At 33.5% G+C, this 54,719-nt stretch carries 84 protein-coding genes, 1 pseudogene and 1 riboswitch (1 of these 86 running past the window's edge); of the genes and pseudogenes, 7 read left to right on the top strand and 78 right to left on the bottom strand.

All coding sequences use genetic code 11. The annotated features are described in order from the left end of the window. Positions 1-201 precede the first annotated feature (201 nt). The 6 genes from ddlA to LD272_RS06675 form a co-directional block, all read right to left on the bottom strand. Positions 202-1,305, bottom strand: coding sequence for a D-alanine--D-alanine ligase (gene ddlA / locus LD272_RS06700; protein WP_226035821.1), 1,104 nt, complete (start codon positions 1,303-1,305; stop codon positions 202-204). Positions 1,306-1,414: 109 nt separating this feature from the next. Next, positions 1,415-2,065 (bottom strand): ABC-2 transporter permease, encoded by a 651-nt coding sequence (locus LD272_RS06695; protein ID WP_226035820.1) that lies wholly within the window; start codon positions 2,063-2,065, stop codon positions 1,415-1,417. A gap of 29 nt (positions 2,066-2,094) precedes the next feature. Beyond that, a complete protein-coding gene (locus tag LD272_RS06690; RefSeq protein ID WP_226035819.1) occupies positions 2,095-2,772 on the bottom strand; it encodes an ABC-2 transporter permease in 678 nt (225 codons plus the stop codon). Positions 2,773-2,819: 47 nt separating this feature from the next. Beyond that, on the bottom strand, positions 2,820-3,665 hold the full coding sequence (locus tag LD272_RS06685) for an ABC transporter ATP-binding protein (RefSeq protein ID WP_226035832.1): 846 nt from the start codon (positions 3,663-3,665) through the stop codon (positions 2,820-2,822). Next, positions 3,662-4,039 carry a GntR family transcriptional regulator gene (locus tag LD272_RS06680; protein ID WP_226035818.1) on the bottom strand — a complete coding sequence of 126 codons (378 nt, stop codon included), beginning with the start codon at positions 4,037-4,039 and terminating at the stop codon, positions 3,662-3,664. Before LD272_RS06680 ends, LD272_RS06685 begins: the two co-directional genes overlap by 4 nt. A 145-nt stretch (positions 4,040-4,184) precedes the next feature. Next, positions 4,185-5,360: a pyridoxal phosphate-dependent aminotransferase gene (locus tag LD272_RS06675; protein WP_226035817.1), complete on the bottom strand. Its 1,176-nt coding sequence runs from the start codon at positions 5,358-5,360 to the stop codon at positions 4,185-4,187. Positions 5,361-5,651: 291 nt separating this feature from the next. Between LD272_RS06675 and LD272_RS06670 the strand changes: the two genes are divergently transcribed. After that, complete coding sequence (locus LD272_RS06670) at positions 5,652-6,731, top strand: iron-containing alcohol dehydrogenase family protein (RefSeq protein ID WP_226035816.1); 1,080 nt, start codon at positions 5,652-5,654, stop codon at positions 6,729-6,731. A 32-nt stretch (positions 6,732-6,763) separates the two neighbouring features. Beyond that, complete coding sequence (locus LD272_RS06665; protein ID WP_226035815.1) at positions 6,764-7,558, top strand: carbon-nitrogen family hydrolase; 795 nt, start codon at positions 6,764-6,766, stop codon at positions 7,556-7,558. Between the two features lie 281 nt (positions 7,559-7,839). Here the strand turns inward: LD272_RS06665 and thiD (LD272_RS06660) are convergent, their stop codons facing one another. Both thiD (LD272_RS06660) and LD272_RS06655 read right to left on the bottom strand, forming a co-directional pair. Next, positions 7,840-8,634, bottom strand: a complete 795-nt coding sequence (thiD, locus tag LD272_RS06660) for a bifunctional hydroxymethylpyrimidine kinase/phosphomethylpyrimidine kinase (RefSeq protein ID WP_226035814.1) — start codon at positions 8,632-8,634, stop codon at positions 7,840-7,842. A 140-nt stretch (positions 8,635-8,774) separates the two neighbouring features. Then, positions 8,775-9,179 carry a DUF4064 domain-containing protein gene (locus LD272_RS06655; protein ID WP_226035813.1) on the bottom strand — a complete coding sequence of 135 codons (405 nt, stop codon included), beginning with the start codon at positions 9,177-9,179 and terminating at the stop codon, positions 8,775-8,777. A gap of 127 nt (positions 9,180-9,306) precedes the next feature. Here LD272_RS06655 and LD272_RS06650 point away from each other — a divergent pair, with 127 nt between their 5' ends. Further along, the gene (locus tag LD272_RS06650) at positions 9,307-9,603 is read left to right on the top strand and encodes a DUF3817 domain-containing protein (protein WP_226035812.1); all 297 of its coding nucleotides are present in this window, start codon (positions 9,307-9,309) and stop codon (positions 9,601-9,603) included. 97 nt (positions 9,604-9,700) lie between these two features. Here LD272_RS06650 and LD272_RS06645 read toward each other — a convergent pair whose 3' ends face one another. From LD272_RS06645 to LD272_RS06630, 4 genes are all read right to left on the bottom strand, one after another. Then, a complete protein-coding gene (locus tag LD272_RS06645; protein WP_226035811.1) occupies positions 9,701-10,174 on the bottom strand; it encodes a DUF456 domain-containing protein in 474 nt (157 codons plus the stop codon). Between the two features lie 383 nt (positions 10,175-10,557). Beyond that, a complete protein-coding gene (locus LD272_RS06640) occupies positions 10,558-11,082 on the bottom strand; it encodes a type 1 glutamine amidotransferase domain-containing protein (protein WP_226035810.1) in 525 nt (174 codons plus the stop codon). A 226-nt stretch (positions 11,083-11,308) separates the two neighbouring features. Further along, positions 11,309-11,758: an NUDIX hydrolase gene (locus LD272_RS06635; RefSeq protein ID WP_226035809.1), complete on the bottom strand. Its 450-nt coding sequence runs from the start codon at positions 11,756-11,758 to the stop codon at positions 11,309-11,311. A 693-nt stretch (positions 11,759-12,451) separates the two neighbouring features. Further along, the gene (locus LD272_RS06630; protein WP_226035808.1) at positions 12,452-13,198 is read right to left on the bottom strand and encodes an NADPH-dependent F420 reductase; all 747 of its coding nucleotides are present in this window, start codon (positions 13,196-13,198) and stop codon (positions 12,452-12,454) included. A 224-nt stretch (positions 13,199-13,422) separates the two neighbouring features. Between LD272_RS06630 and LD272_RS06625 the strand changes: the two genes are divergently transcribed. Further along, positions 13,423-13,782 (top strand): winged helix-turn-helix transcriptional regulator, encoded by a 360-nt coding sequence (locus tag LD272_RS06625; RefSeq protein WP_226035807.1) that lies wholly within the window; start codon positions 13,423-13,425, stop codon positions 13,780-13,782. Positions 13,783-14,118: 336 nt separating this feature from the next. Here LD272_RS06625 and thiE read toward each other — a convergent pair whose 3' ends face one another. The 10 genes from thiE to lepB form a co-directional block, all read right to left on the bottom strand. Then, positions 14,119-14,757: a thiamine phosphate synthase gene (gene thiE, locus LD272_RS06620; protein ID WP_226035806.1), complete on the bottom strand. Its 639-nt coding sequence runs from the start codon at positions 14,755-14,757 to the stop codon at positions 14,119-14,121. Continuing rightward, positions 14,754-15,545, bottom strand: a complete 792-nt coding sequence (thiM, locus tag LD272_RS06615; RefSeq protein WP_226035831.1) for a hydroxyethylthiazole kinase — start codon at positions 15,543-15,545, stop codon at positions 14,754-14,756. Before thiM ends, thiE begins: the two co-directional genes overlap by 4 nt. A gap of 19 nt (positions 15,546-15,564) precedes the next feature. Further along, complete coding sequence (thiD, locus tag LD272_RS06610) at positions 15,565-16,383, bottom strand: bifunctional hydroxymethylpyrimidine kinase/phosphomethylpyrimidine kinase (RefSeq protein WP_226035805.1); 819 nt, start codon at positions 16,381-16,383, stop codon at positions 15,565-15,567. Next, positions 16,384-17,073, bottom strand: a complete 690-nt coding sequence (gene tenA / locus LD272_RS06605) for a thiaminase II (RefSeq protein WP_226035804.1) — start codon at positions 17,071-17,073, stop codon at positions 16,384-16,386. It abuts the gene before it with no gap. A gap of 153 nt (positions 17,074-17,226) precedes the next feature. Further along, positions 17,227-17,331: riboswitch (TPP riboswitch) on the bottom strand. Between the two features lie 66 nt (positions 17,332-17,397). Then, positions 17,398-18,426 (bottom strand): spore photoproduct lyase, encoded by a 1,029-nt coding sequence (gene splB, locus LD272_RS06600; protein ID WP_226035803.1) that lies wholly within the window; start codon positions 18,424-18,426, stop codon positions 17,398-17,400. After that, positions 18,419-18,676 carry a transcriptional regulator SplA domain-containing protein gene (locus LD272_RS06595; RefSeq protein ID WP_226035802.1) on the bottom strand — a complete coding sequence of 86 codons (258 nt, stop codon included), beginning with the start codon at positions 18,674-18,676 and terminating at the stop codon, positions 18,419-18,421. The genes splB and LD272_RS06595 overlap by 8 nt, the downstream gene beginning before the upstream one ends. A 370-nt stretch (positions 18,677-19,046) precedes the next feature. Beyond that, positions 19,047-19,622, bottom strand: a complete 576-nt coding sequence (locus tag LD272_RS06590) for an LOG family protein (RefSeq protein WP_226035801.1) — start codon at positions 19,620-19,622, stop codon at positions 19,047-19,049. 85 nt (positions 19,623-19,707) lie between these two features. Continuing rightward, complete coding sequence (locus tag LD272_RS06585; protein WP_226035800.1) at positions 19,708-20,100, bottom strand: TIGR02328 family protein; 393 nt, start codon at positions 20,098-20,100, stop codon at positions 19,708-19,710. A gap of 177 nt (positions 20,101-20,277) precedes the next feature. Further along, positions 20,278-20,835 carry a choline uptake/conversion transcriptional regulator CudC gene (cudC, locus tag LD272_RS06580; RefSeq protein ID WP_226035799.1) on the bottom strand — a complete coding sequence of 186 codons (558 nt, stop codon included), beginning with the start codon at positions 20,833-20,835 and terminating at the stop codon, positions 20,278-20,280. A 227-nt stretch (positions 20,836-21,062) separates the two neighbouring features. Continuing rightward, positions 21,063-21,611 (bottom strand): signal peptidase I, encoded by a 549-nt coding sequence (gene lepB / locus LD272_RS06575; protein WP_226035798.1) that lies wholly within the window; start codon positions 21,609-21,611, stop codon positions 21,063-21,065. Between the two features lie 243 nt (positions 21,612-21,854). Here lepB and LD272_RS06570 point away from each other — a divergent pair, with 243 nt between their 5' ends. Continuing rightward, the gene (locus LD272_RS06570; protein WP_226035797.1) at positions 21,855-23,057 is read left to right on the top strand and encodes a CynX/NimT family MFS transporter; all 1,203 of its coding nucleotides are present in this window, start codon (positions 21,855-21,857) and stop codon (positions 23,055-23,057) included. 160 nt (positions 23,058-23,217) lie between these two features. Here LD272_RS06570 and LD272_RS06565 read toward each other — a convergent pair whose 3' ends face one another. Both LD272_RS06565 and LD272_RS06560 read right to left on the bottom strand, forming a co-directional pair. After that, positions 23,218-23,646 carry a hypothetical protein gene (locus tag LD272_RS06565; RefSeq protein WP_226035796.1) on the bottom strand — a complete coding sequence of 143 codons (429 nt, stop codon included), beginning with the start codon at positions 23,644-23,646 and terminating at the stop codon, positions 23,218-23,220. 106 nt (positions 23,647-23,752) lie between these two features. Continuing rightward, the gene (locus LD272_RS06560) at positions 23,753-24,070 is read right to left on the bottom strand and encodes an ArsR/SmtB family transcription factor (protein ID WP_226035795.1); all 318 of its coding nucleotides are present in this window, start codon (positions 24,068-24,070) and stop codon (positions 23,753-23,755) included. A 218-nt stretch (positions 24,071-24,288) separates the two neighbouring features. Here LD272_RS06560 and LD272_RS06555 point away from each other — a divergent pair, with 218 nt between their 5' ends. Together LD272_RS06555 and LD272_RS06550 are read left to right on the top strand one after the other, a co-directional pair. Continuing rightward, complete coding sequence (locus LD272_RS06555; protein ID WP_500784462.1) at positions 24,289-24,813, top strand: NfeD family membrane protein; 525 nt, start codon at positions 24,289-24,291, stop codon at positions 24,811-24,813. 14 nt (positions 24,814-24,827) lie between these two features. Next, a pseudogene (locus LD272_RS06550) lies at positions 24,828-25,118 on the top strand (SPFH domain-containing protein); the annotation flags it as partial. Between the two features lie 36 nt (positions 25,119-25,154). On the opposite strand, the gene LD272_RS06545 reads toward LD272_RS06550, so the two are convergent. The 54 genes from LD272_RS06545 to LD272_RS06280 form a co-directional block, all read right to left on the bottom strand. Next, on the bottom strand, positions 25,155-26,723 hold the full coding sequence (locus LD272_RS06545; RefSeq protein WP_226035793.1) for a recombinase family protein: 1,569 nt from the start codon (positions 26,721-26,723) through the stop codon (positions 25,155-25,157). Between the two features lie 266 nt (positions 26,724-26,989). Then, positions 26,990-27,520: a PDDEXK family nuclease gene (locus tag LD272_RS06540; RefSeq protein ID WP_439647383.1), complete on the bottom strand. Its 531-nt coding sequence runs from the start codon at positions 27,518-27,520 to the stop codon at positions 26,990-26,992. Beyond that, positions 27,513-27,737 (bottom strand): hypothetical protein, encoded by a 225-nt coding sequence (locus tag LD272_RS06535; RefSeq protein ID WP_226035791.1) that lies wholly within the window; start codon positions 27,735-27,737, stop codon positions 27,513-27,515. The genes LD272_RS06540 and LD272_RS06535 overlap by 8 nt, the downstream gene beginning before the upstream one ends. A 71-nt stretch (positions 27,738-27,808) precedes the next feature. After that, complete coding sequence (locus LD272_RS06530) at positions 27,809-27,952, bottom strand: hypothetical protein (RefSeq protein ID WP_226035790.1); 144 nt, start codon at positions 27,950-27,952, stop codon at positions 27,809-27,811. Positions 27,953-27,995: 43 nt separating this feature from the next. Next, complete coding sequence (locus tag LD272_RS06525; RefSeq protein WP_226035789.1) at positions 27,996-28,298, bottom strand: hypothetical protein; 303 nt, start codon at positions 28,296-28,298, stop codon at positions 27,996-27,998. A 21-nt stretch (positions 28,299-28,319) separates the two neighbouring features. After that, positions 28,320-28,541 (bottom strand): hypothetical protein, encoded by a 222-nt coding sequence (locus tag LD272_RS06520; protein WP_226035788.1) that lies wholly within the window; start codon positions 28,539-28,541, stop codon positions 28,320-28,322. A gap of 55 nt (positions 28,542-28,596) precedes the next feature. Then, positions 28,597-28,779 carry a hypothetical protein gene (locus tag LD272_RS06515; protein WP_226035787.1) on the bottom strand — a complete coding sequence of 61 codons (183 nt, stop codon included), beginning with the start codon at positions 28,777-28,779 and terminating at the stop codon, positions 28,597-28,599. A gap of 44 nt (positions 28,780-28,823) precedes the next feature. Beyond that, positions 28,824-29,054, bottom strand: a complete 231-nt coding sequence (locus tag LD272_RS06510) for a hypothetical protein (protein WP_226035786.1) — start codon at positions 29,052-29,054, stop codon at positions 28,824-28,826. Positions 29,055-29,119: 65 nt separating this feature from the next. Continuing rightward, positions 29,120-29,326 carry a hypothetical protein gene (locus LD272_RS06505; RefSeq protein WP_226035785.1) on the bottom strand — a complete coding sequence of 69 codons (207 nt, stop codon included), beginning with the start codon at positions 29,324-29,326 and terminating at the stop codon, positions 29,120-29,122. A 35-nt stretch (positions 29,327-29,361) separates the two neighbouring features. Further along, a complete protein-coding gene (locus LD272_RS06500; protein ID WP_226035784.1) occupies positions 29,362-29,601 on the bottom strand; it encodes a hypothetical protein in 240 nt (79 codons plus the stop codon). A gap of 101 nt (positions 29,602-29,702) precedes the next feature. Then, on the bottom strand, positions 29,703-29,879 hold the full coding sequence (locus LD272_RS06495) for a hypothetical protein (protein WP_226035783.1): 177 nt from the start codon (positions 29,877-29,879) through the stop codon (positions 29,703-29,705). A 19-nt stretch (positions 29,880-29,898) separates the two neighbouring features. Then, positions 29,899-33,069 (bottom strand): PHP domain-containing protein, encoded by a 3,171-nt coding sequence (locus LD272_RS06490; protein ID WP_226035782.1) that lies wholly within the window; start codon positions 33,067-33,069, stop codon positions 29,899-29,901. A 206-nt stretch (positions 33,070-33,275) separates the two neighbouring features. Further along, positions 33,276-33,767, bottom strand: a complete 492-nt coding sequence (locus LD272_RS06485; protein WP_226035781.1) for a dihydrofolate reductase — start codon at positions 33,765-33,767, stop codon at positions 33,276-33,278. After that, positions 33,767-35,404: a thymidylate synthase gene (thyA, locus tag LD272_RS06480; RefSeq protein ID WP_226035780.1), complete on the bottom strand. Its 1,638-nt coding sequence runs from the start codon at positions 35,402-35,404 to the stop codon at positions 33,767-33,769. Before thyA ends, LD272_RS06485 begins: the two co-directional genes overlap by 1 nt. A gap of 10 nt (positions 35,405-35,414) precedes the next feature. After that, positions 35,415-35,948: a host-nuclease inhibitor Gam family protein gene (locus LD272_RS06475; RefSeq protein WP_226035779.1), complete on the bottom strand. Its 534-nt coding sequence runs from the start codon at positions 35,946-35,948 to the stop codon at positions 35,415-35,417. Then, positions 35,930-36,223 carry a hypothetical protein gene (locus LD272_RS06470; protein ID WP_226035778.1) on the bottom strand — a complete coding sequence of 98 codons (294 nt, stop codon included), beginning with the start codon at positions 36,221-36,223 and terminating at the stop codon, positions 35,930-35,932. Before LD272_RS06470 ends, LD272_RS06475 begins: the two co-directional genes overlap by 19 nt. A 222-nt stretch (positions 36,224-36,445) precedes the next feature. Beyond that, positions 36,446-36,598, bottom strand: coding sequence for a hypothetical protein (locus LD272_RS06465; protein ID WP_226035777.1), 153 nt, complete (start codon positions 36,596-36,598; stop codon positions 36,446-36,448). A 230-nt stretch (positions 36,599-36,828) separates the two neighbouring features. Then, positions 36,829-37,410, bottom strand: coding sequence for an Ntn hydrolase family protein (locus tag LD272_RS06460; protein ID WP_226035776.1), 582 nt, complete (start codon positions 37,408-37,410; stop codon positions 36,829-36,831). A gap of 32 nt (positions 37,411-37,442) precedes the next feature. Further along, positions 37,443-37,730: a hypothetical protein gene (locus tag LD272_RS06455; RefSeq protein ID WP_226035775.1), complete on the bottom strand. Its 288-nt coding sequence runs from the start codon at positions 37,728-37,730 to the stop codon at positions 37,443-37,445. Between the two features lie 30 nt (positions 37,731-37,760). Further along, positions 37,761-38,060, bottom strand: coding sequence for a hypothetical protein (locus LD272_RS06450; protein WP_226035774.1), 300 nt, complete (start codon positions 38,058-38,060; stop codon positions 37,761-37,763). 32 nt (positions 38,061-38,092) lie between these two features. Further along, positions 38,093-38,257 carry a hypothetical protein gene (locus LD272_RS06445; RefSeq protein ID WP_226035773.1) on the bottom strand — a complete coding sequence of 55 codons (165 nt, stop codon included), beginning with the start codon at positions 38,255-38,257 and terminating at the stop codon, positions 38,093-38,095. 24 nt (positions 38,258-38,281) lie between these two features. After that, positions 38,282-38,545, bottom strand: a complete 264-nt coding sequence (locus LD272_RS06440) for a hypothetical protein (RefSeq protein ID WP_226035772.1) — start codon at positions 38,543-38,545, stop codon at positions 38,282-38,284. A 34-nt stretch (positions 38,546-38,579) separates the two neighbouring features. After that, the gene (locus LD272_RS06435; RefSeq protein ID WP_226035771.1) at positions 38,580-38,777 is read right to left on the bottom strand and encodes a hypothetical protein; all 198 of its coding nucleotides are present in this window, start codon (positions 38,775-38,777) and stop codon (positions 38,580-38,582) included. 31 nt (positions 38,778-38,808) lie between these two features. Then, a complete protein-coding gene (locus LD272_RS06430) occupies positions 38,809-38,964 on the bottom strand; it encodes a hypothetical protein (protein ID WP_226035770.1) in 156 nt (51 codons plus the stop codon). A gap of 30 nt (positions 38,965-38,994) precedes the next feature. Beyond that, positions 38,995-39,333 carry a hypothetical protein gene (locus LD272_RS06425; RefSeq protein WP_226035769.1) on the bottom strand — a complete coding sequence of 113 codons (339 nt, stop codon included), beginning with the start codon at positions 39,331-39,333 and terminating at the stop codon, positions 38,995-38,997. Between the two features lie 52 nt (positions 39,334-39,385). Further along, positions 39,386-39,721: a hypothetical protein gene (locus LD272_RS06420; RefSeq protein WP_226035768.1), complete on the bottom strand. Its 336-nt coding sequence runs from the start codon at positions 39,719-39,721 to the stop codon at positions 39,386-39,388. A 212-nt stretch (positions 39,722-39,933) separates the two neighbouring features. Further along, positions 39,934-40,161: a hypothetical protein gene (locus LD272_RS06415; RefSeq protein ID WP_226035767.1), complete on the bottom strand. Its 228-nt coding sequence runs from the start codon at positions 40,159-40,161 to the stop codon at positions 39,934-39,936. Between the two features lie 34 nt (positions 40,162-40,195). Next, a complete protein-coding gene (locus LD272_RS06410; RefSeq protein WP_226035766.1) occupies positions 40,196-40,468 on the bottom strand; it encodes a hypothetical protein in 273 nt (90 codons plus the stop codon). A gap of 38 nt (positions 40,469-40,506) precedes the next feature. Continuing rightward, positions 40,507-40,674, bottom strand: coding sequence for a hypothetical protein (locus LD272_RS06405; RefSeq protein ID WP_226035765.1), 168 nt, complete (start codon positions 40,672-40,674; stop codon positions 40,507-40,509). Between the two features lie 32 nt (positions 40,675-40,706). Beyond that, positions 40,707-40,892: a hypothetical protein gene (locus tag LD272_RS06400; protein ID WP_226035764.1), complete on the bottom strand. Its 186-nt coding sequence runs from the start codon at positions 40,890-40,892 to the stop codon at positions 40,707-40,709. Between the two features lie 146 nt (positions 40,893-41,038). Then, the gene (locus LD272_RS06395) at positions 41,039-41,656 is read right to left on the bottom strand and encodes a hypothetical protein (RefSeq protein ID WP_226035763.1); all 618 of its coding nucleotides are present in this window, start codon (positions 41,654-41,656) and stop codon (positions 41,039-41,041) included. A gap of 20 nt (positions 41,657-41,676) precedes the next feature. Further along, on the bottom strand, positions 41,677-42,627 hold the full coding sequence (gene nrdF, locus LD272_RS06390) for a class 1b ribonucleoside-diphosphate reductase subunit beta (protein ID WP_255639667.1): 951 nt from the start codon (positions 42,625-42,627) through the stop codon (positions 41,677-41,679). A gap of 19 nt (positions 42,628-42,646) precedes the next feature. Continuing rightward, positions 42,647-44,824: a class 1b ribonucleoside-diphosphate reductase subunit alpha gene (gene nrdE / locus LD272_RS06385; RefSeq protein WP_369413939.1), complete on the bottom strand. Its 2,178-nt coding sequence runs from the start codon at positions 44,822-44,824 to the stop codon at positions 42,647-42,649. Further along, positions 44,799-45,182, bottom strand: a complete 384-nt coding sequence (gene nrdI / locus LD272_RS06380) for a class Ib ribonucleoside-diphosphate reductase assembly flavoprotein NrdI (protein ID WP_226035762.1) — start codon at positions 45,180-45,182, stop codon at positions 44,799-44,801. The genes nrdE and nrdI overlap by 26 nt, the downstream gene beginning before the upstream one ends. Next, positions 45,183-45,416: a glutaredoxin domain-containing protein gene (locus LD272_RS06375; protein ID WP_226035761.1), complete on the bottom strand. Its 234-nt coding sequence runs from the start codon at positions 45,414-45,416 to the stop codon at positions 45,183-45,185. Positions 45,417-45,430: 14 nt separating this feature from the next. Beyond that, positions 45,431-46,804: a DHH family phosphoesterase gene (locus tag LD272_RS06370; protein WP_226035828.1), complete on the bottom strand. Its 1,374-nt coding sequence runs from the start codon at positions 46,802-46,804 to the stop codon at positions 45,431-45,433. Between the two features lie 364 nt (positions 46,805-47,168). Then, on the bottom strand, positions 47,169-47,690 hold the full coding sequence (locus LD272_RS06365; RefSeq protein ID WP_226035760.1) for a hypothetical protein: 522 nt from the start codon (positions 47,688-47,690) through the stop codon (positions 47,169-47,171). A 37-nt stretch (positions 47,691-47,727) separates the two neighbouring features. Further along, entirely contained in the window at positions 47,728-48,180 is a 453-nt protein-coding gene (locus LD272_RS06360; protein WP_226035759.1) for a hypothetical protein, read from the bottom strand. 29 nt (positions 48,181-48,209) lie between these two features. Continuing rightward, complete coding sequence (locus tag LD272_RS06355) at positions 48,210-48,464, bottom strand: hypothetical protein (RefSeq protein WP_226035758.1); 255 nt, start codon at positions 48,462-48,464, stop codon at positions 48,210-48,212. A 33-nt stretch (positions 48,465-48,497) separates the two neighbouring features. After that, the gene (locus LD272_RS06350) at positions 48,498-48,686 is read right to left on the bottom strand and encodes a hypothetical protein (RefSeq protein ID WP_226035757.1); all 189 of its coding nucleotides are present in this window, start codon (positions 48,684-48,686) and stop codon (positions 48,498-48,500) included. A gap of 50 nt (positions 48,687-48,736) precedes the next feature. Beyond that, a complete protein-coding gene (locus LD272_RS06345) occupies positions 48,737-48,883 on the bottom strand; it encodes a hypothetical protein (RefSeq protein ID WP_226035756.1) in 147 nt (48 codons plus the stop codon). Positions 48,884-48,915: 32 nt separating this feature from the next. After that, complete coding sequence (locus LD272_RS06340; RefSeq protein ID WP_226035755.1) at positions 48,916-49,092, bottom strand: hypothetical protein; 177 nt, start codon at positions 49,090-49,092, stop codon at positions 48,916-48,918. A gap of 27 nt (positions 49,093-49,119) precedes the next feature. Continuing rightward, entirely contained in the window at positions 49,120-49,416 is a 297-nt protein-coding gene (locus LD272_RS06335; protein ID WP_226035754.1) for a hypothetical protein, read from the bottom strand. Positions 49,417-49,447: 31 nt separating this feature from the next. Further along, the gene (locus LD272_RS06330) at positions 49,448-49,675 is read right to left on the bottom strand and encodes a hypothetical protein (protein ID WP_226035753.1); all 228 of its coding nucleotides are present in this window, start codon (positions 49,673-49,675) and stop codon (positions 49,448-49,450) included. A 173-nt stretch (positions 49,676-49,848) separates the two neighbouring features. Continuing rightward, positions 49,849-50,052, bottom strand: a complete 204-nt coding sequence (locus LD272_RS06325; protein ID WP_226035752.1) for a hypothetical protein — start codon at positions 50,050-50,052, stop codon at positions 49,849-49,851. 45 nt (positions 50,053-50,097) lie between these two features. Continuing rightward, the gene (locus LD272_RS06320; protein ID WP_226035751.1) at positions 50,098-50,325 is read right to left on the bottom strand and encodes a hypothetical protein; all 228 of its coding nucleotides are present in this window, start codon (positions 50,323-50,325) and stop codon (positions 50,098-50,100) included. A gap of 63 nt (positions 50,326-50,388) precedes the next feature. Then, positions 50,389-51,342: a DNA cytosine methyltransferase gene (locus tag LD272_RS06315; protein WP_226035750.1), complete on the bottom strand. Its 954-nt coding sequence runs from the start codon at positions 51,340-51,342 to the stop codon at positions 50,389-50,391. Positions 51,343-51,404: 62 nt separating this feature from the next. Further along, on the bottom strand, positions 51,405-51,614 hold the full coding sequence (locus tag LD272_RS06310) for a hypothetical protein (RefSeq protein WP_226035749.1): 210 nt from the start codon (positions 51,612-51,614) through the stop codon (positions 51,405-51,407). A gap of 1 nt (position 51,615) precedes the next feature. Then, the gene (locus LD272_RS06305; RefSeq protein ID WP_226035748.1) at positions 51,616-51,936 is read right to left on the bottom strand and encodes a hypothetical protein; all 321 of its coding nucleotides are present in this window, start codon (positions 51,934-51,936) and stop codon (positions 51,616-51,618) included. 19 nt (positions 51,937-51,955) lie between these two features. Further along, positions 51,956-52,129 (bottom strand): hypothetical protein, encoded by a 174-nt coding sequence (locus LD272_RS06300; protein ID WP_226035747.1) that lies wholly within the window; start codon positions 52,127-52,129, stop codon positions 51,956-51,958. A 273-nt stretch (positions 52,130-52,402) separates the two neighbouring features. After that, entirely contained in the window at positions 52,403-52,564 is a 162-nt protein-coding gene (locus LD272_RS06295; RefSeq protein WP_226035746.1) for a hypothetical protein, read from the bottom strand. Positions 52,565-52,606: 42 nt separating this feature from the next. Continuing rightward, positions 52,607-53,296 (bottom strand): hypothetical protein, encoded by a 690-nt coding sequence (locus LD272_RS06290; protein WP_226035745.1) that lies wholly within the window; start codon positions 53,294-53,296, stop codon positions 52,607-52,609. Between the two features lie 11 nt (positions 53,297-53,307). Beyond that, a complete protein-coding gene (locus LD272_RS06285) occupies positions 53,308-54,342 on the bottom strand; it encodes a hypothetical protein (RefSeq protein WP_226035744.1) in 1,035 nt (344 codons plus the stop codon). Between the two features lie 20 nt (positions 54,343-54,362). Beyond that, positions 54,363-54,719, bottom strand: the 3' end of a protein-coding gene (locus LD272_RS06280; protein ID WP_226035743.1) for a replicative DNA helicase. 1,251 nt of this gene lie beyond the right edge of the window; only the last 357 of its 1,608 coding nucleotides appear in the window; its start codon lies beyond the right edge, outside the window; it ends in the stop codon at positions 54,363-54,365.

Raw genomic sequence — 54,719 nt, 5'->3', positions numbered from 1 at the left:
TTCCCTCTCCTTTTCCTTTTGTCTCGACAACTTTAGGATAACAAAAGAGAGGGGAATGAGTGTATTTTTTTGACTTCTTTTAAAGCCTTGATAGAACTGAGGACACCACCACATTTAGTATAGAGCCTTTTATAATTGTACGCTAAACTAAAAAAACAAAGATGGATATACATCATCCACCTTTGTTGGAATTAATTGATATTAGTCTTCCCATACAGCATTTTTCAGCTGCTCATCTCGTTTATGACGTTCGATAGCTAACTCAATTAACTTGCTTATTAACTCTGGATACGATACTCCACTAATTTCCCAAAGCTTAGGATACATACTTATTCTCGTAAAACCTGGGAGTGTATTGACTTCATTAACTACTAACTCACCGTTTTCTAACAAGAAAAAGTCGACCCGTGCTAAACCTTCACAATTTAGTGATTGAAATACGTCAACAGCTTTTTCCTGAACTTTTTTAGTCAAGTCATCTGACAATTCAGCAGGAATAGCTAAATCAGCGCCTTTTTCATCGATGTATTTAGACTCATACGAATAAAAATCTGTCTGCGGTAAAATTTCGCCAGGTAATGAAGCGATTGGATCTTCATTACCAAGTACGGCACATTCTACCTCGCGACCTACAATTGTCTCTTCAATTAATACTTTATAATCATATTGAAACGCTTCTTTTATGCCCTCATAAAACTCTTGTTCGTTTCTCACTTTACTAACGCCAACAGATGAACCTTGATTAGCTGGTTTAATAAACATAGGTAATCCCAGTTTTTCTTTTGCCACTTGATAATTAATTTCACTCAATTTATTTTTTGTATAAGTAAAAGATTCTGCGACTTTGATACCAGCTTCTTTTAATAATCTTTTTGCGATATCTTTATCCATACTTACAGCAGATCCTAAAACGCCCGTTCCAACAAACGGTAAATTGGCAATTCGGAGCATTCCTTGAATACTTCCATCCTCCCCCAATGTTCCGTGTAATATCGGAAACACTACATCCAGTTGATCCAAAACCTGTGAGTCAGCTGCATTAATCAGCTGATTCGTACTTTCACCAGGTACAACGGCCACACCTTTATTTGTTTTATTTAGTTGAATAAGCTTTGGATTTTCTTCATTTAAAAGATAAGAGGACTGATCATTCAAGTGCCACTTGCCATCTTTATCTATCCCAATTAATACAACATCATATTTATTTTTATCAATTGCATCTACAATATTTTTAGCAGACTGTAATGAAACTTCGTGTTCTGCAGATTTACCACCAAAAATAATACCAACTGTCGCTTTAGTCATGAAATCTCCCTCTCACTATATAAATCTAATCATACTTTAAGATACCATATTAAGGCTCGTTTTGAATAAATTTTTTCACTCCGACCATTGTAGTATTTCGTGTAAATCCTTAAGTTATATCCTTTCTATTAAAAAACTTTTTAGAAAGGGTAATTGAAAGATAATATAACAAAAATACAATTGCAAATAAAGTAAGTGCATTAGAAATTGGTCTTATATTTGTGGCAAGTAAGGCAATTCCACCACCATCTGTGGCAGTCTGTAATACAGTACTAATATAGATAAGTGGAAAAAATACTATATATTGAACCATATACACTTCTTGTATTTTCGAATGAAACAAATAGTAGAGAGGAACTGAAATTAAAACTTGAATTAGACCCAAAGCAAAAGTTATTAAAATAGGATATACACCATATAGTTGAGCTGTTATGTGTTCAAAGTAATTACTAGTAAGCTCAAAAATAATCCATTGATACATCGAGATGAACAGAATATAGATGAAGAAAAATAGATACCGACTAAAAATTAGCTTACTTCGTTTTATCGGCAAGCTTATTAGAAATCGATTAATTTTAGCTTTGTCCTCACGGCTATGAACATTATAAATAAACAAAATGTGAAACAAAAACAGAATAAGATATGGGAAGTAAGGGTCTATATCAACAATAAACGTAATCGGAAAAAGTAATGTAAAAAAAACAATATACCAGATATTTAATATGAAATCATTTTTAATAAGTTGTACCAATAATTTCATCTCCTTCCCACCTTTCAGTTAAGTCTCTATTAATCCATCCTTGTTGTATTCTTTAGCAACTCTTTGCTCCCCTTCATTGATACAAAAAACAAAATTAACGAGCAGACAAATAAAACTACCGGACTAAACGGAACTGGACTCCTCAACCATTCCATTAAGCCTTTAGTCATTTGACTTGCAAAAAAATGCTCACCTTCAAAATTTGCTTTTGCAGCTCTCACACCAAATAGAATCGTTATTAAAAATATGGCCCCGACAATTCCCTGCATACTATTTACAAGTAAAACTGAATCAAATTTATAGTATAAAGGAATGCTAATGGCCTGAATAATTAGTACGATACCAAAAACAAACAAGATATCATTTAATGTATATAAGTAGATCTGTTCCCATGGAAATTTAGAGGCATTGCCATAAAAAGCTACAGCATTTATTCCCCATAATAATAAAATAAAAAAGGTTGTTTCTAGCAAAATATAGATAAATCGACTTTTCACAATTAAGGATTTACTAACAGGCAAGCTTTGTAAAAATCGGTTCACATGATTTTTAGAGTCGGACATAAATAAGTTACTAGTTAATATGCACGAAAAAAATATATAAAAATGTGCAGTAGGAAATGAAAATGATGTGATTAAGATGATTAAACTAACGCCAATGAACTGTCGCTGATTTAGGACTAAATCTTTTTTGAGCAAGGAAAGCATACTGGTACCACCTCTCTTAAATCACCCTGTTTCGAAGTTGATTAGTGTTATCTTGTCATGAAATACATAATATCCTCGAGCGACGCCTTTTCAATGACTACATCATCAGGAAAGTCCGTAAATGCGGAGTGATCTCCCTCAAATAATCCAGTAAACCCTTGTTCTGTTTGTTGAGTGCTAATAAATAATTTTTCAGTATCTGCATCAAGCCATTCTTTTTTAGCCTTAATTAAATGATAATTCTCATCAATTTCCTCCATACTCTTCTGGAAAACCACTTCACCCTTATTAATAAACACAATATAATCGGCAATACGATCCAAATCGGTGGTAATATGGGTGGAGAAAAAGATAGTCCGGTTTTCATTTATCATCAATTCTTGCAATAAATCAATTAGTTCTCTGCGGAAAATGGGATCAAGTCCTGCAGTTGGCTCATCCATGATAAGTAGTTCTGGATCATGTGATAAAGCAAATAACAACGAACATTTCATCTTCATTCCTTTAGAGAATTCTTTGATTTTAACTTGAATTGGTAGATCAAACTTATTTAAGTAACTATTAAACAAGTCTGGATTCCAATTACTATATAATGGAGCAATTAATGACTTCATTTTTTTAATAGTAAAGTTTTCATACATATAGAGCTCATCATATACAAACCCAATTTTTTGTTTCACACTTGCATGTTCATTTGGTGTACCAAACAGATTAATCGTACCTTTACTTGGTTTTAAAGTATCCATAATCATATGTATCGTCGTACTCTTTCCGCTTCCATTAGGTCCGATAAAACCCGTAATAAACCCCTTTGGAATTTTTAAATTGAGGTTATCTATTGAAAAGTTTGAAAATGATTTACTCACTTGTTTTATTTCAATTGGATTCATTATCCATCCCCCTCATAAAAGATATCTAGCCGCTCGATTAACTCATTTTTTGTTAAGCCTATCCGTTTTGCCTCTAATACCACGTTCTCAAGTTCAGTTTCCAGCTCGCGAATTTTCCATTCTTTTAATACATGTGGCTGCTGCCCTCTAACAAATGTACCTTTACCAACCGATGAGATTAAAAAACCTTCCATCTCAAGGTCTTCATATGCACGTTTAGTAGTGATTACACTAACCTTCAACTGTTTAGCCAACACTCGCATAGACGGAAGAGCATCCCCTTCTTTTAGTTCACCTTGATAAACCTGTTGCTTGATTTGTTCTTTTATTTGAATAAAGAGCGGAACTTTACTACTCGTGGAGATTAAAATGTTCATTAGATATCTCCTCCAACACTTAATTATATATATATAGTATATACAATATATACAAATGAACAGAACTTGTCAAACTACCTAAACGAAAAGAGCACCCACGAAGGATGCTCTTTACTTACATATATTTAGCTCATATCAAAACCGTTTAATTAAATAAATTTAACTTACCGATCCTGTTGACTGCCTCTGTTAATCTTTCTTCGCTATCGAGTAAGCCAACACGGATATACCCCTCGCCCTTGTCACCAAAACCATTCCCTGGTGCAACAGCAACATGCGCTTTTTCTAATAACAAGTCTGCAAACTGCTCTGATGTAAAGCCGTTTGGTACGGGTAACCATGCAAAGAACGTTCCTTTCGGCGGATCCACTTTCCAGCCAATCTCGTGCAATTTATCGACAAAAGTATCTCGTCGTTGCTGATAGGTCTGAACCAGTTTTTCTACTTCATTCTGATCGCCCAATAAAGCCATTTCTGCTGCTTGTTGAACAGCTCCAAATAAACTGACATAGATATGGTCTTGAATTAAATTAATACTTTCGACGACAGATTGATTTCCGACTGCAAAACCAACTCTCCAACCAGCCATGTTATACGTTTTGGATAATGTGTACATCTCTACCCCGATATCTTTCGCACCTTCAGACTGCAGAAAGCTTTGCGGTTTTTGACCATCAAAGCCTAATGAACCATAGGCAAAGTCATGAACAACACATATTTCATTCTTTTTAGCAATTTCAATTGTCTGATCGAAAAATTGTTTTGTTGCTGTGGCTGATGTAGGGTTATTAGGATAGTTTAAAAACATTAGTTTTGCTTTATCTAAAACAGATTGGTCAAGTATTGAATAATCTGGCAAAAAATTATTTTCACTTAATAACGGCATCAGTTCTGTCTCTGCGTTCGCTAATGCAATTCCAGACATATAATCAGGATAACCTGGATCTGGCAATAATGCTAAATCTCCTGGATTAAGTAAGCACTGACTGATTTCCACCAATCCTGTTTTAGCACCAAATAAAATAGCTACTTCCTTCTCAGGATCAAGCTTCACACCATACTCTCGTTTGTAGAAAGTAGCAATCGCTTCCTTAAGGAATGCTTGGCCACGAAAAGGTGAATATTTATGATACGCTGGATTATCAGCGGCCTTTTTCAATTCTTCCACTATATGAGGAGGAGTTGGCAAATCCGGATTCCCTTGGCCTAGATTTATCACGTCATAACCTTGACTAAGTAAGTATTGAACTTTTTGAACAAGATTTGCAAAAAACTGTTCAGGTAATCGTTGTAAAGTATCAGAATGTTCAAAGCGGTGCATTTTTTCCACTCCCGGCTCGATAAAATTATAGTTACTAATCTTAGACACTATACAATAATTTGTAAAGACTTTTCTGTCAATTCAATATTGACAGTACCTACCAGCGGTGTCATAATATCAACAACTTAACACACTCGCACTTAGATGTTGGTAGGGATTTTTCCGGCCAGTTATAACTTTTCGTCATGTACAAATCCCGCAAGTTAGATAAGAGGGCGAAAAAACGTGAAACATCTTCCTAGTAGGGAGGTGTTTTTTAAAACAACTACATACTAATGAGGTGAAAAACTAATGGAAAACATTCAAGTCCAAGGAGCACCTTCCATCTATCAGTGTTTCGAAGGGGTACTACAAGAACTACCACAAAAATTAACAGAACAAAAATTCAAACATGCTGTTATTATCCATGGAGAGAAATCATGGAACGCTGCAAAGGGCTTTTTAAGTAATCTAAGTATCCCCGTAACTAAAATTAACTATAACGGGGAATGTAGTCACGAAGAAGTTGAACGTATTAACACTATTATTGAACAAAATAATGCAGATGTCATTATTGGCGTAGGTGGTGGAAAAATAGTAGATATAGCCAAGGCTAACGGTAATTCATTAGATATTCCTGTTATTTTAATACCTACTTTAGCCTCAAACTGTGCCCCTTTTACACCTTTAAGTGTTTTTTATGATCAACTAGGCAACTATGTTGAGCACATTATTTTTCCAAAGAGCACGTTTATGGTCTTAGTAGAACCGAAAATCATCATTGATTCACCAACATCATTTTTCAGAGCTGGTATTGGTGATACAATAGCTAAGTGGTATGAAGCCGATGTCTTAACAAGAGCTTTACCTTCCAAATCAATTCCATTGGAAGTTGCTTTACATGCCGCAAAACTATGCCGTGATGTATTAATAGAAAAAGGCCCCGAGGCGATATCCTCCCTCGAAAAAAAGGAAATCTCACCCGCTTTTATGCAAGTAGTAGAAACTATTATTCTAGCAGCTGGCATGGTCGGAGGTTTCGGAGACAAGTACGGAAGAATCTCAGGAGCACACTCCATCCATAACGCGATCACTCATGTTCCAAAGACACACAGTTACTTACACGGGGAAAAGGTTGCTTACGGTATATTAGTCCAGCTAGCATTGGAAAATAGACCTGATGAAATCAATTATCTTTTGCCACATTATAAGAAACTAAAGTTACCAATCAGCCTGTCTGAACTAGGCATTAAACAAAACGTAAACGTTGCTATTGAAACCATTTCAACTAATGCAGTCAAACCAGGTGAATCGATTCACCTGATGAATGTCTCTAAAAAAGAACAAGTGCAAGAAGCTATTGAATTCTTAGAGAATCATATCAATAATTAATTCGCTAATTAAAGTTTAGGAGATGATTTTACATGGGGCTTGATATCGCTTTGATTCAAATGGATATAACCTACGGGGACCCAGTACAAAACAAGAAGAAGGTTGAAGAGCACTTTAAAAATTTTGCAACTGACAATCCTGTTGACGTAGTCGTTTTACCAGAGTTATGGACAACTGGCTATGATTTAACTCGGTTAGATGAAATTGCAGATGATAACGGCACAGATGCTATTAACTTCTTATCCAATCTCGCAACAAAATACGACGTTACGATCATTGCCGGTTCCATTGCTAAAAAATTAGATAATGATATTACCAATACAATGCTTGTGATAAACAGAAAGGGAGAGCTTATTAAAGAATATAGTAAGGCTCACCTATTCCGTCTTATGAATGAGGAAAAACATTTAATAGAGGGCAACGACGATGGGATTTTTCAATTAGAGAATCACCGAAGTGCTGGTGTCATTTGTTATGACATTCGCTTTCCCGAGTGGATTAGAACACATATGCTAAACGATACCAAATTGCTTTTCGTTGTAGCTGAATGGCCTGAGCCCAGAATTGACCATTGGAAAGCACTTTTAATAAGTCGAGCTATCGAAAATCAGTGTTTTGTGATTGCCTGTAATCGAGTTGGGTCCGATCCGAATAATGAGTTTGGTGGAAATTCCATGATTATTGGCCCATGGGGAGAAGTTATTGCTGAGGCACAAAACAAAGAAACCATATTATATGGCCATATCGATGTTGACCAAGTTGATAAAGTTAGAAAGACGATACCGATTTTTACAGATCGAAGGCCAGACCTTTATAAACTCAACTGAATTTCAAACTAAAAGCTAGGGATTGCCCCTAGCTTTTTGCTTGATATTATCTTAGATTATGATTGCTGACGCTAAATAATAAATTGCTATTCCTACAACGATTACATAAACCGTAATTCTTCCCCGTCCAAACTTGGGTTTTTCTTTGTCCAAACCATTCACCCACCATTATTTGTTGATATGTATAAACAAATATCATTACTAAAATTATAACACATTTTCTGAATTTTTAGATCGAGCAGTAGGATATCTAGTTATTATTACCTTAACAAGTTTACTTATCAGCCATATTTCCTTAAAGCTGCATGATAGGTTGAACCAATTCCTTTATCGAATGATAAAGCATGATTTATCGCCATTGTTATGAATTGCTTACCAAGCTCAACCGAATCTTTGACAGACTTTCCTTTGGCTATTTCTGCTGCAATGGCTGCTGAATAACTACAACCAGCTCCACTGGTATGAATAGTATCAATCAGCTCTGCTTTAAATTCCAGACAAACTTCACCATCATACAAAATATCAGTTGCATTAAGTGACGATCCACCCTTGACTAATACATATTTCGGTCCTAATCGATGCAACTTTTTTGCTGCTTGTACCATTTCATCAACTGATTTTATCTTCTCTATATTTAAAATACGAGCAGCTTCGTGTAAATTGGGTGTAATGATTGTTGCAAGTGGGAACAGTTTCTCTATCATAACCTCTATCGCATCATCTTGTAGTAATTGTGATCCCATCTTTCCTATCATTACTGGATCAACTATTATATTTTTTGTCGGAGCTTTAGCTAAAAGCTCTACAACAAGTTCAATAATCTCTTCTGAAAATAGCATACCAGTTTTAATTACATCTACGCCTACATGCTCAACAGCTGCGTAGTACTGAGCTTCAATTTGTTCGGTTGAATGAATAAAGATACCTTTTCCTGTAACCGGATTATTAGCAACAATCGCAGTAATTGCTGCCATACCATAAACATCCCTTTCCTGAAATGTTTTTAAATCTGCTTGTATTCCCGCACTACCTTGTGCTGCAGAACCAGCAATAGTTAATGCTCTTTTAATTGACATGTAAATACCCCTTACCCTCTATTTGCTAACCCGAATTTCTAATTCATGTTAACAATCTGTATTGACTATTATTCTAACAGCTTCTGAAAACTATACTCCACCTATAATAAAAAAAGAAATTTACGTTTCTTTCTAATGTTTTAGTCTCTTCGAACAAAACACAAAGTACCAGCAATTAGAAATAACATTCCTGATAACCAGCCAATACCAACAGTTAATAATGTGGACAAAACTGCTGCAATAATATAGAGTATTCCAGCACGTCTTGGATTTTCATTTTCTTTCAAGGAAGAGACAGCTTTTAGACCTAACACAATTCCAATAAAAGTTCCAATTAAAATAACCCAGCCTAGTACATCTCCAGCAGCTAAAACAATTTCAATTTCTTGCATTCTTACCGGTTCATTTTTCAATAATAATTGATGTAATTCATTCCTAAAACCCTCTCTTTTAATCGCAAATAAAAAAACAATTGTAAAAAGAGATATGAATGCATTTATAATCAATCCACTTACACCTAGAATAACCTCACCAGTTCTTCTCACTCCCATTCCCCCTCGTTTTATCTATATGTAAAAAGTAGTAGTTTAGCTATTAAATATACTTAACTATTTTTTTAAAAGCAGATATCCTTTATACTTTTAACTATACATTTAGAATGGAGGTATTGATTTGTTAAAATCCCCGATAAGCATCTTTAGATTATCCGGTTTTATTGAGGGTACATCCCTTATCATTCTGCTTTTTATTGCTATGCCATTAAAATACATAGCTGAGTTTCCAGAAGCAGTTACGGTTGTCGGGTCTTTACATGGAGCTTTTTTCTGCATTTATATCGCAGTAATTGGATACACAACACTCAGAATTAAATGGTCTTGGAAATGGATTATCAGTTCTGTGCTCGTTGCGTTCATTCCATTTGGAAATTATTTATTAGATATCCGTTTACAAAAAGCATCTTTAGCTTAATGAAAATGAATTTTAGTATAAAAGAACTGGTTGGGATAGTAATACTACTCCAACCAGTTCATTTCATTAGATGATATACCTTTACTTTTGTATCTCGTTAAATAGCGATAAAGAACCAAACAATCATGACAATTTGAATGATAACTTTAGCAAATGCGCCACCAAGAAACCCTAGTAATGATCCTATAGCTGCTCGAAAAGATTCTTCCGTAGACCTTTTTTGCATAATTTCCACTACTAAAACAGCAAGAAAAGGAACGAGTATAATGCCAAACGGTGGAAAAACAAATGAGCCAACAATCACTCCAATAGCCGCAATCCTTTCCCCCCATTTACTCCCGCCATACTTTTTCACAAAATAACTGTTAGCAATAATGTCAGATATTATTAAAACGATGGTTAAAATAACCATTGCACTCCAGAAAATGAATGACAGGTTATCAGCAATAAAGAAAAAGTATACTAAAAATCCTATCCATAATACTAATGGAGAAGGGATAAGTGGAAAGATAATTCCTAGAAAACTTAGAACAAAACATGCCACAATAAGTAACCAAATAATAATATCCAACTAAAACACTCCATTTTTTTAATATAGTAACAGTAAATCCAATGTATCGATTTTCTTCAAAACATAGTTACTATCCGCAACTACCTGCTAATCTATACGAAATAGAAACCTTGGTTGTTTCACACAATTTTAAAATTTCCTGACAAGAACAAAAGCGCAGGCGCCTTCGAAATAAGAAAAGCACTTATTTCTGCGAAGATTATTCTAAGTTGCCTTCCTTTGTGCTCACATCCAACAAGCTTAAGACCTCGAGGTGGTAAGCGCCGGAGCTGGATCTTGCTAACTTAGGAATTAATTATCCACAGCAGTCCATTTTATAGATTTTCCTAGACAATAAAATTAATCCTTTCTTAGGTACCCAAGAAAGGATTAATTAGTGCGTATTATTGCTCAGCTAATTTATCGGCGAATGCTTTAACATACGGCGGTAAATCTGGCGGACGGCGACTAGATATGATGTGTCCATCAACAACAACCGCTTCATCAAACCAGGTCGAACCAGCATTCGTCATATCATCTTTAATACCAGGTGTACTCGTTACTTTTTTCCCCTTAAGAATATCTGCAGAAATAAGCACCCATCCAGCGTGACAAATCTGACCAATCGGTTTTTTTGTTTCGTCCATATGACGCACAAAATCTATTACTTCAGGATAGCGTCTTAATTTGTCAGGTGCCCATCCACCAGGTACTAAGATTGCATCATAGTCATGTGCGGAAACATCTGTAAAAGCCTTATCTGATTCAGCAGGAACACCATATTTGCCAACATATTTTTTATTTGCTTCTTTTCCGACTAAATGTACGACTGCACCTTCTTCTCTAAGTCTAAGTACTGGATACCAAAGTTCAAGATCCTCAAAATCATCTTCCACTAACGCCATTACCTTTTTATTTTCTAAACGCATCCATCTCTACCTCCTTTATATCTTTAATATAGTGTAACAAAGAAAAAGCTTAAATTTGAACATTCCGCTTGTCCTCAGGAAGAATCCCCCACCAAAAGAGCAACTCTTTTCCTACTGAATTTGCATTTGATAACGATCCTTCTGCTCCTCTAGATGAAATTCAGCTTTATACACGGAGCATGCGAGATGGAAGCATTCAGGACTTAGTACAAGTGAAGATATTTTCTTATTCTTTTTTATACTTTTTCATCACCATTTCCGTTGTATGATGTAGGTTTTCAGGCAGATTGTCGATAGCAAAGTATTGCAGATCACAACTCTCATTATCATTTATAATCACTTGACCCTTTGCGGTGTATGTTCTGAACAGTCCAATCGCATTATAGACTTGATCACCATTCGGATATTTAAAGTGAAACTCTTGCCCAGAAAGAAGATCAACTAATTCTAGTTCCCCTGCATCTAAGCCGGTTTCTTCATACAGTTCCCTTCTGGCAGTATCTTCGAAAGATTCACCTAGTTCCATTGCACCTCCTGGCAGCCCCCAATCAAATGTATCAGAGCGTAGTTGTAGAAGTAGTTCATTTTTATCATTAAAAACCATAATACCTGCACCAACCATAATAATCGGACGGGAACCGATGTCTTTTCTTAAATCAGAAATATAATTCGCCATTAGATCAATCCTCGCTGTTGTATAAATTCAATAAAATCTTGTCATTTATTTTAGCATAACACCATTTTTATTTCCTTTAATTGTTGTTTACAGCACTAATAAGAGCGAACGTGCTTAACACATAAGTAGTTCCTTTCGGTGGAAAAACATACGAAATAGGATACTAATTAACATACAAAATCGCAATCCAAATAACATAATGACAATAGCTGGCAAACCAGTGGGAATTCTTTCCTCTCGATAAATCATTCAAGACCAGGGAAGGTGAACTTCTCGCCAAAAAGCACAATCAATAAAAGAAGGATATCTAGTGCGTTATGCAGATGATTTTAAAATACTGTGTAGAGACTGGAAAACGGCCGAGAAATGTTAATATACATCGTTAGATGGAACGCGGAGTGCTTGGAAACTGGGCACGCTCGTGTGGAGCAGGAGAAAAGCCGGAGATAACTTCAAACGCTTACCTATTGCTACGGTTAAAGAAAGAGGGATTTAAAACACAATCAAATTTAAATTTGAGTTTTAAAAAAATTGAGTTCGGACTGGAAAGGCTTTTTGTAAGTTCTCAGAACTATTAATAAAATTCTGGATTGTTTTGCGGTAAAAAGGAAAGAGGCGAACATATTTCTTCGTAACTTTATGAGGATATATGGATATACATAAGGTGCACTCTAACTTAGTGCACCACTTGTTTTATGAATTGTATATTTCTCTGTTTAAATTCACAATATCCTTATGTGAAAATTCAACTTCTTTTTTTTCCGCAAGGAGCTCTGCAAACCTTTCCATCACCTTATCCCGTAGTAATGGTGCTTTTTCTTTATTTGCCTTTTTCAACGCTATCATTAGTTCATCTTTTGTTAGCTCTGTGCAGTAAGCAGGAGTTCCTGGCTGTTGTCTCCAAGAGTCACTTAAAGAACCACTATCTACTGCGTCGAAGCCTAGCTCGTTTACTACGTCCATCACTATTTGTTTTTGTGATTGACCATTACCAGCAACTGCCATCGCAATTCGTCCATTAGAATCTTCGGATGTTCCTTCATTTTCTAAAGTATAGGCTAATAGATTGTTGAAAGCTTTAATGATAGGTCTGCCTAATTGATTAGAAACCCAAACACTTTCAACCATCCCCTTCTCGATTTCTTCAATTTTGCCGTCTCTAAATGGATAATAATTTGATGTATCTACAATGATTACTTCCTCCCCAACTTGATTGATAATGTCCCGAATGTTTGGCATTGCTTTTATTGGGAGAGATATTATAAGAATTTCAATATTTTTAATTACATCCTCTACACGCACAGGTGTTCCAGCAAAATCTTTTCCTTCCAAACGTTCAATTCCTCGTGCATCTGCAATTTTAACATCATATCCAATCTTAACTAATTTTTTAGAAATAATTGACCCAATTGGTCCTGCACCTATAATTCCAAATCTCATTATTGTTCCTCCTAAAGAATTTTTATATAAAAAAATTATTCTGCTTTAAATTACACAATCATATGTTTATCAAACCGTAAACATATCTTCATTAGATATTAAAAAGTATTGATTACTTCTATTACATATACTAGAATAAAATCATTTCTCATCTTTTTAAAGTAGGCAATAAAAATTGACGTAGTACATTTTTTTGTACTTAATAGTAGAAAGCAGGTGAAAAGGTGTCTAGAATATGTAAGGATGGATTTGAGAAAGAATGTATAAAGGAACAAAGAGAAGTATATGGCATTGCCTATACCCAAAACATACTCTCTGGACGTTGGAAATATCTCATTCTTTGGTTTTTAAAGTCCAAAGAGCGTCGTTATAGTGAAATCAAAGCTTTTTTATGGGATATTTCACAAGGTTCTCTTACAAAGCAACTTCGAGAACTAGAAAGGGATGGCTTAATTAGCCGCAAAGTTTATCCAGAGGTTCCTCCTCGTGTGGAGTATTCATTAACCTCAAAAGGGAAAGAATTCATTCCTATTATTGATTTGATGGAAGAGTTCGGGAAGAAGTTTGGGGAGCAAGTAGACTAACCAAGCGAACACATCCAACGTTTTCCCCAAAATTCAAAAATTAAATGGTGAATAAAGTAAAAGTTGTGGAAGGAGAAATCGTTCTAAAGTCAGCTTTTTCTTTTACGATAAAAGTTTGTAAATCAATGCACTTAAAGTAAAGGGTGCTTATATGTAGTTTAACAAGGGAATATATAAAAAACGCTTGGACATTAAAATTCCAAGCGTTTTCAGTTGCCATTTATACTGTTATTTATGGTGCTAAACATAGTGTGTTTTAGTATGTTATTTCATCTGTTATTTTAGATTCTCTCCACGGTATCGGAACTACTTAGCTAATCACATTCGCTCCTTTATTTATAATTTTCTTGTCAAATGTCGAGCTGCTATTTCAGGAGAATCCGCATGGCTAATTGCTGTTATGACGGATACACCATTTGCACCTGCATTAAGAATTCCTTTTACATGCTCCAGCTTTATTCCACCAATAGCAACGATTGGCATGTCACCAACAAGCGATCTGATTTGGGCAATACCTTCTAAACCTATCGGTGTCTTCGCATCTTCCTTTGTACTAGTAGTATAAATAGGGCCGACACCAATATAATCTGCACCATCACTTAATGCTTGTACTGCCTCAATACTATTTGTAGCTGAAACGCCTATTATAAAATCATTTGGACACTTCCTTTTTATCATAGCTACCGACTCATCATCTTGTCCGACATGGACGCCATCCGCTCCAATTTCTATAGCTAAAGAGATATCATCATTAACAATAAAGGGCACTGAATAATCTCTACATAACTTCTGCAGTTGTTGTGCTAAGTTTTTCTTTTCTTGTCCTACCTTAGCATTTGCGCCCTTTTCTCTAAATTGAAATAGAGATATCCCCCCTTTCAAAGCCTCCTCTACTATCTGTACTGGGTCCCTACTAGAGTTATTACTACCCATGATGAAATAAGTACGAATGCTTTCTGTTAAATCAATATTCATTCTTTTTCACCCACACTGAAACAATCTAATTGTATTGTTTCTTTTACTACATCACTATTTAATTGATAGAGCGCATCTATTAGCGCAACCTGAAAACTTCCCGGTCCACTAACATGTTCTGAGGCCACTTCAGATGCAACACCATAGAATCCAACCGCACCAGCTGCTGCTTCTACTATATCGTCACCTGTCGTTAGAAAGGCCGCAACGATTGAGCTAAGTAAGCAACCCGCTCCAGTTACTTTAGTTAATAACTCACTTCCGTTGTTTATTAGATAGCACTTCTTCCCATCAGTAATTACATCTTGTTTACCCGTAACAACGACTGGAATGCCTAGCCTTTTTACTGCTTGAAGCGCGATTTTTTTGTTATCCCCTTGGAACTTTGTATCGACACCTTTCATCGTTACATCTAGGCCCGCTAAGTGACTAATTTCCCCAGCATTCCCTCGGATAATTGAAACGTTGACATGACTCAATATTCTTTCTGCAGCCTCTGTACGAAACGCTGTTGCACCTACCCCAACAGGATCTAATACAACCGGAATACCTTTATTGTTGGCTGCTTTTCCTGCGATGATCATTGCCTCCACTTGTGGACTTGTAAGTGTTCCAATATTTAGAGACAATGCATCAGCATTACTAGCCATATCAGCAGCTTCTTCAACCGCATTCGCCATTACAGGTGCGGCGCCTATCGCATATAAACCGTTAGCAGTGAAATTAATGACTACTTGATTCGTAATGTTATGGACAAGTGGATTTTTATCTCTAATCGTATTAATCATTGTTGTAATTTCGCTCAATTTACTCTCCTCCTATACTAGGTAAACCTTGCAGACGGTGTCCCCAATGATTTGTTGGACCATTTCCTTTTCCTATACCTAATGAATAGTGAATTGCATCAGTGATGAATTCTTTAGCAATCGCGACTGCTTCTGCTACAGCCTTCCCTTTCACTAATTCAGCAGTAATGACAGCAGAAAACGTGCATCCTGTCCCGTGTGTATGTTTTGTACTTGTTCGTTCCGATTTAAAGTAATGAAAGTCTCGTTTATCATACAAAACATCTATCGCTTCACCAGTTAAGTGTCCACCTTTAACCACAGCTGCCTGTGCCCCTAACTGATTGACAATTACTTTTGCCGCCTTCTTAGCATCCTCTGTACTAGTAATAGTAAAATCTACTAATATTTCAGCCTCTGGTACATTAGGTGTAACTACAGAAGCTAGAGGAAGTAATACATCACGAATAACCTCTCTAGATGGCTCTTCCATTAACGCATCTCCACTCTTAGCTACCATAACTGGGTCGATTACATAGTGGACAGACTGTTTCTTTAAGACCTCAGCAATCAGTTCCATCATATCAACTGTCGCTATCATTCCTGTTTTAACAGCATCAGGTTTGATATCACTAAATACAGAATCTAACTGTTTTTCTATAAAAGATACAGGTAGATTGTGAATGTCTGTTACGCCAAACGTATTTTGGGCTACTACGGAAGTAACTACACTCATCCCATAAACCTCACGCTCCTGGAAAGACTTTAAATCAGCTTGTATTCCGGCACCACCGGTTGGATCAGTTCCTGCAATTGTTAGTGCACTTGGAATAATACCCATTTAATACCCTCCTTTTTGAAATGAGAATGGCCAATCTTCTAAAGTGTATGACATTTCCCAGAATGCATATTCTAATTGGCAACTTTTCACAAATGCGATTCTAGCTTTCTCTTTTTCCGACTCCCCAACAGTCTCTGCCCAATTATCCAATCTACGGCATAGCTCCGTAGTAACCGAATCCGTTTCTTCTTTCGAATAAAAAGTAATCCATTCATAAAAGGGATGGGTAAAGTCAGGCTGAACGGTGTCTTTTAAGTAATGTCCTATTTCTAAATATGTCCATGGACAGGGCAATAAAGCAGCTAACAATTCTCCCATTGATCCCTGTTGAGCGGTGCTTTTCATATGTCCTACATAGTGATCTGCGGTTGGTGGTAAGGAAAAGCCTTTTAAGTCATCGTAATTAACACCAGCAACATTACATAAATTACGATGTGGATGGATTTCGCTATTTAAAATAAATTCCATTTTTTCATGAAAAAATCTCATGTCTTCGCGATTAGTACTCTTAGCAATAGCGAGGCCGTAGATAGTAATAAACGCATTTAAATATTCAAAATCAGCTTTGACATAATGAACTAATGCCTCTTTAGATAAATCCCCTTTACCGAGACCCTCTACAAACGGATGCTTAAAGATTCCTTGAAAAATTTCTTCTGATTCTTCTCTTAATTGGTTTGAAAATGACATGATACTAATTCCTCCTTCTTTTTTATAGAAGGAAGCCCTAGTAAAGACTTAGGTAGTTAGAAAACTGTGTGTACAAAAGTTTTCTAAACAACAAAAAAACCGCCTCCAAAATGGAGCGGTTGTTGTTATGCTTATAAGTATGACCCTGCATACTCATCCCCGTCTCCACTTTCCTCCGCTGGTATTAACCAGTTCAGGTTCAAAGGGACAAAGGTAAAATACCTTATCTCAGCCAAGATGGCGCCCCTAGTGGACTTCCTATATTCAATTCACTTCTAATAAAACATTAAACACAACTATTGTCAAATTAACTATATTCTTAAGTTAAGTAAAATATTCTATCTTTGCGTTTGGAAATAGCCGGTTAATTGAACCACCAATTGTATCCTTTATATCTTCTTGTTGTTCATTCTGATAAACATATTTCCCGATGCCATATCGTCCCCATTTCCATTTACGTTTGGATTCGTCTAATTCTAATTTTGACATTGGATAGTTTTTTTGTATCACACGTTTTGCCGGTTGAGTAAACCTGTGTTGTATTAATTCGAAGGTTAAATCTTTTTTAGCAAAATCCGGAAGAGCATCCTCTAGTTTTTCAAGCATTTCACCATAGCCTTGTTGCCAACCCTCGTGTAGATAAATTGGAGCTATAATAAACCCTAATGGATAGCCAGCTTCAGCAACTTTTACAGCCGCTTCAAAGCGCTCCGGTAACCTTGATGTTCCCGGTTCAAAAAATTTAATGACATAATCATCATTAATACTAAACCTAAAACGAGTTCGTCCGTTATGATCTGCATCTAATAAATGATCGACATGAGCAAATTTTGTAACAAATCGAAGCAATCCATGCTCCGACTTACCAAAGAACTCAATAGCATGTTTTAACGTATGAGTTAGATGGTCCACTCCGACGATATCTGATGTACATGATGCTTCAAACCTAGTAATTTCTGGAGCTCGCTCATTCATGTATAACTGCGCTTGATCAAATATTTCTTCTGTATTTACATAAGTTCTGATATAAGGTTTACTGCCCATCGTTGTTTGCAAATAACAATAATGACAATGTCCCATACACCCGGTCGCAAATGGGATAGCATATTCTGCAGAGGGTTTGGATGTATCAAACTTGAGCGTCTTTCTGACACCAACAACTAAGGTTGATTTAGCATTTCTATATTTTTGAAAATCATTGTCACCAGGAAGATTACGAACTTGGTTATGAGAGGTTGTTTCTCTCATTTCTATATTCATTTTCTCGAATTTATCCTTTAGTTCCTTACCTAACGGAAAGTCTAGTGCCTTTGGCTCAAAATATACAAGTTGTGGGACAAATGGTTTAACCATAATAATCCTCATTTTCAACCGATCCAAACGCTTCGTTAAATTCCTGTTCAGCCTGGTTTAACGTTTGATAGACAGCAACCTCATCTGTTAATGGGTAATACGTCTCGTAGACAAAAAGCGCTAGCTCACCTGGATGGTCAGGGTTATTTACAACTGCTGCCTCTTGGACATTGGCAACTCCTTGCACATGGGGATTTCTAATAATTACATATACGACATCTCCAGGTTGATATGCATTGCTGAATTCCATTCTCTCACCTATCTTTAGAATTATTTATTACCCTTATTCTTACTCAAAACTTATATTTTATTTAAATTTAGATAGAAATTGTGACAAAATACTACGAATTCATACCGTTTTGGGAATGATCACGCTTTTTGCTGGAGATCGATGAGCCTCCTCACGTGGATTCGCCTGAAAAATGTGTGAATTCAACCTTAATAGTAAACTATTCGCCCTAAACACACGTAGATTCGCCTCAAAAGAGCAAAGATTCGCCCCAAACACGCACTTTTTCGCCTTTATAGTAGTCGGCGGGACGAATAATCACAATCCCACTCTTTTAGAAACCAGCCAAAATAAAAAAGAGATACCCTTATAAAAAAGGCATCCCTATTATTTACTGTGTTTTCCATTTGGTTTCCATTAGTGGTGGTCGATAAGCTTTTAACTTATCTAATAACTCCTGTGGACTTTTAGAAACTTGCATAATTGATAGATGCCCGTCACTTGAGAATCCTTCATCAATGCTATATTTCACTAGTTGTACCAAGGGGTCGTAATAATCATTGCTATTTAAAAGACCGATTGGTTTTTTATGTATTCCAATTTGCGCCCAGCATAAAACTTCTAATAATTCTTCAAGCGTCCCCAAACCACCTGGTAAAGCAATATAACCATCTGCCATTTCACTCATTTTCGCTTTCCGTTCATGCATGCTATCCACTTCAATTAATTGAGACAAACCAGTATGAACAGTTTCTCCTGTGAATAGGCCTTTAGGCATCACCCCAACTACTTGGCCACCTTCATTTAGCACTGCATTTGCGACACTGCCCATTAGGCCTACTTTGGATCCACCATAGATTAACCTGTATCCATTACTAGCGATTAACGTACCTAGCATTTGTGCCTTTTCATGATACTCTGGATTTTTCCCTAAGTTAGATCCTGCAAATATACACAAAGATTTCACGTCTATTCCACCACCAGTTCTGTTGTACCCTCACATAGTAATTAATTAAATGATGCTTTTAATTAATTACTATTGTAGGACTTCCTTAATCATGATTTAAATTAATCAAAATACCCTTTTCCTTTAGATTGTTTAGGCACTCTTCTAAGTATGCATTGTCGTGTTCAGAATATATTACCTCTTGATTCATTTCTTTATGATTATCATAATAAAATTCTTGTCTATAAGGTTCACAGGATGCCCCTCGATAGGTAGGATTTAGCCATAATTCATTGACTCGATAGCCTCTAGCACTCATCTCATTCATGATTATTTGATGATATGCGAACAATTTAAATGGTGAGTGAGAGAATACATAATTCACTGTAGCGTGCGGTTTTCCCCACCCGTTACCTCTAAGAGCACAACATTCTCGATGTTGACCTAGTAGTTGCTGTCGCGGCAGACGCTTTATAAGTTTTTCATGCCACAAGCGCAAGTCCAGTTCCTCCTTCCAGAAATTTTTCATCTCACTATTTTAAAAAGAGGTTATGTTTTATTATTATAAAAAATCGTCTATACAATACACATGGTATCACATAGACGCTTTCATTATAATAATCAACTCTGAAAAGCTAACATTAACTATTGAACGGTATTCACAAAATTAATAGGACTATTTATCTTTTATCTCTTTCGGTAGAAATTCATAAATTTCCCCACTACGAATACTAGCTGCCAAGCTTTCCAACCAACGATAGTAGGTTTTTGAGTTCTCAAGCAATTCGTATTTTTTTTTGACTTCCTCATTTAGCTCTTCACTAACAGCTGGATCATTCAATAGTTCATCAAATTCTGCTTGTGCTAGTTCAATAGCATTCATATTCATTTTGACTTCTCGATCCCACATCTGACAATAAAAAACCATAAAAGAACGGAAGAAGTTTTTTTCAGCTACATACGTATGTTTTCTAGTTCCTTTTGGAAACGTCTTTTTTACCATTTCATTTTCTTGGAGCTTACGAACCCCGGTGCTCATACTTGGTTTGCTCATTTCGAGCTCTTCACGCATTTCATCAAGCGTCATTTGCTCCTTGAAGTACATCGTTGCATACAAACTTCCTGCTGATGGCGCAACACCATATAAGTCCATTGTTTCAGCTATCGCTCCAATAACTTGTTCTTTTGCTGCCTCAAATTTCTGTTTTGCCAATTCATCTGTGGAGTTATCCATACATTCGCTCCTTTTTAATTAAAAGCGTTTAGTTAATTAAATTTATTCATTATAAACTTTATGTTAACTCGTTTTTAAAAAATGTCAAACAGTATGGACATATACCAAACCAAGTTTCTGAATTACTTCTATATAAATTGCTTCCTAAAACTATTAGATTTTTTTATCAGTTAAAGATAACTTAAAAAGCAGAATTCCATCTTTGTCAGGTGGTATTCTGCTTTTTTTTAGTTAGGAATTCCAAAATCACTTAATGGCCAAATTTTTATTTTCACATCTCCAATCACTGATTCCTCAGATATAAATCCAAAGTATCGACTATCCTTACTGTGGATTCGGTTATCTCCTAATACAAACAAGGAACCTTCAGGGACGACCTCGACACCAGTAAGTTTTTCTAAATTAAAGTTTTCAGTTAATTGTTCATTGTGAGCTAACTGGTTACTGTGCTTATCTAAATAGGGTTCATCATAAACCTTGCCATTAATGTAAAGAGTATCATCCTTCATAACGACCTCATCCCCAGGTAATCCAATGACTCTTTTTACATAGTTGTCATCCGAATCTGGTGCCTGGAATGCAATCTCGTCAAAACGATCTATCTTAGTCATTTTACTAATAATAATGCGATCACCATCATGAAGACTAGGCATCATTGACTCCCCTTTGACAATGGAAGGAGCAATAAAGAAGTGACGACTAATTAGAACAATAACTAGTGCTACTACTATAGCCTTTATCCAGGAGAAAACTTCTTCCTTCATTTTTGATTTCATTTATCTCACAACCCTTAAATTATTTTAAAACAGTACTTATAGCAAAAGTTGTTTAGTATGTTATATTAATAAAGTCTGAAGTTTGATGAATTTTCTATCTACTTTATACTTTGATACGATAGCGATTAAAACCGATAGATGACTATCTTAATGTTCCTGAATGTGTCTGTTAACATTATAAATCTAACAACGACTGAATGACTAGAATAATAAACATTGCATCTAACTTAGGAGACTCTTACCATGAACACGTTAAGAATAAAGAACAAATTCAACTTTAAACAACTTATGTTGGCCATTGGTGTCATAATCATCGCCTTTAATCTCAGACCGGCGATAACATCAGTAGGTCCTCTCATCGGCATTATTAGAGATGATCTTGGTTTGGCTAACTGGAGTGCTGGCCTAATCACGAGCCTTCCATTATTAGCATTCGCAGTTATGTCACCAATCGCCCCAAAACTAGGAAATAAATTAGGAAATGAACGAACGATGCTGCTTGGACTTATCTTATTATTACTCGGCATTAGCATTCGATCCATCGCGTTTACAGCCACCTTGTATGTTGGAACAATTTTTGTCGGATTAGGTGTAGCAGTTTGCAACGTTCTATTACCTGGATTTATAAAAGATAAATTCCCTCATAGATTAGGGCTAATGACTAGCATCTACACCACTTCTATGTCATTACTAGCAGCAACTGCTTCCGGCTTAAGTATACCATTGGCAAATGGATTCGGGATGGGATGGCAAAAAGCCTTACTCTTTTGGGCAACGCTAGCAGTTATTGGCATTACCATTTGGATTTATCTGATTAAATCTCAAAAATCATCAAATGAATTAGATCTCTTTGAAACTTCTGGATTTAGACTATTACGCTCACCACTTGCATGGCAGGTTACTGCCTTTATGGGCTTGCAATCATTTCTATTTTATACCACTGTATCTTGGTTACCAGAGATATTACACAGCTATGGATTCGACATGGAAACTGCTGGCTGGCTACTATCTTTTATGATGTTCATAAGTCTTCCGGCTACATTTTTAGCACCTATTTTAGCAAATAAGTTCCAAAACCAACATGGTATTATACTAGTGATTGGATTATGCGCACTGTTTGGCTACGGGGGATTATTAATCGATGGACCATTTCCTATCATGATCCTTTCAATTATTTTGATTGGTTTTGCACTTGGTGCGAGTATTAGTTTAGCATTAGCGATGTTAGGAATGCGTACGTCTAACGCAAGACAGGCAGCAGAACTTTCTGGCATGGCGCAATCGTTTGGTTATTTACTAGCCGCGATAGGACCCATCTTAATTGGATTGCTCTTTGATGCAACATATTCTTGGACAACCCCACTTATTACTATATTGGTAGTTTCCTTGCTTATGCTTGTCTTTGGACTAGGAGCTAGTAGAAATAAATATGTACTAGAAAATTAATTTAGGAACAAAAGCGCAGGCGACGGAGCTGGACGTGGCTAAGCTGTGAAATTAATTATCCACAGCAGTCCATTTTATAATTTCCTAACAGCTAGAAAAGGTTATCTGATTGGAAGACACCTCTCAATCAGATAACCTTTTCCATTATCCTAAACAGCAACTATTCTTTTGAAATCTCTTTATAAAAGACTACCTTTAATGCATTTAGTTCATCCAAAGACAGCATTCTTTCAGCCTTCATTAGAAGTTCTTGTTGTTCTTGTGCAGTTACACCGTCTTGAACTGTTGACCTAATCTCTTGAACTTCATCTAGGCTAAGTTTACTCACAATAACTTTTATCGCCTCTTCTTTTGTTTTAAAAGGAAGTGAGTCTTCGTTTATATTTTCTCCTTCTTGGACAAATCTCCGAAGCTCTGGATCACTAATAATAGATTGTTTTACTAACTCCAACTCTTTGTTATTTTCTAATTCTTCTCCAACTCGATTGATAACCTTATCTGCAACAATCTTTGTACCAAAGTTATACAAACTATATCCAATTGCTCCAACCACTATTATTAAAAGTAGTATTCTTGTTACAATTTTCAAATACTCAGCCCCCGTATCACTAAAGACTTTCTTACAATTTGTGACGTTTTAAGAAAGAACAGACCCCTAACAACGCAGAGATCTGTTCCTTAATCATGAATATATTTTATTTACCTGGATAAAACAAACACCGCAATTCTTCTGAAAGAAGTAATTTAACCGCTTTCTCATTTACACTATAGTAATTCCAAGTACCTATTTTCTCTCTTTTTATTAGCTCAACATCGAGGAGTATCTTTAAATGATAAGATAGCTTAGATTGCGGTAATTCAATAATATCACTAAGATCACATACACACACTTGCCCTCGTTGATTGAGTTCGTACATTACCTTTAATCGGATTTCATCTGATAAAGCTTTAAACTTCTTCTCATATGTCTTAAACGTTTGATCTTGGTTTAATACGATTTGAGTTGCGCTCATCGAATCCCTCTTTTAATCAATTATTTTTGATTTAATTGAATTATAAGTAAATATTCTGTTAATGTCAAACTACCGGAACAAAGCCCTGCAATTCCACCAATTAATTGCATCTAATCAATTATGGTTATGGAGCACATGCTTATTTACAAAAAAATGGAACTTTTCTGATTTTTAGAACGTATATATTACTGGAATACTAAAAGAAGGGATGTGATCTTATTGTAGCATTAGATATTTATTGGTGGTTGCTTTTCGGAAGTTTGGGTATCGCCATTTTATCCCTGTTTCTGGGCGATTTCCTTGAAGGTTTACTAGATAGTCTTTTTGATAGTGTAGGAGAATTTCTAAACCCATTATTATTATTCGGTACATTATCTGTTATAGGTGGTTCAGGCGTATTATTAACAAAATACTCCGATACAAATGCTCTTTTTGTATTAATACTTAGCCTTTTGATTGGCACCGGGTCCTATTTTCTAATCTATTATTTTTTAGTTATTCCAATGTCTAATGCTGAAGCCTCAACTTCCATCTCAATCTTTGATTTAGAAGGTAAGGTCGGTGAAGTTATCACAACCATTCCCGCCAATGGAATGGGAGAAGTATTCATTGAATCTACTAATGGTAGTCGCAGTGAAACAGCAAAGAGTTTTGATGAGGTTGAAATTAAACAGGGAACACAAATAGTGGTTATTCAGGTAATTGACGGAATTTTGTATGTTTCAGAACTTGATAACCTATAAAAAGGAGAAAAGTTATGGATTTTCTTATTGTCATTGGTGTAATTGTTGCAGTTATCTTAGCGTTTGCAATCCTTTTCGCAGTCCGATATAAGACTGTTGGTGCAGATGATGCAATGATTGTAACTGGTAGTTTTTTAGGAAATAAAAATGTATATAAAGTCGACGATAGTAGCGGAATTAAAATTGTGCGTGGTGGCGGCGCATTTATCATTCCAATATTTCAACAAGCAGAAACGATTAGTTTACGTTCTCATAGCTTGGATATTTCTACACCGAATGTTTACACCGAGAACGGTGTACCCGTATAAACAGTGTAGAAAAAATAACCCCAGTATATAGGGTTATATGTTAAATTCAATCTCTACTTCTCCATCATTAATCACCAGTTTACTCACTAGGTCAAGAATGATATACCTTTTCTTCTCTTTCGGATATTCCTTAATATTTAAAGCCTCTTCATACTTACCCCTTAATCTAATTTGTTTATCCTCTCCGTCACTACTCTCACTTTGCTTAATCTTCAATTTTTCTAATTGTTTGGTTAACACATCTAATTCATTTGAATATTTTTCATTGAACATATTAAATTGTGTATCAGTGATTTTTTCATCCATATTCTTTTCTAACAGCATATCCATCTTATGAACCAGTGTATCGATATTTGTTTGAAGTTTGCTAATATCTTTATCTAAGTTGCTTTTCTTATTTGTAGGAATACTGCTAACTGATTTTTCATAATTTATTTTTTCTTTTATTTTTAACAGTAATTCATCAATTACTACTTCTTCTAATTCTTTTGATCCTATATGATGAGATGTGCAAAACTGTTTACCGTAACGGATATAATTCATGCAGTAGTAGTTATCTTTTGTGTTAATTTGTCCTAAACTATTCTTATTACCTCTTTTGAATGTTAGTCCTTTCCCACACTTTCCGCATTTTCCTAAACCAGCCAATAAAGATATATTATTCTTAATACCTTTTCTCTGAGCCTTCATCTCCATTATCTGCTGTGCTTGTGAAAATGTATCTCTATCGATAATAGATTCATGTGCGTTTTCAGTAATAATCCATTTATCTTTTTCGTTTAAGTCTTTGCCTACATAAATATCCTCATCTGTTTTACCTATCATTTCAGGATTTTTATAAGGTCTAGTTTTCTTACTTCTTCTATTATAAACAACGTCACCACAATACACTTGATTTTTTAAAATAAATCCAATTGTATATTCACTCCATCTTTTTGATCTTGGTGACGGGAAGAATAACCCTTCATCATTATCACCATTCAAATATTGTGCAATAGAGTTCATGCCTCTCCCATTTATATACATTTTAAATATTAATTTTATAACCTCTGCTTTAGGTTGATTTACTTTTAATTTTTTTGTGTCAGAATTATACATGAATCCGTAAGGTGTCATAGACGCTTGATTCCATTCACCTGCATGAGCTTTTTCAATCTGAGTATATTTAATTCTGTCTGCGAGTTTTTTACTCTCCATCTCACTAAACATCAGGTACATGGTAATACGAGATAAATCTAATTGTCCTGTACCTGTCCTATTCTCACTCAAGCCAGAGTCAAAATGTTCTTCAACAGTTATTACCCTTATGTCACTTCTATCTAACTTTTTAATCAATCCTAATCCTTTTTCAGTATCTCTATAGAGTCTAGAAATGCCTTTTAGTATTACACAATCGTATTTCCCTTTTATGGCATCTTCAATTAAATCTTTCACCTCTGGACGGTTCAAATCATCTGTCCCTGTGGCACTATCTGTTTTTATGGCAACTACTTCTAAACCAAGCAATTCTGCTTCACGTCTACATATTTTAATTTGATTTTCTATCGTTTCTTTTTGTCCAAGTTTAGATGTTGACTTACGAGCATATATAGCTACTTTCATTACTACAACTCCTAATATAAAAAATGCCTTACATTTAGCATATTTAATAATATACCAAAGCAAGACATTTTTCAACATTATTATGATGCAGTGTTATTCCTAGTGTAAACCTTCATCCTCTTTTAGTAAGATAATGATTTGTTTTCTCATATACTCGTTAATATCTATTTTACCTAAGCATTTCACTTTAACAGATTTTATGCTTCCTTTTTTACCCATACCATCATCCTCTCCCTAATTCATTTATATGTAAGTAGTTGATTAATTTATCCATACTTTTCTGTTAACTCATTAAACAAATCGTTTAAATAATATGTATAACGCGATATTGGTTTTCTCCACTTGACTTCGATGCCTATTTCTTCACATATCCCAATTGGAATAGATGATCGATTAACTTTAGATTTATAATTATGTTCAAGTTGATTTTCTGCTATGTTTTTGTATGCATTGAAGTCATTTATATGTATAAAGTAAGTTTTTGGTTCATCTTCAATTCTAAAGTTAAATAGAAATCCTGCTATAACCCCACGATATGTACTTGCTTCTGTTAAACTTTTAATCTGATAATCTTTAATCATGGATTCGTCAAATGAGATAGACTTAGCTTTGACCGATTTTAATTCCATTGGCACTAGATATAATTTATGATAAACAAGGAAATCATACTTATTTTTTGCTGTCTTAGCACCTTTCTTCAATAACATTGGATTAACATCTCGTACACGAAAACAAAATATGTTCTGCTTGTTAGCTGATTTTTCTAAGTCTTCCTCAAACTTTTTTCCTTCACTCATCATCTACACCAGCAATCAATATACGTCTGTCAAAGATTTCTTTTATGTATGGGTCATAACAGCTTTCATGAAGACGAACAAGTTGAGTTCCTTCATGTAATAGGAAATATTCTTCACCGTAATATATTTCATTTTTACAGCCACTGTAATCACATTGTGAAAATTCCTCCTCATTATCTGGGTGCTGGAATCTATCTAGGTTAATATATATGTACATCATCCCCTTTAATTATATGGTAATTTTATTTATATGTGACGTGTTAAAAGTCGGGTTCTAATCTTCTTTACTCATGTTGGTAAACTTGTTTTTTTTTGCGTTACTATCTCAATAGCCTTCTCTAACCCATCAATGTATCCTTCATTATATAAGTCTTTTATAGGTGATCGTCTTGCCCTAGCTAACTCTTCGTTAATTCTTTTATTTGAAGACAATTAATTACCACCCCTTCATTGCTTAATAAAAGTCAAATTTTACTTAATCATCATCCTTATATCGCTTAAGAATATCTAATATTGTTACAGCATCTTCTCCATATATTCCTGAACCATCTAAAAACTGAACATATGTTTCTTTAACGTCACCATGACCACAACAACAATTCATAACTCCTTTTAATGTTCCAAGACAACCATCATGACCTTCTACTGTTGCTGGTAAATTACAATGTCCACAATCTCTATCTTTGTGAGTTAAAGCTGTCGGTTCTTTTGTATCAGAAAATACCCATTCGCCATGTAAAATTTCTATTGGATGACCTCTTAAATGAGATGTAACCAATTGATTACCTCCTTTCAGTTTTTATCTACTTAATTTCTCCATGTCATAATTGTCACGAATATGATCAACAATATCATTCAACTGATTGATTATAAATTCATCATCCCTCATGTTAGGGTGTACTTTTAATTCACATGAGTCCTTTTCGCCAACTTCCTGATACTTATTTAAATCGAAAGTAATATAAAGTAAAGGTACTTGTTTATATCTGTTAGTTAATTTTTTATTTATAAATTTAAACATTGCTGCTCTCCTTTCAGTTAAGACTCATATTTAAATTCAATTAACGAGTATCAAATTACGAGATAACTTCTTTTTCTTGATACCAACATTCATCACGAAATCTTTCATTTGAATATTCTTCAATTAAAGCTCTTTCAATTGCTACACTACGATTAGCTTCTCCTTCATCTGTATGAACTTCTAAAACATCAGTTTCTTTATCTGTATATTTTTCATAAAGAACAACATATACTTTCAAGTTAGTTCCTCCTTCCTAAAATTCCTCTTTCGTTTAGTCATATTTTACTCAGGATATGTAGCAACTACTTCAAAACATTCTTTAAGCGTTTCTTCACAAACATCTAACCATTCAGATTCACTTTCCAATCTAATCTCTCCAAATATAGATAGGTTGTCCTCCTCTAAAGTCCACTCTGAACCAACTTCAATTAACTTTTCTTCATCCTCAGTCACCATTTCATTTTCATCGTATTTTGTAACAGATAAAGGTTTAATACATTTGTATTTATCCATTCACTCACCCTTTTCTTAGTACAGATTTTCCGTCAACTCTGATTAAAATACTGATTTTAAATAGCTTAAAAATCTAAATCAAGCAAGCTATCAATGCTTTTTGCACACCTAGGGCACTTTGATAATTCTTGACCACTAATTGCTTTCCCGTCTATCCATTCTAGTTGATTCGGGACATCTATTAATTCCTCTCCACTAACATCTCTTTTGAATTGCAATATTACCTGTTTACAAAATCCACATCTAATGACTTGTTCTTTTTGATAATCCATCGTTTTACTTTTACGCCTAAAAAGTTTACCAAAAATTATGATTCACCTCCTAATTCATCTAAATATTCATTGACTGCTTTATTTAAATCAAAGCCTTCATCTGGATTATTTGTAATGGAAAACTCAACTGTTTCATCGGATGTCCAAATTGTGAAAGCAACAATATCTTTTGCTCTAGGATGGATAACTGGACTGACATATCTGACTTTAAATTCTTCTTTACATCTTTTCATAATCAGACTAAATTGTTCCGGTAGCATTGACTTCCTTCCCAAAGTATCAACCTCCTTTCCCAACCTGATAAAACCTATGTTTTATCTTGTTAAAAATCAATATATGGACATAAATTTAAACATTTGCTACTATATGTAGATAATTATACTCCGATTTCTCTTGCCAATTCTTCTGGGGCTCTATTACCAAAACAATATTCAATTTTTCGCTTAATCTCCTCTTTCTCGTCTCCATTTGCCCTGCGATATTGTTTTAACATTTCTCTAGCCTGTTTCTCCAAACTTTCTTGTTTATAATAATCACTCATAGCGTCGCTCAATTGATTTCCTCCTATCTTTTTATTTAATATGCCTGACTTGATCAACTATTAATTCTTTAGTTTTGCCATCTTGATAAAATGCTTTTTCTCCTTCTTGTGGATCTTTATTCTTAAACCATTTATAATCCTTATATGAATTAACTATTTCTATATAGTCACCAACTTGAACCAACTCTCCTTGAGATGTAAAAAAGTCTTTCTGCTTAATCTTCACCTTTAATTCATTTCCTGTAGAGAGTTGATAAAGGTAAACAAAAGCATTTTTAAATTTAGCGTTCACTTCTAGCACTACACAATAAGATTTTGGCACATCTAAAGTCGTCTCAATATAACCTAAGTTTTCTAATTCAAAAAATAATTTATCATTAATTGGAAATGATATCGTATCAGATGTTTCTTGCTCCCATCTAATTAACTCTGGTATTCGTTTGTCTTTAGTTTTTTGGACATAAGTTTTTTTGTATTTATACTCCCCATTAATAAAGTTATCGTATATGGCTAGCAATCTTTCGACTTTACCGAACCCTTTGAAAAAGTTTAATCTAATCAGTTTATCTAACTGCCTTGTGTCAACCGATGTATTATCCGATATTTCAACTAGGAGTTCTGTAAATGTTCTATATTTATTTTTAGACAATTCGTAAAGTTCATCGCTTATCTTGTCATTCATATAAGCTACCGATTTAATTCCTTTGTAGATATTTTTCTCTTCTTTATCCAAATTATATAACGCAATCGACTTGCCAAATTCAATTGGTTTTAATTTGAATCCTTTCAAGTTTGCGTATTGAATTATTTTGGCTATGTCTTCCTTGTCATTTCTTTTAACATTCATTAACGCTGTTAAATATTCCAACGGATAATAATGCCTTAACCAAGCATTTGCATACCCCAACATAGAATAAGGATACGAATGGTTAGTCGAAAAACCATAATCCGACGCATCATCTATTACTTTTAAGAAATATTCTATTAAATCCTCTGACTTCTCCTTGCTAGTTTTATACTTAGACATCATTGTATCTATAAATCCCTGTTTAATCTTTGGGATATACTCATGAGTGCCCACTTTCTTAGCTAAACCACGCCTAACCAAGTCGGCTTGACCCATTGTAAATCCACAAAATCTAGTTAAAAACTCAATGATCTGTTCTTGATATACTAATTGCCCCATTGTCGGAGATAGAAATTCATTCAAAGCCTCGTGCCCGTTATCATGAAAATTACCTGCAGCAAGATCATCTCTATACGAGTCACCGGATGGTCTTATTGCACCATTACCAATTGATAATAAGTCTATGTATGATGTATTGGGTGATATTTCTTTTATCGTTTTGATTGTCTCATCTGAAAATAATCTTTTATAGTAATTAAATGCACTGTTTGATTCCCATTGAAACACTCCTAATGTACTTTCTCTAATTGATTTCCATACATCAAAGTCGTCAAAATCCATATTATCAGGCGTAAGCCTATCGATATTTGCTAATTTACAAGTTTCGTTGACAGACTCGATATTGTCCAGACCCAACAAATCCAATTTGACATAATTCATACCTTCTAATTCTTTCATATCTAAACAAGTAACATCATATTTACTTTCTTTAGTCTTGCATAAACCAACGTTCTCCGCTAGGTCAATTGGAGAAACAAGAAAACCAGATGCGTGTGAACCGATACTTTCGATAGTCCCTTTTAATAAGGTGAGATATCGTTCAACTTTTGGATAATCTTTTTTAAACTTTTCATAATCGCTGTCTGCTAATTCTTTTAATTTATCAACTTTAGAATCATTGAATTTTAAACCCTTACCAATTACCTCAATACTTTTTCTTAAAGCCATAGTATTAAAAGTTATAATCTCAGCAAATTGTATTCCGTCTAAACTCGCAACATAATCGATAACTTCTTGTCTTCGTGATGGTGGCAGATCCACATCGATGTCAGCTAGAGTAACACGATCTTTGTTTAAAAACCTCGTAAAGTTTAAATTGTATTTAATGCTGTCTAGTTCAGTAATATTTAATAAATAGGCTATGATGCTTCCTGTAACACTTCCACGACCATAGCCTTGAAAAATATCATTCTTATGACACCAGTCAATAATATTTTTCTTTAACAACATATAATCAATTGCGTTCAACTCTTTGTAAGTATCAAACTCATCTCTAATTCTTTTAAAGTAATCCTGTATTTCTTCTTTAGGTTTCTTATTTATATTTCTTTCTTTTACGCCAATTCTAATTTTCTCTTTAAATTCTTCATCTGGGTTGTCTGACATTTTGGGGTATTTAGGTGTGTAATCAATTTTGAACTCCTCTACCATATCAGCCATAACATTCGTGTTGTGTATTGCTTCTAAATATTCATTTCTAGGTAATGCGTTTTGCTTTTCAAACATACCGACTAGTTCTGGATAGGTTTTAAAAGTTAAGTCAAAACTGTCTTCATCTCCATACGTAGCACCTTTTGATTGTAAAAACAACTTTCTAGCGTCCATATGATCCTGATTAATTTCATGCGTATCAGTACCAGCTATCAAGGGTATTTTTAATTCTTTTGATAAATTCAACAACATCTTATTGTATGCTATTTGTTCAGGGTGGTTGTGATATTGAATCTCAAAAAACATTCTATGTTTATTTTTCTCCATCCAATAAAGCATATTATCTAGTTTTCGCTTTGCATTTAATGACTCGTTAGACCCTATATCTAAATTAGATTTTTTATATAACCTCCAAAGCGGAGAAGCCAAACATGCACTTGTCATTAATATATTGTCAGAAGTTTTATACAACTCTTCAAAAGTTATTCTAGGGTTAAAGTAAAAATGCCCATCTTCTTTACTGAATGTGTCAGATCCTAGAGAATTAAGTTCCTTAACTCCATCCCAATTTTTAGCTATTAACATATAGTGATAATTGTCTCTGATTAGTTTTAAATCTTTGTCATTATGCTCAGTAACATAGACCTCATTAGCATGAATATATTTCATGTTGCTTTTTTCAATAGCATCTTTTTTTCTCTTCCACCTAAACGTGTTACCGTGTTCCGAAAAAGCCATTGCCGTCATTCCAACTTCAGCAGCTCTGTCTACAAATGCTTGGTAGTTGGTTGTTGAATCAGCTTTATTTCCACACGTAGGATTACTCAAACTGGAATGTAAATGATATTTCACATAATTATCCAATCGATATCCTCCTTCCTCATCTTCTAATTTCAATCCAATCAATAATTCCTACTACAACTACAAATATCAATATAATAATAATGAAAACACTTATCACCAACTTATAAAAATAGGGGATGTACGAATACAACCCCCTTAATCAACCTCTTATTATAGTATAATCCCATTTATATCTAATGTCAATATGTATTTTATGATAATTTTATTTATTTCAATGGTTTCTTGTAAACATAAAAACAATAATCGTATTCGTTATCTTTCTCACCCTCATGTTTAAAGTATGTCTTCCAATCATTCCAGTCTATCTTAGGAAAATAAGAATCTGCCTCAAATGAATGATCGACTTTAGTTAAGTACATTCGATTAGTATAAGGAAGGAATTGTTTATATATCTCTGAACCCCCTAATATCATTACTTCACGCTCATTCGCAAATTCATGTAGAATATCATCAACAGTATGAAAAACCATTACTTCTGTATGTGGTTTATAATCCTTATTTTTGGTGAGCACAACATTAATTCGTTTAGGGAGGTAGTCTACAGGTAGCGATTCGTAAGTTCGTCTGCCCATTATTACAACCTTATTCATAGTATGATACTTAAACCATTGAAAATCTTCTGGTATATTCCATAATAGTTTATTATTTAATCCAATTTCTCCATTTTTACCTACTGCAGCTATAATTGAAAATGACATTATAAAGCAACTTCCATAGGAGCTTTCCCCCCGTGTTTATAATCAATTATTTCAAAGTCTTTAATTGTAAAGTTAAAAAAGTCTGTAACTTCGTGGTTAATCCAAAAATCTGGCTGATGATAACCATCATTTTTAATCTGTTCTAGCAAAATACTCTCATGCCTGTCATAAATATGACAATTACCTATGTGATGAGTAAATTCTCCAACCTTAAACCCGCATGTTTGAGCAATCATATTTTGAAGAACCCAATACTGCCACCAATTAAAAGGAAGCCCTAACCCTACATCGGCAGATCGTTGAGTTAGTATCAAATCAAGTTTATCGCCTCTAACGTTCCATTGAGTTTGAAACGCACATTCCTGCAAGGCTTTTTCATCAACAGTACTGTCATCCCAAAAACTTGTCATGTGTCTTCTACTTGTAGGGTTTAATTTTAACCCTCTTAACACATCTACTACTTGGTTGTTTGATAATTTATTCCTTTCAAGTAATTCATTATTTGATTCTCCATATGAAAAAGTGTATCCCTTAGTGCTTTCATATACACCTTTCAGCACTCTATGTACACTAGATGCACCGATATCTAAAGCTTCACTAGCTTCCGAAATAGAAAGAAACTTGTATTCTTTACCATATTTGTCAACAGCTTTAATTGTTCGACCATTGGCATACCTTGCATTGTCATTAACATCTAGCCATACGCAAGTATCTCTACTATAACAATTGCTTCCAAAATAATCCTTGTCTAAATTCCACCCTTTAAACTTATCTTCTTTAGCAATAAAGAACTGAGGTATATCCTGCATATCACTAAGGAAAGTACTAAAGTTATGCCATCTTTCATCAATAAAAATACCTTTATGATTGTAATTCTTAGATGTTAAAGACGTTGAAGTATAACATCTTTGCAACATCCCTCTCCATGTGTAATAGAGTTTTTGTTTTTCTTCTTTGGTCAAATAGTTTGCCACTAATTCAGGTTCACCATAAAACCCCACATTAAACTGTCTCCTTGCATAAGGATCTTTTACCTTTCCTTTCGTTGCATTTCCTTTTGTTATCGTTTGTTTAAACCCAGTGGACAGAAATTGAACGTAGCACACTATACTTTTATTTGTCCTAAATTCATCTAACACCAAGAACTTTCCAGAATTTTGACTTTCTATAATATCACCGATGATAGACCCTTCTCGTTTTGGTTGGTGATCCTCTGCGTCCCCTACTTTTATATCAGACAATTCTTTATGATGCTTTTTTGTTCTTCTTTGAACCTCTATTTTTTTATACCTTGGTCTACTCTCAAATTGATATGAATAAGATGTTCCTAAATCTCCATTATCGTTAAACCATTCGTCCCATATATGAACATTCCAATCATGAAAATTTTCCTTTTTGTTAGTTTGTCTTTGCCAAAACAATAAAAGTTCCTTAATGGCTGTGTTTGTTGCGACATATTTGCTAGTTAATAAAGGTATTTCGCCTTCTTTAAATTTAATTTGAACACCAAATATGGACTTTGTATATGCAGGACATCCATCAGCGTAGACAGTCCTAGTTGATTCATTTTTGTTGTTGTACCCATTGTTTATAATATCGAGAACTAATTCTTTGTATTTAATATCAGCCTTGCTCAATTAATCACTCCTATTTTACAATCGTTTCTTCATCACTAATTTCAATATCTATATAAGATGATAAATTTTCTCCACTCTCTTTGTCATATACTTCACCATTCTGAACAACTAATTTAGATTTCAAATCTTTCCAATTTAAATTTTGTTCAGTTACATCTTCAACTAATTCTGGATATAATTTTTGAATATCTTTATACGTATCCTTGACAGGCTTTTGTAGTTTAGGTAAAGGCTTCTTTATCAAAATATCGCCCGATAAACTTGAATATTTCCATTGTGTCTTTGTGCTCTTTAAATCTTTTTGTTGTTTTGCGTAGGTGTTTAGTGTTGATAATAAATAATGGTTACGTTTCTCAAGTGTTGTTTTCTTATTTTCAAAATTTAACTTTAACTCAGCTATACGTTTATCTAATATATCCTTGTACTTCTTAATATCATTATTGTTCTCACGAATATCCTCAATTAAGGCATCCACTTTCCATTGCTCAAGTTTCGTTGCATCTAAATCCTCATATTCCAACTCATCTATTTGATTTGATTCCATAATTTCAACTCAATCCCTTCTCCTATTTTATCAATCTTCTTATCTATCTTATCTAAATATAAAATTACATCCTTCACATGTTCCAACTTTTCTTTTTTAATATCCAACTTAAGATAATAATGTTTTAATGTTGCTTGTAATGTTGTAAAGTAACCTATATTTTCTGTAATTTCTTCTTCTGTTTTCTTATCTAATCGACCAGTGCGTTTCTTTAATATGAAGCAGTAACTATCCGATTCAATAAAGTGTTTTTTATCTAATTCCAATTTACTCATCCTCCTTATATTGTATTGGATTAATGATCTTGGTGTCTTTCCTTTTTCTCCAACAGTAACGATTAAGTTTAGTGTCATAAATATGTAGTAGTAATCCATCCTCACCCATAACAACACCTGTTCTATCTATAGGTGTCGGATCAACGTGTTCTCCATTATATTTATAGAATACATACGAGACTTCTTTGATTTAACTCATCTCCTTTTCTTAAAATAATCGCTTTAATTAATTCTTGGCTTAAAGTAGCTTGAATCATTCCAAACAAATCCATAATTACTACCAGCGTAAATAAGAAATTCCGTTTTATTCCCTTCACTTCTAACCGAGTAAATAATAATCATTTCATCAGTTGCTCTATCTTGTAATTGAAACATTTTCATCACCCTTTTCTCACTTGATAAATTTGTGGTTTTAAATCAATCTTCCATTCCATAAAACAACATGAATGTAGTGAAAAATACTGCTATAATTATAGATATTGGTTTGTTAAATATTCCTATTGTTAGTAAGATACTTACAAATAAATAAACTGTAGCCAAAGCAATCAAAAGTAATATAGTTGTATTTAAAGCATATTTCATATATTAATCCTTTCGTTATAAGTTCAATTTTCATATGTTTCAACTTTATCGTCATAAGTGTTGATAATCTGATAGGGTGGTACAACAGAAGTACTAAATTTAGTAGCTGCTTGTAATGCTAAGTGAATTCTTTCCTCTGGAGACATATTTGAATTTTCGGTTGTTTTCAATGAGCCTAATGCGAACTCTTCTCCACTTCCACAAGCATCGTAACCATCAATTGATTCTCCAACTTGAAAGTCACTAGACACCTGATAAAGCCTATCACCATATCCAAGTAGGAAGCTACCGCCTGTTTTTTCACCGCTACTATTCTTAGAATACCCACCATCTTCAAATAGTTTGATAGTGTTTGGGATGAATCTAGTTACTAGATATTCATGATCAATATTAGGCTCATCTCTCGAATCTATTAATCCTTTTGCATACATTAATAATTGACCCATTCTATATGATGAAGTGTAGCCAACAACAGCCTTATTCGTATCCTTTAATTTAAATACTTTAGTGTCTTTTCTTACCGTTTTTGAATATCCATTAGAGCCTAATGAATCTCCTCCTATATATGTAACTCCGTTAAAGACTAATCCTACTATACAAGTCAATTAATCATTCCTTTCCATTTAAAATGTGATTTTTATAATGTGAATATTTCAATTTTCATCCTTGGATTTTCACCTAGAAAATGTTTTATTGGTAATTTTAACTCACATCCACGATTATCGAAGACTTTTAAAAAAGTTGAAGAGCTTTCATAAATCAAATACGTACCTGTTTTGTTTTCGTAGTGGTAGTTATAACCTTCATCACAACTAGATACAATCATCAGCCCGTTTAGTTTTTCTGTGGATTCATTATCTTTTATATGTATTGGCGTGTTTGGGCTAAGTTTATCTACATCAAACCCATACGTCTCTTTAAACATTTTATCAATCCTTTCTTATTAAACTTTTAATTAATCTTCATATTCAGGTAAAACCGATTTCAATGTTTTGATTATATGTGGTATTGAATCAGGTGTTGATCTAATATGAGAACCAATTTCATATAAGGCGTTTAGATACTTTTCTCTTAATTCATCTGGAAATTTAAATATTTCTTTAACAGGGTTTATATAATCAGTCTCAGATACAATTTCATTAAAAGAATAGCTAGTAATCGCACATTGACAAGGATATTCATTATATCCATTGTGCCTAACTCCTGTACCAAAACAATAACGACAATCTGAATTCGCTAACTCTTCAAGACTCATTTAATCATCTTCCTCCTTTTAAAATATGACTTTTATTTATCTGTATAAGTAAAAGAAAAACTGTTTCTTGCCCAAATCCTACCCTCTTCTTGTTGTAATGTAAAAATCCTAAGTTGTAATTCCGAGACTTCTTTTTTAATTTGTGATATTCTCCCCATGTCGTCACTGAAATCAATCCTTGCACTTGGTTTATCCATTTAGTTCTCCTTCCTTTGTGATTTTTATTTAAATGTTGCATTTACTTCAATTTCAACTTCATCAAAATAATCATTAAGTTTTTTTAATAATTCCTCCAAATTATCAGAAGAGTTGTCAGAAGCACACTGAACGTGCCCATTATTAACACACAACAATCTATATGTGTTGAATTCACGAGCAATCATATACAGATTATCATCGGAGACTTTGTGTTTTAAGAAAATAGGAACATCTTTCTTGGTTTTTGTGTTTTCTTTCCCTGTATAATTAATTTTAAAATTTGTCATTTAACATTCTCCTTTTTCATTTAAAATCATAATTTTACCACTCATCATAGTCAGTTAAATTTAATTCTTCTCCACTTTCGTCATCACAAATTACAGCAATAGTACCTAAACCCGTTGGCGTGAATCTGAAAGTGAACTGTCCACCAATTGCTCCAACATACGCTTCTTTTTCTTCCATCCACTTCTCGGCTTTTTTACTTTGTTTTTCATCTAATCCAAATGAATATTTCAATTGTTCACTCCTTTCTTATAAAAGGGAAATTTTATTCAACAATTTTAATAACAACTTTATCACTCAATAGTGAAACTGCTTTAAACTCAATCTGTTCAACTTCTCCTTCAGTATAATCACCTTCATAATATACATTTGCATCCATAGGCATATCTAGCAATTTTACAATTAAATCCTTTACTTCCATTTGTTTTATCCTCCTTTCAAAACCAAGATTTTATCCAATTCTACAATCGTCTAATTTAAATTCTTTGCAATATTTCTTCTTCCACTTCTTACGAATACGTTTCTTTTTAGGAAATTTATTGCCTCTAGGAAAAGCATAACCTTGACCAATGACAGTAAACGTACGACTATCGTCATTTATCTTACCAAGAAAATCTTCGTTAATTTGGATATCATTCATAGTCACCGAATATTCTCTATTGAATGCCAATAAACTATCTCCATCTTTAAATTCTCTTTCAGGTTTATATTCAGATTCAACTGTTTGCATACTTCCAACTTCTTCGCCATTCATAAAAAATTTAACGTCATCCTCTGTGCTCGAACCCATTAATTAACTCTCCTCTATTATTATATAATTTTATTTATATGAGTTAATTGATTCATTTAATCGTAATATTAAACGTCTTGGTTTTCATTTCCTTCTCTTTTTCTAACTGAGATAAGTTTTCCTTCTGATTAATAAAGTGTTTTTCTACACATCTTTTAATCGTTTCTTTCACCAATACATCATCCTTAAACCATTCATATGATTGTTCAAAAAAATCATCGTAATCTTTATATATGTCTTCGTCATGTATTGTCCACAACCAATTCTCTAAATTCTTTTTTAAAATTGTTTTGAATAGTTTATTTGGTTCTCTGAATTTAATTATCAAACTTACCCTATCCATCCGATCAGAGAAGTAATGCTTCTTTAATTTTGCCGACACTTCCAATTATTTAACCTCCTTAAATTATTTGATTGTAACTTTAACATCAATCTTATCCATGTTATTTATTTTCTTAGACATTGAATTCCGTCTTTGATTCTCTTTATTCTTTAAATTTAACTACTAAATCTAATCTTTCCGATCCGCAATAAATTGACTCTCCACCCCAATATTGCAACCATGCCTCTGCTGCTATCTCCAACTACTTATTCCTCCTTTTATACGAACCTCTTTATATCAGTTATAATCCCATCTTCAACCGTCGTCTCTGCTAAAGTCTTGTTTCCCTTTCCTCCGTTTACTGCATACACTCCATCTGTCGGAAATAAACCTCTTGGTGCAACATCACCTACTTTTGCTGGTTTTACATGTTTAAACACTTCCTTAAAATGACTCTCTACATCTACATTTAATTCTTTTTGCTTCTTTTTAAATATTCCAAACAATTTTATTCCTCCTCTCCCTTTTAAAATAAGTCTTTTATTTAATTACTCCATCCCAATTTCTAAAATCTGAAAAGAATTTGCTGTGTTTTACAGTCTCATAATGCCTATCCAAGATATCAATCATACTCTCATATAGTTTTTCGAAATTACTACAAGTCAACATCCCTTCTAATTGAGTGTCTTCTTCCGCATTTATAAGTTTGTACTCGATAGAATAGCCTCCATAAGAATCCTCTATATAAAATTCACAATCGTATTTAACACCATCATAATTAATCACTTTTTCTAATTTGTCTATTGTATTCAACTCCCTTTAAAACAAATATTATATGGCATTATCTTTGTTTAATCCTTACTTTTAATAGATTTATACAGTTTATCTAACTCATCCTCATATAAAGTAATCGAATCAATTTCACCATACCCATATATTTCTTGGGTTAAAGTTATGCGTTCACCATCAAAATCAGCAATACACTTAGCTTCTCCCGTCTCGAAAACAGTAATCTTCAACCTGTATCACATCTCCTTATGAATTCGTCATTTTAATCTGTTTTTGATTCAATTTTAATCACAGATGTTATAAATTCATTCAACTCTTTCACTTCATCATAATAAATTGAAATAACCCCATCTTGAACACTATCAAGATATTGTGTTAGAGTTACAACGCCTCCATCTGCTTCTGCAACTAATTCACTGTACTCATTTTTATAAATAACCTTTTTCATTTTTCTTGTCCTCCTTCCCGACTTAATAAAAACTTGCTTTTATCTCGTTAATCTAACCCTAATTATAGTATAATTATATTTATATAATATGTCAAGGTAAAGTTAAAGGATATGAACAATTATTTATGTCCATATCCCAAGTTGTGTTATTTATTTAATATGTCTGCTACAAATTGTGACCAAGTTTCAAGATTGTCGTAAACTTCTGTATCAACTAATGATTTAACATTAATCCATTCACCCTCAAGTTGCTCTGTTTCTTTAACTTTAACAGTTGCCTTCCTGTCTAAATCGACAGTTGCTAGTAATCCTATATGAACTTTTCCGACCTCATTTCCATCATCGTTAATCAATCCGATAATTTCCAACTTCTTAGTTGAACTTTGAATGTCTAATTCTTCATCTAACTCACGTCTAAGGTTTTCAAACAATTGGATTTCAAAGTTGCCAGTGTTTATTTTGTTCATATGTCCACCAACGCCTATTGATAGTTGATTATGTAATCTTTTTTCTCCACCACCAGTTAGACGTTTGTAGACAAATACTTCATTCACCCGTCTCACTACAGCATAAGGAATAGGTTGTTTGTAATTAAAATTATCTTCTGCATCACCTCTACGCATAACAGAAAAGTTCGTTTCTATATTTTCTAAAACCTTATTTAAATTATCTTTATCCGAATTAACACCTTGAAATGCTAATGATTCGTTTTCAAATATTTTTTCTCTAGGTGTAACAAGAATCTGCTCATCCATTTTGCTCAAATTATCATACCCCCAATTTACTAATAGTCGTAATCATCATCGTTCATATCTTCTACAATGGACATTAAATAGCCGTTACCAACTTGTGAGAAGAAGTCTTGATTAGCCGTCCCTGTTGACAATCCGTTAAGTACGATGGGGTTAACATCATCTCTATGATCTGGGAATAATGGAGACAACCCTAAATTCATCAATGCTTTATTTGCATTATATCTCAAGAATAACTTAACATCCTCAGTCCAACCTATCTCGTCATATAACAATTCTGTATATTTAATTTCGTTTTCATACAACTCATACAGTAGATTATAAGCCCATGTTTGCATTTTGTCTTGTTCTGTTTTACTTAACTCATTAAATCCTAATTTAAACTTATACCCTATGTATGTACCGTGAACTGATTCGTCTCTCAAAATCATTTTAATAACTTCAGCAACGTTTATTAGTTGTGACTTCCCTAAGTAGTATAGTGGCGTATAGAAACCTGAATAAAATAGAAATGATTCAAGAAATACACTGGCTACCTTTTGCTCTAAATGATTACCATCCTTATATATGTCGTTGATGATCTTTGCCTTTTTTTGTAGTAGTTCGTTTGAATTTGTCCATTGGAATATTTCAGTTATCTCTCTTGGAGTATTCAATGTACTAAATATAGAACTATAACTACGTGCATGTTCCGACTCCATGAATTGAATATTATTTAAAACGTCTAACTCTAATTCTGTCCTAACATTTTTACGTAAAGCCTGAACACCATCTCTTGATTGAAGTGTGTCTAGCAGAGTTAATCCGCCAAACACACGCTCAACTAATCTTTTTTCAATACTAGGTAAGCTTCTCCAATCTGATAAGTCTTTTGATACAGGCATTCTTGTGGATAGCCAAAATTGACTCGTTAGTTTTTCATATGTAGCCTTATCGACCATATCTTCTATTTCATTCCAGTTAATTGCATTATATTGTTCCAATATTATTCAACACTCTCCTTTAAATTGAACAGTTCTCACATTGATTAGCACCTATCTCATCACCATCATCAGTAAATGTTCGGACGTAATAAATTGATTTGACATTTCTTTTCCATGCATAATTTCTTAATATATTTAAATCCCTAGTTGTCTTTCTTTGCTCTCCACCATTCTTCCACTCATATAATCCTTCTGGAATTTCAGACCTCATAAACAAAGTCATACTCAATCCTTGATCAACATGTTCTTGTGCTGCAGCATAAACATCAATAACTTTTCGCATATCTGTATCATAAGCTGATTTATAATAAGGTATTGTTTCTTCTGACAAATATGGAGCAGGATAGTAAACTTTACCTGTCTTACCTTCTAGTCTTTCTTCAATTTTTTCAATAATTGGATGTATGGAACTTGTCGATTCATTTATATAACTAATTGATCCTGTGGGTGCAACTGCTAATCGGTAATTATTATATAAACCATGTTTTTGAACAGAATCTCTTAATGAAATCCAATCATCAACAGTTGGTATATGAATACCTTCAAACAATTCAATTACTTTATTTAGTTTTGGATGCCAATCATTGTTAAGATATTTATCAAAATATTTACCACTTGCATAAGCAGACTTTTCAAACTCGTAGAATGATTTCTTTCTTTCTTTTGCTATTTTATTACTCTCATACAAACTCCAATAGTTCATTAAAAGAAAATAAACACTTGTAAACTCGACTGATTCATCCGATCCATACTGTATTTGATTCTTAGCTAAATATCCATGTAAATTCATCGCCCCAAGACCAACTGAATGAGATAAATCATTTCCATTTTTAACCGTTGGTACAACATCAATGGATGAATTATCGGACACTTGAGACAAAGCTCTTGTAGCAACTCTAATCGATTTTCCAAAGTCAGGTGAATCCATAAGATTTACAATATTAGTAGAACCTAAATTACAACTAATATCACTACCTAATACTTCAAAAGTTTGATCATCATTAATAACTGATTCCCTTTGTGTCTGAAATATCTCGGTACATAAATTACTCATTACTATCTTGCCAAATACAGGGTTATTTCGATTAGCAGTGTCAATATTAATTATATATGGATAACCACTCTCATCTTGTAATTTACTGATTTCTGTTTCTAAATCTCTTGCTTTTATTTTTGATTTACGAACGTTAGGATTACTAACTAAGTTGTTATATTCTTTTGTAATGTCAATGTGAGAAAATGATATTCCGTATTCTTTTTCAACGTCATGTGGACTGAATAAATACATAAACTCATCATTTTTAGTTAACTCATAAAACTTATCAGGAACAACTAATCCTAATGAAAGTGTTTTAATTCTTACTTTTTCGTCTGCATTTTCTTTTCTTACTGCTAAGAAATCAACAACGTCTGGATGGAATACATTTAAGTAGACGACACCAGCACCATCCCTCTGCCCAAGCTGATTAGAGTATGTAAATGCATCTTCAAACATTTTCATTACAGGAACGACACCACTTGCACGATTTTCAATTCCTTTAATCGGATCACCGTTAGCCCTAATATTTGAAAAACTAAGCCCAACTCCCCCACCTAGTTTCGATAACTGTAATGCTGAATTAACTGCTCGACCAATTGAATTCATATCGTCAGCCATTGTTATTAAGAAGCAACTAACCATCTCTCCTCTTCTCTTTTTACCAGCATTAAGAAAAGTTGGTGTACTTGGTTGGTATCTTTGTGTTATTAACTCCTCGGCTAAATCCATTGCTAATTTTTTATTTCCGTTAGCACCATATAATGCATTAAAAGCCAGTCTATCCTCATATCTTTCAAGGTAACGTTGACCGTCATCTGTTTTCATAGCATACCTACCGTAAAACTTATAAGCACCCATAAATGATCTAAAGCGAAACTTTTTATCATAAACGTATTGAAACAATTTCTTTACAAATTTTCTATCATACTTGTTTAAAAATTCTTCCTCAATATAGTTGTTTTCAATTAGATAATCTAACTTTTCATCCAATGTATAAAAGAAAACTGTATTCGGGTTAACATGTTCTAAGAAGTATGCTGTTACGGCTTCCTTATCCTTTCCTAATTGGATTTTATCGTCTTTTGGTATGTTTAATAAATTGTTCAAAGTGAAATATGTATCTTCTTTAGGTTTATTGTTCAGTTCTGGTGATTGCAAGTTTATCCAATACCTCCTTAACTATTTCCACGTCTCTGTCTGTCCCAAAGTATTCAAAATCATGTAATATTGGGACTTTATATTTTTCTGATAAATCCTTAGCTGTGAATATATATAAATCATTGAAGTTATAATTGCCACTTCCTACAACACCTTTAAAATGTTTAAGGTTATCATTATATTCTACAAACTCGTTTATTGATTCTGTTATCTCATACTCATAAGTTGGAGAAATTACAATATAGTCTTCATTTACGTTAACTAAAGGATTTGCAGGATTTATCTCAATGGATTCAACATCAAAATTGTCCACAAATCTCTTACAATTACCTGTGATTGAAAGGTAAGCAACTAGCATTTAATCTTGCAACTCTTTTAATCTATCAGGATTAAATCCTACTATTGGATCAATACCATCCTTTATGATAACTGGCATAGCAGAAAACCCTAATTCATTTTTAACATAGTTTAAAGCATTTTGATCATCTTCTACGTTAATTGTATTAAATTCGATTCCTTCTCCTTGTAGGACAGTTTTTGTCATCTCACATTGAGGACAACCATATTTAGTATAGACCGTTACATTTGCCAACTAATCATCTCCTATTAATGTTTTCTATAATCCTCAATAAATAATTGAATTCGTCTTTCGTTTTTCTTAAAATCATTAATGCTTAACGTTCCAATTACTGAAATTTCATCGAACGCACCGACATCATTAGCATATTTACTGTCATTGAAACTCATCAAGTCTAGTTTATCTGATTTAATTTTCACATGTTCAGGCTTATTAGGAGGAAACAATTCTCTCTCATGTATGAATACATTATTTATATTTACAACAATTTTGGTCGAACCGTTGCCATACACATGATCGAATTCCAATATCCCTTCTACCAATTCCCACGTTAAATCATCTTCGGTTAACTCAATATCATATTCAATCACAGACTTAAATAATTCATCGTCTATGTTGTCATTTATGTATTGTTTAAATTTGTCCCAGTTTTCAACTTTAACTTCAGATCCTCCGGCTTCGGGATGTCCTGCAGCAAACTCAGCATAGGGGTTGTTCTTTAGGAAACTTTGTACATCAAATCCATTATAAGAACGATAACTACCTTGATATGACTCTCCGTTATCCTTCAATACTAATGCAGGTTTCTTATATTTATCCGATAACTTTTGAGCAACTAATCCGTTATAGTTTTTTGTAGCTTCTTTGTCAACTACATAAATAAACTTTTCATCTTGCATTGTTTTTTCATACTGCTTCATCAATTCTTTTATTCTCTGCTTGCGATCCTTGTTGGATTTTATTAGTGAATCTGCCATGCGTTTAGCTTTGAAATAGTCTTTCTCAAACATTATCTTAAATGCTTTTTCTATTTCATTATTTCTTGTTGTAGTATTAATAACTGGAATAATATCAAAATTGAATATCTGTGCTGTTAAAGTTTTATTTTGATTCCTACTAGCATTAACTAATGCCAACAAACCTACATTATTAATCTTCTGCATACCTTTGTAAACAAAATAACGATTCTCAGGTATTAACATATTCATACTGTCCGATAACAATGTTAAAGCTACTAAGTCTAAGTAATAATTTGTATCAACTTTATTATATGTATAATCCATTAACTCAATAAATTTAAATACCAACAATGTTGCACAACTATATGGATTAGGGTAACTATCTTGTTGTTGTTGATTAACCAGTATTACATATGGATTTTCTCTTTCTAAGTTGTGGTGATCAATAATTACAATATCCATTGTTTCAGATAGCACTTTGCACTCATCTGCTTCAGAACTTGATGAATCCAATATTAATAATAAGTCTGTATCCTTTGGTATGTTATCATCACTACCAATACCATGACCTTCTGAACGTTGATGTGCAATGAATGTAACATTATCAGTGTGTCGTTTTAAATAATCTACCATCATAACCGTTGATAATACTCCGTCAGGGATCTGGATCAGCTACAACAACAATCTTCTCATTATTTTTAATAGCTAATTCAATCCTGTGTATCGCCTCCCTTATATTCTTCAATAATAAAGGACTATGTGTACTCTTACTACTTGGATTTAAGAATAAGTTTACATCATCAATGTTCCTAACCCGTGATAAATAACTTTTTAAATTTCCGTCATAAGGAACGCTGCTTTTAGATTTCCATTCTATATTTACCACTCTCCTTATTAAATTAACGTACTATTATAGTATAATCCTATTTATATAAAAAGTCAATGGTATGACTTCTATTCATTTAATTTATATTAAAGAGAAAGCAGTCCTTTTTACCGACCACTTTCTCTGGATAAAAGGTAGTTTTTAATTAGAAATTGTCCAAGTAGGATTAGAAATTATATGGTCACGTAATTGGAATCCACTTGTATCAACTGTGATATTATTTTCACTCTCAACTAAATCAGTTACATCGTCTAATTTTTCCTTTAAACTTTTCTTTACAGCTATCAATTTTCCTATATTAACCTCAAAACAATCATTTACACTGCATTTAGAAGTAGTCAACTTTAACTCTCCATTAACAATTCCAGCAAATGTAACTTCTCTACGTGACGTATTAACTCTAAATTTAACCTGAGTAAATTGTTGTAGTTTAGCACTTAATTGATCATCAATATACTTTAATTCACGTTGGCGTTTCTCATATTTCTTTGCAGTTTCTAATGCTTGCTCATAACTTGTTTTTGATGGTGTTGTCATTTTATCTTCTCCTTTATATTGTTTTAATAAGTTTTCGGCTCTATCATATAATTTCTTCTGTTGATTCGTAATATGATTCATGCCAGACAGTACCTCGACAGTTTTCAAGGCATCTTCTAATTTCAATTAACCACTCTCCTTCCTTTTAAAAGCCTTCTTTTATTTATACTATTAACACATATAGCATATATACATAATAGGCAATCCAAATTAATATTGACGCTATACTTATAAAGCTTCGTCCACTTTTCAACTTATTCCTATATTTATGTATTCCAGAATCAGTTGTTAAATCAGGCTTTATTTTACCTTTTATTACGGCTGCAATTATAGACAATACGTATAGTCCTAGTAATGACAACGTTGGATAAGCTAATGGGTCATGCCCAAATGCTAATGAAAGGTAGAGCAAATCAAATACTAACGTTGATACCATAGTTAATATTAATCCGAGTGATGGTAATCCTAAGTCTATACTTGGTCTATAATTGTCTGCACCAACCTTAGCTTTCTTAATAGACTCTTCACCTAAGTCGATCATAGTTTGTTTAAATGGTTTGCCATATGCTAATAAGAAAACTTCAACCATTAACATAATAATTGTGAAAAATATCAATAAATCATCCCCTTATTTACACTTAAAATTTATTTCATTTTATAAAACTTTTTATAATCAAATCTATCTTGAAACCTTTCCTTTTTAGAAAACTCGATATAGGATGAACATAAAATTGAGAATGATAAAAGTATATTCATTATTGGTAGAAACATATAAATGATTGTCAATCTATGAGGAATGTAATCTGCATCACCTCCGTGTAGAGCATATACTTTTCTAAATAATAAATAACTTAGCACTACTGTTAATAAATAAATTAAAAAGATGATAGTTGTTATCAATTTAATCCCTCCTTTCCTTATAAAATGTCACATTTACTTTAATAAATCTTCAATATCTCTTCTGTTAAGATTCAATGTTGATAAAATATCTTTAGTTGCCCCTATATATCCGTCTTGATAACCAGGATCTTCACTAACAAAATCTTCATCCCAATCATCAAACATATCTAATATCTCACGGGCATGAATTTTGTTTAATCTTACGTCTAAAAATTTACCCATTCGTTATCTCTCTCCTTATAAAACGTGAATTTCTTTCAGTTGTAATAACTTTAGTATGAAAGTTCAGTAATGGTGCATCCTGTAATAACCATAAACCAGAATACTATCCAAAATATCTTAGAATACAAGTCACGTTTCGTCTCTTCTTGTATTCTAACTTTATCTAATTCTAACTCATACTGATCTTTCTCAGTCATTCACCATTCCCCTTCCTTGTAAAATGCAAGTTTTAATTAGTTTCATTTTCCTTCATTATATTTTCCCAACATTCTTTACAAACTACTTGCTCGTTACTAGTCTCATTAACTGCCTCGATAAATTCATCTATAGAGTATGTCTTTGTTATAGGAGTATTGCCATCTTCAAACAGGTGCTGACCTAAGCAATACCTTAGCATTTTATCCACCCTTTCTCACCTTTTAAAAGGCAAATTTTAAGTTAAATACTCTTTAATATCTTCCCATGATATATAACCATCCTCAACAAAGTCTTTTAAATCGTCTAAGGCATATTCTTTCACTATGTAATGGTCATTCAGATAATTTATAACGTAATCTGGTCTAGTATTAGCCTTAGATAAACCACAAACTTCTTCATAAACTTTGGGAACGTCATTAAGTAATTGGCGATAATCAGCAAGTTCTCTTTTAATTTGGTCTAAGTTTACTTTGCCGTTCTCCTCTACGATATCTTTCCAAAATTCATCATATACCCTTTCATATTTTTCCATCCATGTTCTCCTTTCCAACCTCAGTAAAACATTAACTGAATGTAACTTTCACACCTTTTTTACTATCCTTAAACTGAACAAATTTATTATTAAATCTCTCGTATCCAACGCCCAACATTTCCTTATAAGTTTTAGGATTTCCGCCAACTTTAATTTCTTTACCTTTTCCATCAAATCTAACTCCTGAGTTATACTGTGGTACAAACTCAGTCCCATTTTGACGTGCTTCTAATCTTCTCTCTTTACGTGATTCTAACATTAATCATTCTCCTCTTTATTATAATTTTATTTATATTTATTTATGATTAAAAAACTTTACTGTGTATTTCCCGACAAAAACTTTACGACTTAGGTAACGGATTTCTAATCTCCATAATCCTCTTCTTTTCCAATCCCTTCCTTGTAAAATGAACCTTTTATGTGTTGTATTGCTTATTCATAATTCATATGATGTTCTTCTAAGATTTCTATTGAGTAGTCTATGTCGCTAATGTCGTTTTTAATTTTTGTTCTTAATCGTTCAATATTTTCTTTTGGATGTCTATTTTCATAAACACTTTCATCAATATCGTTTAATTTTCCTCGCAGTTTCTCACGTTTATCTTTTAGAGTTAAAAGCGAATATCGCAATGTCATTTCCATCTCCCTTTCTTTTAAGTGGCAGTTTAATTAGTCTATAAATTATTCTTCGTGATAGTTATAAGATTCTTGCACCATATCGAAATCATCATTATCTAAAACATCTTTTGCAACTTGACACCATCCACCTAAATCCTGTACGGCTTCAACAAGTTCAGAGACAGCTTGCTCTTGCCCGATTTCTTTGCTGTCTAACAACCATTGACCTTCAGTGTCTCTTTTTAATAAACGAGCACCTTTCTTATGCAGATTAACTTTTATATTTTCCATTTTCATTCTCCTTTTCTCTTACTTAATTTTAGACAACATTTAACACTTAATAAAACGAACATTTTATCGAATTCCTTTTAAAATATGAGCTATCACATCCACCGTCCATCCATTGCCAATTGCTTTCTTTCTTGATGAATTGCTCAATCCTTCAGTAAATCCATCTGGTAATGTTTGCAATCTTTCTAGTTCAGTTAAAGTTAATCTTCTTATTTTACCGTCTATAAATACAGCTTGATTACATTGTGTGTCTAGTGTGTTTGACTTTCCTTTCCCCACTCTTCCTCTACGAGTATTGGAATTAGGTACTGAAAGATTAATGCTATCCCCTTCTTCAGCAATTAAATATCCTTGTTTTGTAGCGTTTCTGACAATCACTTGATTGCCGTCCATCGTTATAAATCGATCAATCATATTCCCCTTGATTTCAATTGGCTTACTTTTCATTAACTCTTCACTAATTATATAATCATCAGATACGTTATCTTCCAATATATCTATTAGATTAATATTGTTATCAATCGGTTGACTAACTTCAATATTAGTCCAATATAATCTTGGACGTTTTTGTGCAGACACCAAGAAAGAGTTAATGTTTGTAGGGTTAACACCTATGCGTTCAGTAACGACATCTTGCCATTCTTGTTTCATTACTACATTTTCAAGTAGGAAATTAACGTTGGGATTATTATTTTCCTTAATCCAATTTAGTATATCGATAAACTTTAATAATAATTGGCTTCTGGGATCATCAAAATTCAATCCTTTTCCGTTTCTGCTAAATCCTTGGCACGGACTCCCTCCCATAACGATATCAATCTTAGGCAGAGTTCCAAGAAAGTCTTCATTTAGTTGATTAATGTCACCTAATTGTACTGTATCTGGAAAATTTCTCATGGTTGATTCGATTGCTGGTTTTTCTATTTCACTAGCATAATAATTATCTACTTGAATATTCGCTCTATCTACAGCAACCCTACCACATGATATTCCATCAAATAAAGATAATATATTCATTAATTACCTCCTTATTATCCTATAATTTTATTTATATAAACTAAAAGAGCAGTTTTATCAGGTTATTCATCCATCCAACTATTAGCTAGCTCAATTCTATCTTCTTCTCTCATATTGTTAATTTCTACCTCTTCTTCTAACAATAATTCTATTAACAATTGAATGTCATTTCCTGATAAACCATTCTCTAAATCTCTCGTATAGAGAAACCAACCTATCCTATTAAATGACGAAATGTTTGAGTTTATTAATTTATTAATCTCATAAACCAATTCAAGCACCGCCTTTTTCTAATTTAGTTTTTAAATCTGTATATCTATAGAATGACTTTCTATCTTTATCTGTTAAACTACTATCAATCAATGTATCCAGTAACATCAATTCCGTTTCTAGTGAGACGGTTATATTTTCGTTATAAAATGATAAATCTTCTTCATCAACCCAAATCTTAACTCCTGAGGAAAATTTAACTTTGTGTCTATATAATGATTTCCATTCTCCTTGCTTATATGTCTTAGACGACAGCGATTCTATTACTTTGCCATGATCGTTAAACTCTACAACATAAACCTCGTCATTAACCTCAAATTTCACCCTTCGCCCACCCCTTGTTTTATTTAAATCTATACACAAGTTTGTTATATAAGTCTTCGTGGTTGTCGTACCTTCCTACAAACAAATGATGTTGATTATATACATCGACACCTTTTTTACCATGCACATCCAACTCTTCTATTCCGTAATTATGTTTACTTAATATTCTTAAATTCTCATCTCTGTAATCCACTTTGACATCCCCTATCTAAATAATTGAGCAAGTTGAATGACAACAGTAATAAATACTCCCCAAAATGACAAACATCCCAAAACAACTAATAATCTCAAGCCCTCAACAGACTTGAAGTAATCACGCATTGTCCTCAGCCCTCTCCGTATTCATTCCTTTTAAATGATTCCCATGAACAGTTATCAAACAAACCTATATCTGACCCCTTAAAATTGATATACCAAAAATTACAACCGACTAAATCATAAACATAGCTTATATATTGAAGCAGTATCAAGTTTTCACCTCGTTCCATATTTCTTCAACTACATCCCACTTTAATAATCGGGAATAATTGTTATCAATTTCATACAATAGATGGTAAAACTCAAGTTTGTCTAGGACTTCATGTTGCTTCGAATGCCCATCTGGATATATCATTAGATACTTTTCCAATTTAACCTACCACCTTTTATACTATAATTTTATTTATATAAATCATAAATTAATTTTAAACCTCCACTTACCACGTGTTCTTTGACCATTATTGCTTCTCTTCATAGTTTTTGGATCTGCACCTGTAAATCTTTTACAACTAGCTATGGTAGGGAAGCTGAATTCCTCTCCTGTTTCAGTATCTATAGCATTTACTTTAACAGCTTGTCTTGTATTTTCTGCTTGTACTTGTCTATCTACCCATCTACAATTTTCAGGTTCATAGTCTCCATTTGAATCAATCCTATCAACCGTCAAATCATCACTATATCCATTTTTCATAGACCAATTATAAAAATTGATAAATCCATTCTCTTTGTTTGTCCATTCATCACATACTTTTATACCTCTTCCACCGTAGTATTCGTAAGCATGATTGTTCTCGCTGTAACACCTTCTTTTTATATCAAAATGAATATGATAAATTCTAGTGTTTGTTAATCCATGAGTCCTACCAACTTTTGACAATGTTTCTAAACGACCACAGCCACAATTTTTTGATCTTCCAGAAATTAAATGACCTCTTTGTACAGTCTTGGGATTTCCGCAATCACATAAACATTTATAGTAGTGCCTTTTATTTGTAGGATTGCCTTTGGAATACCATCCATCGTAATCTAAAACTAGGAACTTATTATACTTGTTTCCTAATATATCATCAGTGTCAGTGAACTTTTCTGGTATGTCATCCACTCCTTTTTAAGTTAACTTATTCTGTGACAGTGGTTGTAATATAGGTTTTCGAAAACATCTTTGCCTTGATCAACAGGAGCTTCTTTTCCAATTAAGATATCCTCAGTGTCGTAAATTCCAAATAAGTTATCGTAATCCCTTAATTCATATACCATTTCTTTTGTTTTACTAATTGTTTTATCCTTATCAAATCCTGTAACTATACGAAGATTCGGAAAGATTGATTTTAACATTGTAGCTTGTATTTCCGATAAATCACTTCCCATAATAGCGACGGTGTTCTTATGACCAAATTGATGTGCTAACATTGTGCTTTTCTCAGCTTCAAAGACAATGACAGTTTTTGTTTTAATTATATGTGGTAGCGCTCTATGTAAATTAAATAACTCTTTCGATTTAGAAAATGAATAGATGGGAAGATATTTTGCTTTATGCTCATCTTCTATTCTCGTTGCCCTACCCCTAATCCCAACTATACTCCCCTCTTTGCTCCTAACTGGGAATGTAACCCTCTCTGATAATATATCAAACCCTATTTCAAATTCCTTTTGCGTTTCCCATTCGATACCATCTTCACTGATCCATTTGTCAAATGGCAAATTAACGAATTCATTTAAAACTGATTCTTCTAATGTTGGATTTGGTTCATGAAGTTTCTTTTTCTTGTTGTGTTTACGTAAGTGGAAATTATAGTCAGGTGTGCCGTCTTCTTTTACATTTTTAAAACCTTTAAGTTTCAGCGTATTGATTATGTATTGTTTAGACTTGTTGAGGTTTGTTTTCATTCCTTCAGGTGTGTCTTTATTAAATTTAAAATAGCTAATTAAATCATAGATATCACCAGTTTTAACATCTCTTGTCCAAACTTTAGCAGTCAATTGTTCGTCTAGGTAAACAGAAAAAGCTCTATTGTTATCTCCATTTGGTCTAGTGCCTTCCATGCGATTTCCATTTTGTTTTACCTCGTCACACCCAACAGATTCTAACAATGGTTTAACTAATCCAAGATTAAATATTTCCTCTTTTATAGCCTGTAATTCGTTCAATCAACCCTCCCCCAAATATCTTAATAATTAGTATCTCTTTCTACATCTTTCGTCCAACCAATTTCATCCCATTTGTTTGAATTAAAGTTTACTTTTAAAACCAACACGTCTAATCCCGTAAGGTTTGATTCATTACGTCGATTTTTTGATGTAAATATTAAATAGTAAACACTTTCTTTATCCAATTTTCTCCTTAGCTTCCAATATGGTTTGTTATCTGATTTAAACTCTGGGTCATTTACCCAACCTTGTTTTTGTAATCGTTCTATTCTATCTTTTGGCATATCCTTGGGGAAGAAATCGTAAACTTCAATGGCTTTTTTGCCACCTTCTAACTCATCTGTTCTAACTGGACGCATATGAAGAACTGTGTCAGC

Origin of the sequence: Aquibacillus saliphilus (assembly GCF_020404745.1) — a bacterium.
GTDB classification, from domain to species: domain Bacteria; phylum Bacillota; class Bacilli; order Bacillales; family Amphibacillaceae; genus Aquibacillus; species Aquibacillus saliphilus.
The sequence above is the reverse complement of the archived record's forward strand: the minus strand, read 5'-3'. Positions and strand labels throughout refer to the sequence as shown.

Coding starts and splice junctions, on each gene's coding strand:
- nrdI (WP_226035762.1), bottom strand. CDS start 45,182: ATGCTAGTTGCTTACCTTTCAATCACAGGTAATTGTAAGAGATTTGTG.
- LD272_RS06570 (WP_226035797.1), top strand. CDS start 21,855: ATGAACACGTTAAGAATAAAGAACAAATTCAACTTTAAACAACTTATG.
- thiD (WP_226035814.1), bottom strand. CDS start 8,634: ATGTCAATTAAAAGAGCATTAACTATTGCTGGTTCTGCAGCACAAGGT.
- LD272_RS06675 (WP_226035817.1), bottom strand. CDS start 5,360: ATGCACCGCTTTGAACATTCTGATACTTTACAACGATTACCTGAACAG.
- LD272_RS06335 (WP_226035754.1), bottom strand. CDS start 49,416: ATGGAAAAATATGAAAGGGTATATGATGAATTTTGGAAAGATATCGTA.
- LD272_RS06540 (WP_439647383.1), bottom strand. CDS start 27,520: ATGAGTGAAGGAAAAAAGTTTGAGGAAGACTTAGAAAAATCAGCTAAC.
- LD272_RS06475 (WP_226035779.1), bottom strand. CDS start 35,948: ATGGAATCAAATCAAATAGATGAGTTGGAATATGAGGATTTAGATGCA.
- LD272_RS06425 (WP_226035769.1), bottom strand. CDS start 39,333: ATGGGTTCGAGCACAGAGGATGACGTTAAATTTTTTATGAATGGCGAA.
- LD272_RS06630 (WP_226035808.1), bottom strand. CDS start 13,198: ATGAGATTTGGAATTATAGGTGCAGGACCAATTGGGTCAATTATTTCT.
- LD272_RS06400 (WP_226035764.1), bottom strand. CDS start 40,892: ATGAAAAAGGTTATTTATAAAAATGAGTACAGTGAATTAGTTGCAGAA.
- thiM (WP_226035831.1), bottom strand. CDS start 15,545: ATGATTAATACGATTAGAGATAAAAATCCACTTGTCCATAACATTACG.
- LD272_RS06470 (WP_226035778.1), bottom strand. CDS start 36,223: ATGAGTAAATTGGAATTAGATAAAAAACACTTTATTGAATCGGATAGT.
- cudC (WP_226035799.1), bottom strand. CDS start 20,835: ATGGATAACTCCACAGATGAATTGGCAAAACAGAAATTTGAGGCAGCA.
- lepB (WP_226035798.1), bottom strand. CDS start 21,611: ATGAAATCAAAAATGAAGGAAGAAGTTTTCTCCTGGATAAAGGCTATA.
- thiE (WP_226035806.1), bottom strand. CDS start 14,757: ATGAATATTGATTTAACAGAAAGCATTCGTACTTATTTCATCATGGGT.
- LD272_RS06560 (WP_226035795.1), bottom strand. CDS start 24,070: ATGAGCGCAACTCAAATCGTATTAAACCAAGATCAAACGTTTAAGACA.
- LD272_RS06595 (WP_226035802.1), bottom strand. CDS start 18,676: ATGGAATTCAGCAATGCATATCAACCTGGAGATGTCGTATATGTAATT.
- LD272_RS06485 (WP_226035781.1), bottom strand. CDS start 33,767: ATGTCATTTTCAATTATAGCTGCAGTAGGTAAAAATGGAGAAATTGGA.
- LD272_RS06640 (WP_226035810.1), bottom strand. CDS start 11,082: ATGCGTTTAGAAAATAAAAAGGTAATGGCGTTAGTGGAAGATGATTTT.
- LD272_RS06690 (WP_226035819.1), bottom strand. CDS start 2,772: ATGCTTTCCTTGCTCAAAAAAGATTTAGTCCTAAATCAGCGACAGTTC.
- LD272_RS06545 (WP_226035793.1), bottom strand. CDS start 26,723: ATGAAAGTAGCTATATATGCTCGTAAGTCAACATCTAAACTTGGACAA.
- LD272_RS06450 (WP_226035774.1), bottom strand. CDS start 38,060: ATGAGTCTTGAAGAGTTAGCGAATTCAGATTGTCGTTATTGTTTTGGT.
- LD272_RS06445 (WP_226035773.1), bottom strand. CDS start 38,257: ATGGATAAACCAAGTGCAAGGATTGATTTCAGTGACGACATGGGGAGA.
- LD272_RS06535 (WP_226035791.1), bottom strand. CDS start 27,737: ATGTACATATATATTAACCTAGATAGATTCCAGCACCCAGATAATGAG.
- LD272_RS06635 (WP_226035809.1), bottom strand. CDS start 11,758: ATGGCGAATTATATTTCTGATTTAAGAAAAGACATCGGTTCCCGTCCG.
- LD272_RS06440 (WP_226035772.1), bottom strand. CDS start 38,545: ATGACAAATTTTAAAATTAATTATACAGGGAAAGAAAACACAAAAACC.
- LD272_RS06505 (WP_226035785.1), bottom strand. CDS start 29,326: ATGGATTATCAAAAAGAACAAGTCATTAGATGTGGATTTTGTAAACAG.
- LD272_RS06325 (WP_226035752.1), bottom strand. CDS start 50,052: ATGACATTGCGATATTCGCTTTTAACTCTAAAAGATAAACGTGAGAAA.
- tenA (WP_226035804.1), bottom strand. CDS start 17,073: ATGTCATTTTCAAACCAATTAAGAGAAGAATCAGAAGAAATTTTTCAA.
- LD272_RS06350 (WP_226035757.1), bottom strand. CDS start 48,686: ATGGGTAAATTTTTAGACGTAAGATTAAACAAAATTCATGCCCGTGAG.
- LD272_RS06510 (WP_226035786.1), bottom strand. CDS start 29,054: ATGGATAAATACAAATGTATTAAACCTTTATCTGTTACAAAATACGAT.
- LD272_RS06680 (WP_226035818.1), bottom strand. CDS start 4,039: ATGAACATTTTAATCTCCACGAGTAGTAAAGTTCCGCTCTTTATTCAA.
- LD272_RS06665 (WP_226035815.1), top strand. CDS start 6,764: ATGGGGCTTGATATCGCTTTGATTCAAATGGATATAACCTACGGGGAC.
- thiD (WP_226035805.1), bottom strand. CDS start 16,383: ATGGGTATTATTCCAAGTGCACTAACAATTGCAGGAACTGATCCAACC.
- LD272_RS06670 (WP_226035816.1), top strand. CDS start 5,652: ATGGAAAACATTCAAGTCCAAGGAGCACCTTCCATCTATCAGTGTTTC.
- LD272_RS06330 (WP_226035753.1), bottom strand. CDS start 49,675: ATGTTAGAATCACGTAAAGAGAGAAGATTAGAAGCACGTCAAAATGGG.
- LD272_RS06520 (WP_226035788.1), bottom strand. CDS start 28,541: ATGTTTAAATTTATAAATAAAAAATTAACTAACAGATATAAACAAGTA.
- LD272_RS06695 (WP_226035820.1), bottom strand. CDS start 2,065: ATGAAATTATTGGTACAACTTATTAAAAATGATTTCATATTAAATATC.
- LD272_RS06345 (WP_226035756.1), bottom strand. CDS start 48,883: ATGACTGAGAAAGATCAGTATGAGTTAGAATTAGATAAAGTTAGAATA.
- LD272_RS06315 (WP_226035750.1), bottom strand. CDS start 51,342: ATGAATATATTATCTTTATTTGATGGAATATCATGTGGTAGGGTTGCT.
- LD272_RS06430 (WP_226035770.1), bottom strand. CDS start 38,964: ATGGAAGTAAAGGATTTAATTGTAAAATTGCTAGATATGCCTATGGAT.
- LD272_RS06465 (WP_226035777.1), bottom strand. CDS start 36,598: ATGTTTCAATTACAAGATAGAGCAACTGATGAAATGATTATTATTTAC.
- ddlA (WP_226035821.1), bottom strand. CDS start 1,305: ATGACTAAAGCGACAGTTGGTATTATTTTTGGTGGTAAATCTGCAGAA.
- LD272_RS06455 (WP_226035775.1), bottom strand. CDS start 37,730: ATGTTTAAAGAGACGTATGGGTTTGATGTAGATAAACTTAGCCCAAAC.
- LD272_RS06320 (WP_226035751.1), bottom strand. CDS start 50,325: ATGGAAAATATAAAAGTTAATCTGCATAAGAAAGGTGCTCGTTTATTA.
- splB (WP_226035803.1), bottom strand. CDS start 18,426: ATGGTTAAACCATTTGTCCCACAACTTGTATATTTTGAGCCAAAGGCA.